Raw genomic sequence first — 57,671 nt, forward strand, 5'->3', positions numbered from 1 at the left:
ATTGAATACTGCAAAAAACACGGCATTGATCTCCCCTTCTCACCGGATTCCAGCTACAGCCGCGACCGTAACCTCTGGCACATCAGCCATGAGGGCCTTGAGCTGGAAGATCCTGCCAATGAGCCCAACTACGATCATCTCCTTGTACTGAGCGTAACTCCTGAAAAAGCGCCAGATGAGCCGGAATACGTGACTATGACTTTTGAAAAAGGCGTTCCTAAGAGTATTAACGGCAAAGAAATGAAAGTTTCAGAAATTATTATGAAGTTAAACGAGCTGGGCGGAAAGCATGGCATCGGCATCATTGATATTGTGGAGAACCGCGTTGTCGGCATGAAGTCCCGCGGTGTTTACGAAACCCCCGGCGGAACCATTCTTATGGAAGCCCACCGCCAGTTAGAGGAACTGATCTTAGACCGGGCAACAATGGAAGTGAAAAAAGAGATGGGCAACAAGCTGGCTCAGGTTGTTTACGAAGGCAAGTGGTTCACCCCCCTGCGTGAAGCCATCCAGGCATTTGTAGAATCCACCCAGCAGTATGTCACCGGCGAAGTTAAGTTTAAACTGTATAAGGGCAACATTATCAAAGCCGGCACCACATCCCCATATTCCTTATACAGCGAATCTCTCGCAAGCTTTACTACCGGCGATCTTTATGACCACCATGACGCTTCCGGGTTCATTAACCTGTTTGGACTGCCGTTAAAAGTCCGTGCCATGAAACTTATGGAAGCAAAGACAAATAATAAATAAGCTATAGGAAGGGCCCGTCACAAAAGATGATCTTTTGCGGCGGGCCTTATTACCTTAACCTTCCATAAAAATCTTTTCTTCACTCTGAGGCTGATAAATCCGCTCTCCGTCCCGGTTAAAATACAGAATTTTGCTGGACGGAATGTAGAGAAGGACATGGTTGTCAATATTTTCCCAGGAATTTTCACCCTTCACGTGGAGACGGCCTAATTTCGTCTTAACATCATAGAGGATATCGCTGCCCATTGGCTCAGAGACATTAACTGTTCCCGCCAGTTCAATTCCCTTTTCCTTTTTCTGGGAAAGATCCCGGACAATCTGTATATCTTCCGGGCGGATGCTGACATAGCCGAAATCTGTTGTAATAATATTGGCCGGGGGATTTCCGATAAATCCGGCGACAAAAATATGATTTGGATTGGTGTACATCTCTTTTGGGGATCCCTGCTGAACAATGTGGCCCTCATTAAACAGCACAATGTGATCACCCATAGTCATAGCCTCGGTCTGGTCATGGGTAACGTAGACAAAGGTTGTCCCAAGCTGTTTGTGAAGATTTAAAATGCTGTGGCGCATCTGATTTCTCAGCTTGGCATCCAGATTGGACAGGGGTTCATCCATTAAAAATACTTCCGGATTTTTGACAATCGCTCTGGCAAGTGCCACTCTCTGGCGCTGTCCGCCGGACATCTGTCCGGGCAATTTTTTATACTGGTCTTCCAGCTCAACCGTTTTTAGGGCCTCCATGACTTTCTGGTGGCGTTCTTCTTTTGGCACCTTTTTGATTTTTAAGCTGTACTCGACATTTTTATAAGCGGTCATGTGGGGATAAAGGGCATAGTTTTGGAAAACCATGGCCACCTTCCGGTCTTTCGGCTCCACATTGGTCATGTCCTGCCCGGAAATCCATATTTCCCCCGCATCGCTTGTCTCAAGGCCGCTTAAAATCCGCAGCAGAGTGGACTTTCCGCAGCCGGAGGGGCCAAGAATAATTGTAAAAGAGCCATCCGGTATATTCAAATCAATATCTTTAAGAACTTCCGTTTTATCAAATGCTTTGCTGATTCCTTTAATTTCAATATTACCCATATTATTCCTCCAGCATTTTCTTCCTTATATTTTCAATTTCCTCATCGGTAACGCCAATGGCTCTCATATAATTCACCGGGCCGTCATAGCGTTCGTCAAGATAATCCAGAGTCCGGCGCATTGTATTTGGATCAGATTCAAAAATTTCCACAGGAATATGTTTCAGGCCGCTCTCCTCAAGCTGCTTTAACTGTTTTGCCGTCACTTCCTTGTTATTTTCCCCGGAAGCAGCGTAATCAGCGATGATCTGTTCTTCACAGACATCACAGGCGGCAAGGATGAGCATGGCGGTCAGGCCAGTCCGGTCTTTTCCCGCACTGCAGTGGAAAATAATACCGTCATCTTCCCCGGAAATGATCCTCAGTTCTCTCCTAAGGGCGTCCTGATGATTTTCCAGAATGTCTATATATAATGTGTATAAAAGATCTTTCGGCTTACATTTCAGATCCACCGATCCCTCAATAGGAATAGCGTAATAAACCAGGTAATTGTGATCGTAAAAAGGATCTGTGGACTTTTTCTCCATGGAAGACCTAAGATCAATGCTGGCCCGGATGCCGTAATCTTCCAGACAGCTCAACTCATTGTCTGTCAGCAGGGAAAGATCCCCGCCTCTTAACAGTCTGTGTTTTTTTAAGGAAACGCCGTCTTTATTCACATACCCGCCAAGCTCACGGATATTATTGGCAATTTTAAAATCCATGGGAGCGTTTGCTGTATAAGTCATTATTTAATTCCGCCTTTCATAAATGAACTGATAATTTTGCGGCTCATAAAAATATAAACGATCAAAATGGGGATGGTGGATATGGTGGCCGCGGCCATAGACGCCCCCCACATGTTTGTATCCGTTCCTGTAAAGGACTTTAAGCCGATCTGTATAGGCTTTACCTCATCGGTACGTGCCACAAGAGTAGGCCACAAATAATCATTCCATGCCGTGATCACAAGGACAATACCAAGGGAGGCAATACTTGACTTCATATTTGGAAGGACAATATCCTTCAAAATCTGCAGCTCACTGCTACCGTCCATCCTCGCCGCATCAATGAGCGCCTTAGGTATGGAATTAAAGTTTTGGTACATAGAAATATTGGCAAATACAGAACAGCAATGGGGAAGAATCATGGCAAATAAAGTGTTGTTTAACCCCATATTAATAATTTCTACATAGTTAGGAATCATAATGGCCTGCACAGGTATCAGCCAGGTAATGGATAAAATCCCGTACACCACTATTTTTCCCTTAAAATTCCACCGGGTAAAAGCGTAGGCAAAAAGCACCGCCACAACAAGCTGGATCACAGCCGTTCCAAGGCTGACAACAACGGAATTAAGCATCATGCGAAAAAGAGGAACGGTAGTAAAAGCGTCAATATAATTACTGAAAGACGGCTGGGTAGTGATCATGGAATATCCGAAAATCTCCGGACTGCTCTTTAAGGATGAAATGATCATCCAGTAAATGGGGAACAGGGCAAGGAAAGATAAAAGAATCAAAATCACATGACCGGATACTCTGGATAATTTCTTTGTCATTTCACTGCACCTCCTTTAATTGTCATAAAATGCCAGACGATTAGAAATCTTTTGAAGCACAAGGGCAATGATCCCAAAAATCACAAGGAATACAAGGGCCGCCGCCGCGCTGACACCTACGTTGGAATTTCCAAAAGCATATTTATAGATCAGATAGTAAATGTTTGTGGATGTTCCGTAAGGACCGCCCTGGGTGAGGACGTCAATATAAGAAAAGGTCCACTGACTGGCAAAAAGAATGCTCATCATAATCATTAACATCATTGTAGGGGACAAAAGAGGCACTGTAATATCAATAAATCTGCGGAACCCGCCGGAGCCGTCCATTTTGGCCGCCTCATAATACTCCGGGCTCACATTGCTGATAGCTGCGGAAAACATTAAGGTGGCGAAGCCGATCATCTTCCAGCCGGTGATCAGAGCGATCATAAGCCTAGCCAGCCCTTCCGTCTGAAAGAAATTAATGCCATTTTCAAGAAATCCCGCTGAAACAAGGAGGTGATTGACCAGACCGTTAGTCTGATGTAAAAGCCACTGAAACACTGTAGCTGTGGCCACCGGCGGCATGATCATAGGCAAAAAGATCAGCGCGCGGTAAATCCACTGGGTGCGGGGCTTCAGGTTTTGAAGGAGCGCCGCGATGATCACCGGAAGAATAACCGCGAAGGGCAGCATCATTAAAATATAATAAAATGTGTTGAGAATCGCCGAGCCAAATTCCGGCGCGTTAAACAGCTCCGTGAAATTGCTCAGCCCGGTAAATTCCGGCATTGTTCCCGGCAGCATATTCCAGTCATAAAGGGTATACATAAGCGTCTGGATCAAAGGTTTGAGCATCCAGAACACAATAATAAGGATGGTAGGCAGCAAAAAAAGCCACGGTTTTATTTTTGACGAAATTTTTACCGGACGCTTTGCGGCTGTTTTTCTCATTGCCATATTGATCTGGACTCCCGTCTGTTTTTTAACCATTTCTGTCATTGTTTTTCTCCATATCCCATAAAATTTGCGGGGAAACAAAGAGGAAGTGTTTCCCCGCGCCGCAAAATTATTAAAGTTTGCTCCGCGCCGGATGCTGCTGTGCCCACCGGCGCAAAAACCGTTACACAAGATTACTGCTGGATGTACTGATTCATCTGATCCTGATATTCCTGCAGAGTCTGTGCCACATCCGCGTCGGTAGTCAGAGCTTTTGTGGACATATCCGCGTATAATGTGGTCAATTCTGCCGCGTGGTCTCCAGGCCAGATGGTTGCCGGCTGTACATCGGCAAGACGTTCAATGTTTGCCGCGATGATCGGATTGGCATCAACAAAATCTTTCAGATAGTTCTCATCTTCCGCGAGATAAGGGCGCAGAGGCAGGTAGCCGATCTCTGATGTAATGATAGTATAACCCTCATCACCGGTCACATATTTAATAACTTCCCAGATTGCCTGAGCTTTCTGCTCACTGTCCGGACGTACGACAATGGCACTTCCGGAGTTTGTCGGCACAGAAGCCTGGCCATTAAAGCCTGGCATAGGATAACCGTAAAGGGTCCATCCGGCAGTCTCTGCCGCGCTGACAAAAGAAGTGTAGACGGATGTGGACTGGATATGCATAGCCGCTTCCCCGGAAGCAAATGCCTGCATAGCTTCTGTATCTGTACCACCTACAGCTACGCCGTCGGTGTAGAATTTCTTCCATGTCTCAAACGCCTGAATACCTTTCTCGCTGGCAAATTCAACAGCAGTGCGGTCATCATTAAGGACTTTTGCGCCATTGGAGTATAAGATACTGTCAGTTACCCATCCGGTAGAGTTTGACGGTGACAGAGCAAGGCCATATTTTCCGGTAGCTTCTTTGATCTGTACGCACCAGTCATAAAGTTCATCCCAGTCTGCCGGAGCCTGTGTGGGATCAATTCCTGCCTGCTCTAAGAGATCGCCGTTGATGTAAAGCATCGGCGTACTGAAAGTAAAGGCAAGGCCGTACATTTTGTCATCCACTTTCCCAAGATTCAGGCAGTTTTCCGGAATGCCTTCAAAGTGGGCGTCCAGCTCTTCCTGGGGGAATACATCCTCGAAAGCGGAAATGCCAAGGGTATCTCTGTCTCCGTCAATTCCGGCAAAATAAGCCTGTACAATGTCCACCTGCTGGCCGGCCTTCACGTCCGTCTCTGCTTTCGTGCCGGTATCGTCGGCTACAAATTCAAGAATGACGCCTTTTTCCTTGCCGACGCCGTTATTAAAGTTATCCATCATCGTCTGGAATCCGGTTCCAAAGGCCGGGCTGGCATAACTGTAGGAATAAAATTTAACAGTCACAGGATTTTCCGGGTCCAGAAGATTTTCTGACCATGTTACGTCACCGGAAGCGTCTGCCTGGGAAGCATCCGCGGCAGTTCCCGCTTGTCCCGATGTATTGGCAGTTGTGTCGCCGGCGGCCACAGACTGGCATCCGGCAGCGATTCCCGCCAGCAGTGATAAACTAAGTCCCATTGTCAAAATCTTTTTTAACTTCATGTTTGTTCTCCTTTTCGTCTTTCTTACAGGTTTTAACGGTTAAGTTTAAGTTTTTAATCTTCGTGGTCAAGCTTCTTTAATTCCTCAGCGAAAATATCCAGGGGCATTTCCACAACGGCCCGGTCCCGGGCCATTGTTTCCTGATGGACAGAAATGGCGCGATCCCGGATCTCTACCACTGAGAAACCGCTTTTATCAGTAAAAGCCAGATTATTTTTCCGGATTTCCAGGGAAAAGGCGGCGGAATCCGCGGTGGACTGGAAAATCCCCTGATCCATATTGACAGCGTTGGTATGGGTATGTCCGCAGAACACGGCGAAGGCATCGCTTTCTTTTAAAATCTTCATAACATCTTTTCCGTTTTTCGCGGCCATAGTATCACCGCCTGTGGCAGCCCAAAACAGTGGATGATGTAAAAATACAATGCTCCCTTTGCCGTAAGGCTCTTTTAATGTTTCTTTCAGCCAGTCAAGCTCCTGTTCCACAATAAAACCGGACTCTTTTCCCGGAACCGCGGAATCCAGCATGATCAGACGATAGCCGTCAACGTATTGGATATAATAATAAGGCTCTGTTTTTTCTTCATTAAACATCCCTTTGTAAAAGGCGTCCTTTTCATCGTGATTGCCAAGAACATAAAAAAGCTGTACATTCTGAGGAATTTTATTCCGCAAAATTTCATTCAAATATGTATAGTCCTGAGCAACACCCTCATGAACAAGATCGCCGGTGACAACAACAAAATCTACGCCGTCCCAATCTGTCTCCTCAAGCATTCTTTCCATTCCGGGAACAATACTTTCTATCTGTCCCAGCATAGCGTCAATCCCGCTGTTGTCATAGGCTTTGCGGACATGGGTATCGGTTAAATGAATAAATTTCATACGTATCCTCCTTGCAAATCTGTAATGGATCTACTGCTCACCGCCTTAATGGCGGGAGGCATCTCCCATCGGATATATTCAACTCACAGTCATTATTTTATTCGTTCGCGGAATTTTATTCCACCAATTTTCCATAAAACTTTATTAAAATCTATGTAAAACATCTTTTTAGTAGCTTTTACGGAATTTAATTCCAAACCAAAGTAAATAATAACGATTTACGGAACACTTGCAAGATATTTACATGAAACATAACACAGAAAAATATTTTTATGATATGATATAAGCAGTTCCGCCATCAGAAATGGGCGGAATGATTTATGCTTGCATAAGAATCAGACCGCCCCATTTCTGATGAGCTTAAGCGCCAGATCATGAGCAAAGAAGCGGCGTAAGCCGCGGGTCAGCGCGTAAGCGCGGCTTTGCGAATGGCGCGGGCGGAACTGCTGCATATACTACCTCAGTTCCGCCATCAGAAATAGGCGGGATGATTTATGCTTGCATATAACCATGAATGAAAGGCTGATTTGTTATTTATGACTTCCTATAATGACAACCCGTTGAAAGATAATCCATTTATAAGGATTCAGAAAAAATATGACCAATTTCATAAAAAAGAAAAAGATATTGCTGATTACATATTAAAAGAGGCGGATCAGATGATCTATCAGTCCGTCAAAGAGACCGCTCTAAAGTGCGGCGTTGCCGAATCCAGCATTGTACGGTTCTGTAAAGCTATCGGCTACTCCGGTTACAGTGAACTCAAGACCGAAGTCGCTAAGGAGGCTGTAAGTATCCAGTACCAGCAGGAAATATTAAAGGCAGAAAACAGCGATTCCTTTCCGGAACAGCTCGGCCAGATCTTTTCCAGCACAGTCATGCTTTTAGATCAGGCACGGCTCCAGATGGATTATGATCAGATCATCCGCACCGCCGACCTGATCCTTAAATCCCGCCTGCTTCTCATCTATGGCAATATTTACTCCGGCCAGTCCGGCTTTATTTTCAGCGAGCGTATGAAATCCATCAACGTTCCCACTTTTATTGCCTGGGACCATATTTCCATGAAACAGATTTCCATTATGGCTTCCACCGATTGCGCGGCAATCTTCCTATCCCACAGCGGGGCCAGCAAGGACACACTGGAAAATGCCAGCCTGGCGAAAAGCCGGGGCGCCGCCATTATTGTCCTTACTCCTGCCCCTCAGTCGCCGCTGGCCCGGCTGGCAGATATTCTGATCACTATACCGTCTGTGGACGTCTCCATCTTTAAAGATTACTATCCTGTGGAGACGGCATTTTCCCTGATTTTAACCGCCATCTACACCGCCGCCTCCCGCCAGCGCCGCCATGACAACAGCGAATCCACGGAAAAATTTGAGACTGAAGTGATCAATGACGCTTTTGAGTTTCCGGAAATGTAAAACTTCGTAACTGTTCACTGCCTTCACAGTTACGATTCGCAAAACCATGAAAATCAGTTTTGCCGCGCCATTGGCAGGGGGTTGGAGCCCACCCGCTATATGTCAATCTCATCCCCTGTTCCAAAATATTCAAGCCGTTCCCCAAGCATCTCCTTTAGCCAGGTAAAGCCTGTCTCCCCGGTGCAGTGCCCGGTATAAAACCGGGCGCATCCGCTGCCTTTAAGTTTTCTTCCCAGATTTTCAATAATCTCCCGCGCTTGACTGCGATCTTCTTCAGGAACTTTTAGAATATCTTTTAAATGAAAGCCGCCAATCAAAGCATAGATATTTTTTCCCTGAAAGCTGGGGCGGTCTCTGACTTCCGCAAGGATATCCGCCGGCCCCCCGTGACAGCAGCTATTAAAGATCACCAGTCCTTTGTCCGTCTCAAAGACAAGGCTCTGCTCATGGGAAAAGTCATCAGGAATCATCCGGCCGTCCTCCAGGCGGTACATTCCGGCGGCCTCCCCTTTCTCCTCCATATTTTTCATGTGATGTCCCACAATCCATACTCCGGGAGCCAGGGCACAGTCTCCATGGACAAACACAAGCCTGGATTTACATTTTTCCAAAAAGCCTTCCGGAATGCCAATGTATTTTTTTCCAAAAGACGCCTGGCGGTAACAGTTTTCCTTACAGGCTCGCTGAAGATATATCGGCGCTTTCATATTGATCTGGCAAAAATTTTCAAGGCCTCCGCTGTGGTCATAATGGGCATGGGACAGCACAGCCAGATCCACAGACGAAAGATCAACACTAAGCGCTCCGCTGTTTTTGGCATACAGATCCGTTGTCCCCATATCAAGAAGTATTTTTTTACCCTGATATTCAATATATACCGACAGGCCATGTTCTCCCAAAAGCCCGCAGCCATCTTTATTTTCCACAAGGGCAATGGCCTTTAACATAATAACTTCCTCCTTACCATGCATAAACAAAACCTCACACGGCTCATACTAAGGATGGTACCTTATTTTTCTCTGACTTTCAATCCTTTAAGAGGTTTTTCAATGAATAAATATTTACAGCGCCTCCCATTGTCCACGATCATATTCACCGCCTCGGAGATGGCAGTCTATATCACCTATCTGTCCATTGACCTGACATTCGCTTTTTCGCCGGTAATCTCAGATATTTTTAAATACGCTGGCGTCCTTCTCTGTTTTTTATACATCCACTGGATTCCCGGCGCCCATCCCGCCATCCGCAAAAGCTTTCTGTTATTGATCTTCTCCGACTATTTTCTTTTGTTCACAGACAGCTATTTTGCCGGCGTTGTCCTCTTTGGGGCCATCCAGTGCCTTTACTTTATATACCACAGCGGACTAAAACGCCTTCCCCCAGGTCTTGCCGCCGTCAGTCTCATATTTCCCGGACTGTGGTTAATTTCATCCCTTTTAGGTTTTAGGGGAATACTTCCCGCAGCGGCGTCCATCTATCTGTCACTGCTTTTGACCAATCTGATCTTTGCCTTTCGCAGGGCCCTGGCCTCTAAAAATACCGGGCTCTTTATCTTTAGCGCCGGACTGGTCTTCTACCTGCTGTGCGACTTTAACGTGGGGCTGATGAACGCCCCGGACTATTTTCCCGCCGCTACGCCCCTTTGGCTTTCTTTCCTCCGGGTCAGACAGGTTCACCAGGGTACCGCCTTTGCCATATGGTTTTTCTATCTTCCGGCCCAGGTTCTCATCGCCCTTTCTCAGACTTCCCTGTCCCCATCTTTGGCAGCGTCAAAAACCTGGGACAGCCCCCGGGGCGTCAGTTCATAAATAGTATCGCACACCTGGGAAATATATTTCCGGTCATGAGAAATACTTAAAATACACCCTTTAAATTCTCTAAGGATTCTCCGGATCACCGGGTTGGACAAAGGCGAAAAATTCCGGGTAGGTTCGTCTAAAATCAGCACATTGGCTCCGTCCAGGATCATTTTCAGGAAAAACAGTTTGGCCCGCTGACCGCCGGACAGACTGTCAATAGAATGAAACATTTCATCGGGGGTATATTTCATACTCCCAAGGAAGGTGCGCGCCCGGCTGATCGCCTCCTTGTCCCCGGTATGCTCAAGAAATTCTACCGGTGTTTTTGAAAAATCCATACCCTCCTCATAATTTTGAGGCATGTAGACTACAACCAGATCTTTCCGCCCCAGGAGCTTTTGGGCCATCTGACGCAGCAGAGTCGTCTTTCCGGCGCCGTTTTTTCCGATAATACAGATTTTTTCCGGTCCGCGGATCTTTAGATGAATATTCTCCGCCAAAATCTTTTCCCCGGCATCCCCAGGCACTTTCAATACATCCAGATCAAATTCCAGCACTATCTTTCCGGCAGGCAGGGTGTTGTCCGCTGTCCAGGCAGGCATAATCGCCTCCTCGGTCTCCGGCAGTCTTGTCTGACTTTCATGATCCCGCTCCATACGCCGGCCCATAGATTTTACAGCATGCATTTTCTTTTTCAGCAACCGCCCGCCGTGAGGGTCCTGGCGGCTTATATTCTTTTGCTGGTGATCCACCTTTTCCATAATCTGGCGGTAGCGCTCCTGCTGCCGTTTATAATCCTGCTCCTCTTTTCTGGCCACCTGTTCCTGATGCTCCATTTTCGCAAGCCGCCCTTTAACATAATCCGCATATCCCTGGCGGGCAATAGTATGCCTTGGCATTGTTTTCCGCCTGAGCATTTCAAAATGGAGGATCACGTTAGCTGTGTTTTCCAGAAGCGTCTCGTCATGGGATATGTAGATCAGGGGCAGATCACAGTTTTGGATAAAATTTTCCAGCCACTTTAAGGTGTTAAGATCCAGGTCATTGGAAGGCTCATCTAAAAGCAGCACATCTGGTTCTTCCATTAAAATTCTGGCAAGCCCCAGCTTTACCCTTTCTCCCCCGGAGAGTGTTCCCACCTTCTGGGCGCTGTAAAAAATGTCCGCCGGAAGGTCCAACTGCCGCCCTACCCTTGCCAGCTCTTTATAGTCCTGCTGATAAAATACCGGGCTCTCCTCAAAAAATTCCAGAATTGTCCGCCCCGCAAAATCCCTCCCCGGCTCCTGGGAAAGATACCCCATATGGTTTCTCCCCCGAATGATCTCCCCGGAATAGTCCGCATAATCCTCCACAAGGGCAGGATCACAAAGCAGTTTTAAAAATGTGGACTTTCCATTGCCTTCCTCCCCGATCACCGCCGCTTTGTCCCCCGGATTCAGGGCCCAGGTGAAATCTTTAAGCAGTACCTTTGAATCTTTTTTATGTGTTATCGTAAGATTTTTAATTTGAAGCATTCTCATTCCCCCGTTTCCGTTACCAAAAAAAGAACCCTGCTTCGCAGGATTCTCCGCCTGCGGCGGGTCGCATCGGCGGCATTTTCTGCTCCGCCGCAGTGCGATCCTACGCGGAGCGTTTTTTATGTCATAGAAAACCCAGTTTCCCGTCACATAAAAAAGCCTTCCTCCGCTTTTGGAGAAAGGCCCGCTTTACCTCTGACGCCTGCCGCAGCAGAGTACCAAAGATCCAGGGGAATTATGTCATCCTGTCATCCCACAGCCATGACATACTTTCCCGGTTATTTTTTCCGGCAATGATTTTCGATAATCTTTCTCCAAAAAGCATAAAACACCACAGGCGCCGTCTAGCCGCCCTGTATCTTTTGCTGTGTTCACTTTGGGTCTGGATTATCGAATAATCATTGTGTCACCTCACACTTTATATTTTCTCCGGAAACAGGGCCAAGAGCAGCTCTCCTGCCATTGCCATCTTCCGGTCACTGCCGACAGGATACCACGAAACCGGCCCTGTGTCAATAGGATTATTTTTCGTTTTTTTGCCTGTAAATTTCCTTTAAATTGTCGATAGCCATTTCCACATCAAGCGTATGAAATCCCAGCCAACATTCGTTCATCGTCCGGGCATCGGCGATCTTATAGATTTCCCTGCTGCTCTCATTGGTATAATAATGCCAGTACCGATAAATATAACCGGCCCAGTACATCACTTCCCTGTCATAGACTGTACCGGCTTTTTTCAGCCCTCCTGCTTCATCGTCAAGTTCTCAAGTTTAAGCGCTGAAAGACTGTGTATTAATGCCTGGTCGGTAATTTCACCATTAAAGAAACGGTCCAGGACAACAAACATCCGGTCATTGGCAATATAACCAATAAGTACATCACAATTTTTATATAAGTTGGCATATCTGGAATAGATTGCTGAATCTTTTACAGATTCCATCTTGCCCCGATGGTATGCAACTAATAATGCCCAGTCCAGCCCTATATCTATATCAACCGTCTTCAAATCCGACAAATCGACACTCATGTATATAATTTGGCTTCCGGATAATTACATATCAGCGTAAGGGGCTGGTTTCTGTCCGTTCCCATATAAAATCCCTTTCCAAAATCACATCGGTCTGTGCTGATCGGCGCAATAGGGCCATTAATTCCGGACTTGGAACCATGATATAAAATAATTTTCCCTGAATTTTCCATAGTGACCTCCACTACTGACCTTCTTCTTTTATTAGTTCATTGTCCATTATATCACTCATTTTCCTGCGGGACAACGGATCTTGCGTTGATCCCGTCTCCTTTAACTTCCCGTTATTTTTTCAGTCCGAAACTTAACGGCCGGTCAATTGAATCGCCCATGATCATGTCTTATAATTATAAAACAGCAGCTAATCACCTCCCCCCGCAGACTATTGCAAGCCAAAGGAGGCACACACAATGAAAATCAATGAAATTATCCGCCAGCGCCGGATTGAAAAGCAGTTAACCCAGGAACAGATGGCCGACCTTCTCGGCGTAAGCGCCCCGGCGGTCAATAAATGGGAAAAAGGGATTTCCTACCCGGACATCACCCTGCTCCCGCCCATCGCCCGCCTGCTTGACACGGATTTAAACACCCTTCTCTCATTTAAAGATGACCTGACGCCCAAAGAAGTTTCCCTGTTTATTAACGACTTATCTGAAACTGCCGACCGGGATGGGAGAGATCGTGCTTTTGAGAAAGCCTTTAACAAACTGAAAGAATATCCTTCCTGCCATCTTCTGACGCTAAATATTGCCCTGTGGCTCGATGGCAGTCTTATGTTAAATCCGCAGGAGGACTTTATTGACAAATATTCATCCAAAATCGAAGATTTATACTATCGGGTTATGGACAGCCCTGATGAGAGCATTAAAAATCAGGCGGTTTCCATGCTCATCTCCAAGGCCATGGTCAAAGAAGACTATGATCAGGTTCAGTCGCTCCTTCAACTGCTGCCTGAGCCTTCTTCTGTAGATAAAAAACAGCTCTCCGTCAATCTTTCCATCGCCCAGGGGCACCTTGAAGACGCCGCCAGGACTGAGGAAGAACGACTTATAACCGCCGCCAATAATATCCAGACAATCCTTCTGACACTGATGGACATCGCGCTGAGAGAAAACCGAACCGGCGACGCCCGGTATATCGCCCAGGTTTCCAGACAGTTCGCAAAGATTTTGGATCTGTGGGAATATAATCGCTATGTGGCTCACTTTCAGTTCTACTCTGTCCTGAAAGATCCGGATCAATGTGCGCAGACACTTATTCCTATGTTAAGAGCCATAAAACAGCCCTGGGAACCGGAACAAAGTCCTCTGTACCGCCACCTGACAACAAAAAGGCAAGAAAAAGATCTGGCCCAAAAATATCGTGAAAATATCCTTCAAATTTTAAAGGATGACCCGGATATGGCATTTTTCAGGGAGAGCAGCGCTTTCCAACCGTTTATTGAGACAATGGAGAGAGAGTCATCGGCAGACATTAAAAGAGGTTAAAACGGACGGCGCCCTGGCGCCATCCATTTTAACCTTCTGAAAAACCGGTTACTCACCGCTGATTTCATTTAACAGACCCACTGTAATATCCTTCGCGATGGCGGATGCTCTGGCACAATTTTCTTCAAAATTCTCAACGCCGTTGTGGTCGGCTGTGTCGGTAACACAGCGTATTGCTATAAAAGGAATGCGGTTTACATAATAAACATGAGCGATACTCGCCGTTTCCATGTCCACCGTTAATGGGGCAAACTTATCACAAATTTTTTGCCGGCCCTCATCAGTAATAAATGACTCTCCGGTGACCATGCGCCCCCAGATTACTTTCCCACAAAGTTTAAGTTTTTTCACCGCAGCCTTTGACTTTTCCACCAGTCTGGAGTCCGCCAAAAAAAATACCGACGGCATCCATGGATGAAATTCTGTTAAAATATCCGGAGCCACATCATGGTAACACACTTCTGTAGAAATCACTGTATCAAAAATTTTCAGGTCTGGGTTCATCCCTCCTGCCGTCCCCGAATTAATAATAATATCCGTACCATACACATCAATCAGCAGTTGTGATGCTATGGCAGCATTCACTTTACATACTCCTGAAAAGAGAACAACAATACCCATACCGTTAAACGCACCCTGATAAAACTTTAGCATAGCTCTCTCAGTTATTTTCCAGTCCTTTACCAGACCTAAAAAGGGCGCCAATTCCTCATCTCCCGCACATACAATGCCAACTGTCATCTTTTTCCTCCCACATTTGTCGTTTATGTTTTCCTGTTTTATTTATCCCCCAGAAGAATGTAATAGGGGCAAATATTTTCATAATGCCCGTCCTTCATCATAAATCCGCCAGGGATTGTCCCCAGTTGTACAAAACCCAGGCGCTCATAAAGACGTCTGGCCCGCACATTACTTTCCACCACGGCGTTAAATTGAAGGATAGTAAAGCCATATTTCTTCGCTTTTTCAAGGCAGTCTCTCACCAGCTTCTCACCGATATTCTGCCCTCTGAAGGAAGAATCAACCGCGTAGCTGGCATTGCATATATGACCGCAGCGCCCTACATTGTTGGGGTGAAGGATGTAAAGTCCCACGATTTTTCCCTGATCCATGGCCACCCCGGTATATGTCTGTTCTCCAAAAAACACTGCTCCGCTTTTCCCGTCAAGCAGCTCCTCCTGTGGAAAAGCATTGCCTTCCTCAACGACTTCATTCCATATTTTGATCATATCTTTCAGGTCATCCTGCTGATATTCTCTGATCTGCATACACTTTCTCCTCACATTCACGATTATAACCTTCCGGGAGGATGCCCACGATTACTTTTTTACTGAACCGTATCGGTATTTAACACTCCTCCGAGGAAAATTTTCGTCAGCGTTTCTACCACTTCTTCATCGGAATATTTTACATCAATTCCCACAACAATTTTATACTGTACGGCAAAACCGAACAATGACCCAACATAAGTCTTTGACGCCAGATAAAGATCCACATCTTTACGCAGTTTCATACTGCTTTTCTTTAACACAGTCTCCACACAGCGGGACACATATCCGATCCCGTTTTTGTGATAAATATTACTGACCTGGGGATATTGTTTTGAATCACGTATAATAGAACGGGTAAACGCGATACGTTCCGGCGTGTCAAAAATTCTCAAATAGGCCAGTCCGATTTTTTTAATGGCGTCTTCCAGATTCGCTCCTTCAATTTCCGGCTGAATCGCAAGAAAATTATAGTAAAACGGGGTTTCCTGCATAACTGCGGAGTACAGTTCCTCTTTATCGCTGAAATACTGATACAATGATGCCTTTGAACATCCGGCCTTGCGGGCGATAAGATCCATGGACACTCCATCATACCCCTTCTCACCGAACAAAATCAGGGCCGTCTGGATAATAGACGCTCTTTTAGCATTTTGAATATCCTTCAACTGCTCATTTTCTGAAATATTTAGTGTATCAAAAATCTCTTTTTTTCCGGAAAAATGAAGATAAATTGTAGATATGGAAATTCCTGCCGCTTTGGCAATATTATTGATCGTTGTTCTTTTATAGCCCTTTTCTAAAAAAAGCGCTTTAGCTGTTTCCAATATTTTTTCCCGAAGATTATTTTCCATTGAGGTTCCTCTCTTTAATCATCATATTATATTCAGTTTAGTCCCCTGATGATAAACTGTCAAGAAACAATCGCTCCATTCCTGTGGCCTTCTGGATGCATATGATCAAAGTCTGATTGAGGCTCTGACTGTCCGTGAAGAGCCGCCGTTATATGACCCAAAAACGGACCTGATCCACTGGAGCAAAAACATTTCAGCATAAAAGTATGTGAGACAACCAACGCCGCTCTCTATGAGTTAACAAAGAAATATCCGGGAAAAATTTTGGGAAGTGCGGCACTTCCCGTCAAAAATATGGACGCGGCTGTGGCCGAACTTGAAAAATGTGTAAAAGAATACCATTTTGTCGCCTGGCACACCCACTCCAACTATGGGGACACTGCGCCGTATGATCTTGCCTACCGCTCGATTTTTCAAAAAGCCGCGGAACTTGGAATTTACATCTATCTTCATCCACGCCATGTATACCATTTGTATGTGTATCGTTGTGGGCTGCGTTATGTCTGCAGGCTATATCTCCGGCGGCGATCTTGTGACCCAATGGTTCCCCAAGAAAAAAGGCATTGTGATGGGGTATACGACCATGGGACATAATCTGGCCTCTGTGGCATATGTCCCCCTGATCACATTTCTTGTAGGCCGCTATGGCATCGGAAACGGCGTTGTCTCCCAGATGGTACTGAGAAATATGGAACTGGGATTTTCCAGAACACAAGCGACACTTATTTTAAGTCTTGTAGCCTGTATCGGTCTTGTAGGTTCCTTCTTTATTGGATTTATTGACGAACGCATGGGAACAAAGAAAGCTATGATTATTTTCGGCGTCTGGTATGCCCTCTCCCTTTTTGCCAACGCCACCAACAATACCGTCCTTGTTTACTTATCCATCTTTATGATCGGTATGTCCATCGGAGGTTCCGCCAACTTTACCACATCCCTGACAACATCGGTGTTTGGCCGCCAGGGATTTAGCAAAGTAAACTCAGTAATCTTCCCCATCCAGGGAGCCGTATCCGCCTTTTCCTTTGTAGTCAACGGCATGGTCTCCAATATTACCGGCGGAAGCTTACGCTACTCCTATGTCATTTTTGGCATTATCTCCATCCTGTCAATGCTCCTCGTTCTTTTTGTGGACGAATACCGTTTTAATAAAGACTGGCATCAGGGAAAGACCATTGAAGAAAAGAAATAAGTTAAAAATGAAGAAGCTGCGGAGGTTTAAGTGTCCGCAGCTTCTTCATTTTAATTGCCGCTGGTGGGAAGAAATGGCTTAATGGCATCAGCCACGCCGGAAATAGGCATGGTCTGAAGCCATATCTTGCCCGGCCCTGTCAGGACAGTATTGAAAAATCCTTCGCCGCCAAGCATTTTATTTTTCAGGCCGGCCACCTGACGGATATCAATAGACACCCCTGTCTCAAAGCCCGCTACATTCCCTGTATCCACAATAATCTGCTGTCCGGACGCCAGTTCATACTCGATAAGCTCGCCGTCAATCTCCACAAAAGCCATGCCCTGTCCGGAAAGCTTCTGCATAATAAATCCCTCGCCGCCGAAGAAACCGGCGCCCAGCTTTTTGCTGAAATATATATCCAGATCTATTCCTGCCTCTGAAGCAAGAAACGCCTTCTTCTGCAAAACCATTTCTTTACCGGGGCCAATGGACAGGGGAATAATCTTCCCCGGAAAGCTTGAGCCGAAAGCAATCATCCCCGGACCTCCCTGGGCTGTAAACACATTCTGGAACATACTCTCGCCGGAAAAAGCTCTGGAAAACATTCTCCCAATGCCTCCCCCGGTAGTATCCATGGTGATATTGGGCGACTGCCATACCATGGATCCTTTCTCTGTAATCATCTGCTCACCACTCTCAAGATAGCAGATCACAACTGGAAATGCCCCGCCTTTAATTTCATACCGCATAACCTTCTCCTCCTCATCTTTTATCTTTAATACTGCCCCACACGGGACAGGGTATAGCCGCATCCGATGGGCTCTGACTTACCAATGGCGCAGGCCAAACTGCTGTTAATTTCATTATAAAGGTCCCCTGAAAAATATCAAGATTTTTTTCTCAGACCGATGACCAGTCCCCCCATCAGAATAAAGCCATCTAACGCAAACATCAACCCGGCATTTTTCACATACCCGCCCATAAAAAGCAGGCAAAAAATTTCCGCAGACAAAAGAATAAAGCACAGACTGTTGGTCAGATAATCTGCAATCATTCCATTAACTCTCCCATACTTTAACCCCATTTTCCATCGAAAAATTATTTTGAAAAGCGGCCTGACAACAAGACATCCCCCAGGATAGGCAAATATAGCCAGCTTATCCGCCGTTGACACTGCCATACCCGCACTGTACTGAATGGGAATTTCAGACGGCAGCTTAGGGTAGGCAATCACAGCAATCAAAAAGCTGATAGCCAGCATTGCCAGCCAGGCAAGGCGTCCGCCCCACAGCGACACAAAACGAAAAGCATCCATCCCCAGCATTTTCTCATTGCTTTTCCAATACTGATCCAAATCATTAACATACCTTTCTACAACTAAACTGGCATAAGTGAGACTTTGGTCTTGCGACATTTTCTCACACAAACGCCGGGCATTTTTTAAATCGTTGATCTGTTGATCCAAAATCTTCACCTGACGCTCCACCGCTCCCTTCAGCCCGATCTCCCCGGAAATAATTCCCCGTATTTCTTCCACCGGCAGCCCAAGGGTGCGCAGATAAGCGATCTTTTTCAGCGCCTCCACATCTGCCTCGCTGTATTCCCTGTATTGATTGTGTTCATTTCTCTTTGGACAGATCAACCGTTCTTTTTCATAAAACCGTATATTGGACCGGGCAAGTCCGGTTTTTTCCTCAACCTCTTTAATGGTCATAAAAATCCTCCCATCTCTTACATCATACTTGAATTGTAGAGTATCAACAAGGTTTACAGTCAAGAGATTTCGAATATTTACCGATATTCGCTCCGTGGAGGGATGGCATATCGCCCTTGCTTGTGGAACCAAAAGGTATTGCCTGCTCTGGCCGATGGTTCACAGCTAGTATTCTACTTCCGGAGATTAGTATATGAAAATCCCAGGCATCCAAATATCACTGCCAGGATATCAACTAAGGTTCGTAAAATCAGGTCAGGAATATCGGCGCTAAACACCAGTGGCATAAAGAAATTGAAGAGTAGCAAATCCACACCAAACAAGAGGCCGCCCAATATCATTGCCCGCATTATCCGATTTTCATTGTTGATATGCAGATTCAGCCATGCCATCACACAGGAGATTACAACACCTGTCAACAGGCACCACAGTACCGTTTCTAACTTTTTTTCAGCAAAGGAAGAGTAAGTATCAAAGATGAGATATTGTATCATCCGCCCGGCAAAAAAGCAGACAGTCACGGCCAGCACCGGAAGAACAGGGAATACTGTTTTGGGCCCATCTGCGCGGCATTCGGATTTTCCAAACAGCCATCCAAGCATTAAACCCATAATAATCAAAGCGGCACTGTCGGCGATTGGATAAGTAACGCGGTCAAGGACTGCTACATGGGGCAAAGGTTCTAATAGATAAACAATCCACACCGCGCAGCAGACAAGTCCGTATTTTAATCCTTGTAAAATACTGTTTCCAGTCATCCTGCCCCGAATCAACAAGAACAACGCGGCAATCAGGGAGTAAGCGAAAATTCCATAGACAGTAAACGCCAGCGGCATGGTACCGTTCTGCGCGAAAATGCTGGGTTCCAGAACCGTCTGTTCACCGGCCGGGATGGAAAGTTGACCGATAATACGGACGATGGTGGTGGCCAAACCGACGAGAAGGATTTTCAGAATATTTTTAATGACCTTATTCATATCGCATCCCCCTTCTGTATTTCCTGAATAATCGGTTCCAATGCGCAAAAATCCGTGAAATCCACCTGTTTTCCATAAGTTTCTATGAGCGCCCTATTTTCTGCCGTTTGTTTTTCCAGGGGCGTCCTGTGCAAGGATTGGTATAACAGTTTCATCATCATCCGGTGACCAAAAGAGAGCTTTTGATAATTTATTCCACCGCGAAGATGGAAAACCTTCGCTCTTTCAATCAGTTCCGGGGAAAGCTGCTTTTGCAGAGAAGTATGGATATTGTCCCGGTTTTCTGATTCCTTAGGGTCGGCCAGCCCAACTGTAACTAGGATCAGCTTTTGTCCATCCTGAATGGAAAAGCCCCTCAAGGTTTTCGCCAGGCCCACGACGCCCCCCGCATACAGGCCGCCCATATAGATAATCGTGTGCATCCCTGAAAGATCCGGAGCCTCCTTATAGCAAACTGCCGCAATATTTGTCAGCTCAGACAGTTGTTTCGCATACCGATATGTACTCCCATATTGGCTTCCATAAATAATAATCTGATTCATTGCTGTTCTCCTTTTAACATGTCCATAAATCCCTTATTTTTCCTATAATTATACAGCGGGCAGCATTAAGAGGCTACCCGCTATCGGTAAAAATCATGTAAAATATCCAGTTCATCCAAGAATAGCATTTACCCATCCGTCCTTATTTATCTTTTGTAAACACAGGATTCCACTTATTTAAAGTTTGTTGACATATATTCCTCCTCATTTTCAGAGGAATCCTGTACTTAAAGTACAGCCAAAAAAGCGTTATATTTCAATGGCATTTTCAGATTGGAATACTAAAATAGTAACTATTCAGCCATGCATCTCGGATTCTCGCAGCTAACGCAGCTTTACCGCCGCTTGCGCGGCTGAATCCTCGCTTATGGCTAAACGCCATATGTCTGGGTTAATAAAAAATCCTCTGCAAGTAAACTTGCGCCGTATTTTTTATTAACCCAGCCGCATGGCGGAATAGTTACCTAAAATAAGGGGAAAAGCTGCGGACTTTTCCCCCTTATTTTTTTACTGTATTTAATTAATCCCTGTAATAATTAATCAGGCAGCCTTTCAGAATGATCTCCCGCTCATCATCGGTAAGATCGCCAAGGCGAAGTGTAAATTCAGACAGGCCATTTTCTCCCACAACATAAGCCTTCACCTGAGACGCCTTGTCCAAAATAGCCTGGCGGATGGCCGGAATAAACAGGTAATCGCCGTTCTTAAAGGGCAGATCGCCGGTGTCAATAAGGAATGGCAGCATACCCCAGTTAATCAGGTTGGAGCGGTAACGCTTTGTAGCGTACTCGTTGGCAATATTGGCCCAGCCGCCAAGAACTTTCTGGCAGGAAGCCGCTTGCTCGCGGGCAGAACCATCGCCCGGCTTCACAGCAAAGATCGTGCTTCCAATACCGGTGTTTTCGTTGGAAACCTCCGGATAAGCCGCCCTGATAGCCGCAAGAACAGGAGCAATCTCTTCAAAGCCTTCTTCCGGAGCCTTGCCTTCCACTCTTGCCTTTTCTGCTTTCTGGACAGCCTTGGCCCGGCCCACATATGCCGGATCTTTTCTGGAGAGAGCAAACTCTGCCAGTCCTAAAGGATTAGAACGGTAGGAGGATGTCTCGCCGGATGGGATCAGCTCGTCGGTTGTTGTCACCGGATCATGGATCTCAGAAACCACTTTCAGCACAAGGTTGTCTGTCAATGCTTCCATTGCCGGCCAGTCTTTAATATTGGGACCGAACTTGATCTCAACACTCGGATCAGCCACACCCTTACTGTCGAATACGCGGTTGTCATAAATGCGCTTGTCAAAGAAATATTTCGGTTTTGTATAATTTACATCAAAATCGGTAGCTGCTGTCAGGTAGCCTTTATTGGCTGCTGTGGCGGCGATAGAACGGGCGTCCATTAAAGCGACAGAAGCAATCTGGCCGCTTTGAAGCTTGGAACCTTCACGGTTGGGGAAGTTACGTGTAGAGTGACGGATACTTAACCCATTGTTAGCCGGTGTATCGCCAGCGCCAAAGCATGGACCACAGAAAGCGGTTTTAACAATAGCGCCGCACTCCATTAATGTGGCCACTGCGCCGTTTTTAACCAGTTCCATATAAATCGGAGTACTTGCCGGATATACACTTAACGTAAACTCATCCGGACCAATGCTGGAGCCTTTAAGAATATCAGCAGCGTCACAGATATTTTCAAATCCGCCGCCGGCGCAGCCAGCGATAATTCCCTGCTCCACATAAAGTTTTCCGTTGTGAACTTTATCTTTAAGCGTAAAGTCCACAGCGCCGTCAAGGCTGACAAGAGCTTTCTTCTCACAGTCATCCAGAATATCCATTAAGTTGGCATTTAATTCTTCGATAGTGTAGGTGTTGCTTGGGTGGAACGGCATAGCGATCATTGGGCGAATCGTACTCAGGTCGATCTCGATCATGCCGTCATAGTAAGCCACATTGCCCGGATTCAATTCTTTATAATCTTCCGGACGGTAGTGGATCTCATAAAATTCTTTCACAGCGTCATCAGTTTTCCAGATAGAAGACAGACATGTAGTTTCTGTAGTCATAACATCCACGCCGATACGGAAATCCACGCTGAGATTTTCAACACCTGGGCCCACAAACTCCATCACTTTATTGTTGACATAGCCGTTGGCAAAAACTTCGCCGATAATGGCCAGGGCAACGTCCTGAGGGCCAACGCCTGGGATAGGTTTTCCGGTCATATAAACACCCACGACGCCAGGCATATTAATATCGTAAGTTTTATTTAAAAGCTGTTTTACAAGTTCCGGTCCACCCTCTCCGATGGCCATAGTACCAAGGGCGCCGTAACGTGTATGGCTGTCTGATCCTAAGATCATCTTTCCGCCGCCGGCCAGCATCTCACGGGCAAACTGGTGGATAACCGCCTGATGGGGAGGTACGAATACGCCGCCGTATTTCTTCGCACAGGTCAGGCCAAACATATGGTCATCCTCGTTAATAGTTCCGCCTACGGCACAGAGACTGTTGTGACAGTTGGTCAGAACGTAAGGCATAGGGAATTTTTCAAGGCCGGACGCTCTGGCTGTCTGGATAATACCTACATAAGTGATATCATGGGATGTAAGTTTATCAAAGCGGATCTTTAACTTCTTCATATCCGAGGATGTATTATGGTCTTTTAAAATGCCATAAGCCATGGTCTGCTGGGCCGCTTCCTCTTTTGTCACAGAACATCCTGTTTTTGCGGCTATGGCCTGAGCAGCCTCAGGGCTATCGTCTACGATTTCCATGCCATTTAACAAATATGCTCCGCCATTATGTAATTTAATCATTTGGGGACCTCCTTTAAGAAATTGATCGCGGCAGCTTGTCCCGTCACACATCATAGTCCGGACAATATAGCCGCAAAGATTGTATACAAGAATGCAATACTTATCTACTATTATACTGACCTTCAATTGTTTTTGCAACCCTTAATTCCCGGTATCTCTTTAGGAAACAGTTGTTAGCTACTGTTCACTGGCAAGCCAGCGAACAGCAACTTTCGCAGGCTTATTTAAAGTTATAGTGCAAACGTTTATAAAATTTATTGCTTATTTACCTCAATAAAAATATAATAATAGTCACAGGCAAACATTCCTGCCTTAAATATTTTTCAGGAGGTATTTTTATGCAGATCGGAATTGGTACATACTCATTTGGGGGAATCGCCAGCTATCTGGGATTAGGGCCCTCGCTTTTGGACAAATTTAAAACTATCCGGGATCTGGGATTTAACTGTGTTGAGCTTTTGCCGGCGGACCTTGACAATGACGTGGAGGACATAAAAAGATGGCTTGAGGAAACCGGCCTTGAAGTCACATCTGTCCACGCAAAGCCCACGGAAGAGATCGTTAAGAAGATGGCCGCCCTTGGAGGAAAAGCAGTAATCTGGGCAGGCACACCGTTTTGCAATAAACAGGAAGCCATTGAAGTGGCCCATGAATTAGACGCCATGGCCGATATGGCCAGGCCCTACGGCATTAAGATCGGCTATCACAATCACAGCCAGGAATTTTATTTTGACGAGGGCAAATGCCTTTTAGAGCATCTGCTGGATAACAGTACCAAATGCTTTTCCCAGTTAGACTGCGGATGGGCCATGAACGGCGGCATGTATCCGCCTTATTTTATCCGCAAATACAAAAACCGTATTCTCTCCATCCATGTAAAAGAAAACAGCAAAGTATCCGGTCCCGGCCCCCGGCCGGCCTCCCGCTATGACCAGCAGCCGGACCCGGCCGCAGCTTTTGGCAATATTATGGAAAAATCTGTTGAAGAGCGCCAGAAGATCCTTGAGGAGATCGAGCGGGCCAACGCGGCAAATTCAGAGCCTTTCCAGGCACAGTGCAAAATGGGCGCGCCCGAATCCAACATAGATTGGAAAGAAATAAAAAAAGCCCTGGATGAGCAGGACTTTGACGCTTTCTGGATCGTTGAGCGCGAAGGCTTTTACGATGAACACGATAAATGTATCGCGCAGGACTGCGCATGGCTGAAAGAAAACCTTTAGCCGCTCAAGAGAAGCTGGACAAACTTCCCATCATCAGATAGTCAAGGGAAATTCCCCCGCTCTGATAATAGTTCGGGGCGGCAGCACGCCTTGCTGTCGCCCCCTTGATTTGCCTGGCAGCAAAAGCGGGCAGGGCGGCGGGCTTTGCTATTCCGTTATCTCTTTCAGCTATTGTCAAAGGAAATGTAGATAGTTAGACTATTGGGTATGTAGCTGCCGCTGAGATTGTTAAAATAATCACAAAATAAGCAAAACGGGGCAAAATGTGGCATATTGAGGCCGTCAAAAGTAGTAAAAACGTAGTAAGAATGGGGGTGTTACTACTGTTACTGACATTCATCTTTCGGCTATATAACTGTTATATTTTTAATTCTCGTCAAGAAGTGCATTACTATGCATAAATTCAATAAAACTAAAAATAATCTTTGCGTTTCTTTGAGCAATATCGGCCTCTGTAAAATCACATACATTTTCCGCCAATTCAAGAAGTTCTTTTATCCTGGTTCCCGCTTTTTTTTGTTTCCGACTATTTTCAAATCCAATATAGTATTTTACTTTATCACTAAAACGATAATCGGAAGCACGAATATTAATCCTCTTTTCAAGCAATACTTTATTTCCAAGCGATTCCAGATTTCTTGGATTTGACAGAGAATGTTCTTTATCCTGTCTGTTTTTAGAAAAGATATGCTCAATTTCTAACGTTGTCTCTAATGAAAGAAGTTCTTGTTCAGGATTCTGAAAAGCCCACCATGTTAATATTGATTTGGTAATTGCTCTATTATTACTGAATACATAATTGTTAAATGCATTTTGTAGTTGTTGCGTTCCGAATTGATATTCCATAAAACTTACTGGCCTATCATTCACAACATTAATCATTTCTGCAAAAACAGGAGTACGAAGCGCATTAACTCCTGGATTTGTAATAGCATATGCCCAAATAAATGCTGTGATCTTATTTAAAAATTTATAAAATTTTTCATCTTCCAGCATTCCCTGGCTATCTCGATTTGCCATGTAATAGACAGAGACAAAATAAGTCCACATACCATTAGGTGCATAATTAAGAACAAAAAGTTTCCTCAAAATACGATCCGAAAACCTTTCTATGCTCTGATTTTGTACATCATTCCAAAAATATGCTAAGTCAATCAAATTATCAAACGTCTGATCATTTTTTAATAGGGCATATGCATTTTTTTCATAAAATTTGCGAAGAGCCTCTGTTGTGGAAGATTTAATCCCCTGCTTAGCTCTTTCATAATACATATATCTTGTAAAAAGTTCATCCATCGGGGTTCCTGTCATTGGATGAAATATAGAATCACAAAGAACCTCAAGTTCTTTCCAGCGCCGGATAAACTGCTCTTTCTCCCCTTTATTAGAGTAATATTTATAAAACTGTGCCTTGAAAATATCGGCATCTGAAAGTGGTTTTCCTCTGTCATTAAGTGTAGAGAAAATACGCAATGCTGTATCCTGTGATTCAGCCTCTATGGGCAACAGTATACAGTTATTTATAATTCGTATCGGAAAAAAAGAAAACCAGTCTGGATAGGTGTTCAGAAATTCTGCGATCTTCTGTTGAAAAAAGCGATAATTATTCGCATAACTGCTTTTTTCTTTTTCTGTTAACGTTCCCGTTTTTAAAATATTAAGGAATTCCTCTTTGTCTTTATCTGTTGCAACTTCAGAATCAATTTTTAATGCACTTTTATCCGGATCTCCAAATTCATCTGTTTTCCAAATACATTGTTCAATAAATTTGCTTGTTTTAACAGCTTTATCATTTCTCATACTGCCATATTTTTCATAAAAGGCACGAAGCAATAACATCAATGTAGTAAGGCGCTGCTGTCCATCGATAATTTCCATCTTCCCATCATCATTTTTAAAGGTAACAATCGGCCCCAGAAAATATTCATCACTCTCACTATTAAATTTATCACAATTACTTTCCGGGAAAGCGAACAAAAAAAGATCATCCCATAAAGTCTGGCACTCTTTTTCTCCCCATGCATATGGCCGTTGATAATCCGGAATTAAAAAATCTGATTTTTTATCACTGAACAGTGTACGGACACTTTTTTGATCTATATTTAATTTTGACATTTTCCTCTCCTATACCTGAAATTGTAGCTAAATGAATTTTCTTTCATGGACTCTGTTTACTATTCCGTCCATCACTTTCCCTAGTATATCAAAATATTCCCTCTTTTACCAGATTCTGTCTGCTAAGTTATTAAAGAAAACGCCCTGCCGAAGCAGAGCGTCAGTGTATTCTTTCTTTAATTAAAGCGGATATTCGCAATCCACAGCTATTTTCAAATTGCCCGGAACATTTTCTATGAAACTGTCCCCTCTCCGTTTATCTTTTCCATTTCCTTTCTGGCATTCTCTAGTTCTTCCACCCACTTCAGCTCATCCACGGCATCATTCAGGTCCAGATGAGTATAGATGTTCAACATTACTCCAATATCGCTATGCCTCATCAAATACTTGACCTGAGAAATCTTCTTCCCATTAAATGGCTCCTTTTTCATAAGGTTCTTCACAAATTTGTAATTCGCCAGGGTGTTCGGCTTTACCCCGGTTTTCGTTAACAGATACCTTTCTACCAGTTCCCTCTACAAAGAGCGTTGTATGGTTGACTGGCTCGGCTGGCTTTGCTATTTCAGTAAATTTGCCATTTCCTTCATATAGAGAGGAATATCCAATGCCTGTGGACAGTGTGCTGTGCAGTTTCCGCAGCCAATACAAGCCGTAGGCATTTTTTCTTCTGGTAATGCTTTCAAACGGAACAGTCGCCATGTTGCCATATCGCTGTTTCCTAACGCAGCGGCTTCATCGCGATAGTCATTGTAAGCAGACAGGAGCGAAGGTATATCCAATCCTTGCGGGCAATTGTCGCAGCAATACCGGCAGCCGGTACAGGGAACCGCTATCTTTTTGCGGAGTATACTGCTGATTTTTTCTAACTTTGACAATTCTTCGCCGGTCAACTGATATTCTAAAGCCGCAGTGTTTACGTTTTCTTCTGTCTGCCGCATATCGGACATACCACTTAAAGCTACAGCTACACCCGGCAGATTCATCACAAATCGAAGTGCCCATATAGCCGGGGAAACATCTGCCTTTTTGAGAAGCTGCAAACATTCTTCGGGTAAATTTGCCAGCATACCGCCGTGGACAGGCTCCATAACCATAATAGGAATGCCCTGCTCTTTCAAAATTTCATATTGCTGCTTTGCGGTTCCTTGATACCAGTCATAGTAATTTAACTGGATCTGCACAAAATCCCAGCAGTTATGTTTGAGCAGTTCCCGCAGACAGTTCGGTGTACCGTGGAATGAAAATCCTAAATAATTGATTTTTCCCATGCGCTTCTGTTCTTGAAAATAGGGGATACAACCGCAGGCTTTGTAATCTCTGGCTGTTAAGTCAGTGATTCCATGCAACAAATAGAAGTCGATATATTCTGTTTGGAGCCGGTTCATCTGTTGGGAGAACTGAGCTTCGTAATCGGGATTTGCCTGTACATTGAATTTATCCGCTATATAGAAGCTATCCCGCGGATATTTAGAAAGGGCTCGTCCTAAAACCACTTCGGATTTGCCGCCGTGATAAATATAAGCCGTATCGTAGTAGTTTACGCCATGTGCCATACAATAGTCGATTACTTCTTGCGCTTTTGGTTCGTCAATGGGGCCGGCAAATCCCGGTTCTGTCTGCGGCAACCGCATAGCACCCAATCCCAGTTTGGAAAGTTTTATATTATCTTTGAATATCTCGTATCTCATAGTTTCTCTTTTTTAACGTTTGATTGCATCCCAACACATTTGAAAAACGACTTCTTTTTCACCCCTTTGCCGCCCCTGTAGATTTCAGCAGTGCCCGCACCGGGCTGGCCTCCGCGTCGGACAGCCTCAGAGGCAGACACATCATCTCATATCTTCCCGGAGTGACAGCCTCCAGACTTAATGTCTCGATCACCGGTATCCCCGCGCCAAGGATCGTCTTATGAACCCCGCCATCCCCGCTGCCCGCCGGCTCAATGGTGAGATAATCAATACCGATACATTTTACCTCCATCCGGACAAGATATTTTGCCGCCTCCAAATCAATGGCTGCATAGTCTTTTAACAGTGTTTTTCCTTTAAAGCGCCGGCCATTGGACGTCTTAAACAAGAGCCGCTCTCCCGGATGAATATGGCAGCTTTTCAAAAACTCCAGGCCAATATCCTGTGGACTGTCCCCCAAAATATCATAGCCGATCACCCGTACAGGGCCGTTGATCCTGTCAAGATCAATAAAATCCACACCGGCTCCACCGGGAACAAAGTGGAGAGGCGCATCCACATGAGTGCCGGTATGGCATCCTAGGCTGATCTGGGAAACATTACAGTAATCTCCCTTTTCCATAGACGAACAAACCGTTCTTTCATACGGTGGATCTCCGGGATATATAAGCAATTTATCATTGACCGGATAAGTCACATCTATCCACATAACTACTCTCCCCCTTCTTTTATACGGCACTCCCGGCATAAACCGTAAAATACCGTCTTACTTTCATCCACGCAAAAGCCCTCTTTTTCCATAGTCTGGCGGACAAATTCCCGAATCAGGGGATTTTCTACATGAAAAAGCTGTCCGCAGCATGTACACATCAGATGACAGTGCTGCCGGCACTCCGGCTGATCGCCAATATATTGATAACAAGCCGGCACTTTATCCGATATGGTATATCTTCGGATCTGCCCTTCAGCCTCCAGCACTTTTAAAAAACGGTAAACCGTCGCCTTTCCCACCGACTCGCCCTGGATGGACAGATCCGTCAAAATATCTTCCGCCCGTATATGGCCGCTGCCATGGGCTTTAATATATTCAAGAATCACCGCTTTCTGGTGGGTATTTCTCTGACATTTCTCTTCAGGCATCCTACACCGTCTCCTTTTGTCCGGACTCCATGGCTTTCATAAAAATATCATACATTTCTCTGTTGGACTTTTTTAAAGACAGCGGTTTCATATCCGGCGTGGTAAAACAGTGGCCTGTGCTGCCCACAGCGCAGATTTTCCCGCTCTCCTTGTGAACCATGCGGTACTCAATGGTCATGCGTATTCCATTAAAATAAGTCAATGATGGAAATATCTCCACAGTCTCGTCAAACTTCACATAATTTTTATATTCGCACTGTGCGGACAGCACCGGAATCAGTACCGATGCCTCCTCCACCGCCTTATAAGGCAGCCCCATACTGGCCATGTAGGCGATCCGCGCCTCCTCCATCCAGCGTATGTAATTGGAATGATGGACAATCCCCATCTGATCTGTCTCATAATAATAGGCTGTCCTCTCATAAGAAAAAGGCCGTTGAATAATAATTTCTTTCATAGTCATTTCATCTCCGTTTTAAAAAGTCCTATTCTTTTATGGGGCAAACATAAACTTCCACTAATACCTGATCCCATCGGACTTTAGCAATATGCCTTTATTGTAGCAGACATTGTCCCTTTTGTGAAATTAATTTTTCATTATGCATATAATAATGGGGAAAGGAGGTTTTTTTAATGCACTTTAATCCATTTGAACAGCGTCCCATGGCCATTGAGCAGACGTTTATGGACTGGAATACCATGTATCCCAGACCTTATGATAAAAACACTGTCAATCCCTACACCAAAACCCGTATCATTCTTATGAACGGTACAGAATTTGAGGCCCAGTGGTTTTCCAGAAATTTTTCCCGTCACTGTCCCGATAACGATCTTCGCCGGGAACTGGCTATGACGCGGCGCAGTGAACAGCAGCAGCAAAAGCGTATTGCCTGCTTAAAGCCCAAGGATGAAACGATCCTTGAGCATACCATCGGCTATGAACAGCTTGCCGTTGACCTGACCGCGGTTATGGCGCAGCGTGAATGCGACTGCAATGTCAAAAACGCCATGGATCTGGCTCTGCTGGAAGATTTTGACCATTTATACCGCTACTCCAATCTTCTTGATCTGGAATACGGCCAGGACCCGAAAAAACTGGTAGGCGGATATACGGAGATCACGCCAGGGCGGCCCACCATCGCCGAACACCGCTGCCCTATGGACAGCATTTTTAAAGATATCCACAACAAGTCCGCCGCCCTGCTGACCAAACTCCATGTCAACATTATTACGGCGGCGGAGCAGCAGACCATGAATTACTATATGAACGTAGCTCCCCTGTACTGTAAGTCCGATATCGGCCGCCGTCTGTACCAGGAGATCGGCATGATCGAGGAAGAACATGTCAGTCAGTATGAGAGCTTAAAAGATACCCGTGCCACATGGCTTGAAGATCTGCTGATGCACGAATACACCGAATGCTATCTATATTATTCCTGTATGGAATCGGAGTGCGATCCTTATATCCGCTGCATCTGGGAAGAATGCCTGAACCAGGAAATCGCCCATCTGCACAAAGCCAAAGACCTGCTCTATAAATATGAACACAGGGAATGGCAGCAGGTAATCCCATGCGGTGACTTTCCGGAGATCCTTGTTCTCGGTCCAAATATTGATTATGTCCGCAAAATCCTGGCCACTACGTCAGGCAATACCCAGAAAAAGGAGGATGTTGTCTCGGTTGGCAGCCTGAAAAGAGGCGACCGCTTCTTCCTCTACCAGCAAATCGTCAACCACGACGTCAACTGTGTGGCCAGTCATAACATTATCGACCAGCGAATCTGCGCCAAAGGTATGGATTACCGCTTTGAGACCGCTAAAAATCCCGTGGCCCCCCTTACTGCCCGTAACTGCGACAACGTTACCTTTGCCCGCATTCCCTGCGATACGCCGTCTCAGTATTCCACGGCTGGAAAAACTTCCGACTGCCCAAAACACTGTTAAATGCTTATCAGGGGTGTGTGCGGCAAAACACGCCGCACGCGCCCCTGATGAATGTATCAATCCAGATCAAGAATATAGGAAAACTCATTGCGCTCCTCCTGGTCAATATAGCGCACCACCCTGGCCGGATTTCCCACAGCCAGACAGTTATCGGGGAGGTCATGGACAACCACGCTTCCGGCACCTACAACTACATTGTCCCCGATAGTCACCCCCGGAAGAACGACACAGTTGCCGCCGAACCATACATTATCGCCAATATGGACAGCTTTTCCCTTTGCCGCCCCCGTGGCCCGCTCCGCCGCAGTCATGGGATGATTCACCGCATAGACACAGGTTTTCGGCCCCATAAGGCAGTTATCCCCGATGTAGATAGGCGCGGCGTCCAGCATAACACAGTCAAAGTTTGCGAAAAATTTCTTCCCAACAAAAATATTGTATCCATAATCACACTTAAAGGGTGGCTTAATAAAAATCTCATCGTCACAGGAACCGAGGAGTTCTTTGAGCAGCGACCGCCGCAAATCTCCCTCCTCCTCTGTCGTCCCATTGTACCGGGCAGCCAGCGTCCTTGCCCTGGATTTATCTTTCATCAGATGAGCGTCGCCAGTCATGTAAATCTCGCCGTCTGTCATTTTCTCACGTTCCGTTTTCATTTTGTCATACCTCATTTCCGGCAAAACTGCCATTGTATACTGTAGTTGGCATTACCTGAAAGGTAACAGTTCAGCGTAGACGCGGGCTGAACTGTTACCTTTGAAATATAGGATATCACAGTTTATTTTCCCGGACAAGTCCGGCCCCCAAATCTATTTTCCCGGAAGACGTATAAGGAGAAGCTCATGGGCCACCAGGGGCATAGCCGCCAGAAAAATAAGGATTCCCCACTCATATCCCATCAGGCGCACAGTTCCGAAAGCCTGGACAAGCCATGGGATCTCAGTGACAATAAACTGAAGAAAAAAACCAAGCACTACGGAGATCGTCATCAGCGGGTTCTCAAAAAGCTTCATTTTAAAAACTGACCGCTCCACATTGCGCATACCAATGGCATGGAAGAGCTGGGACATGCCAAGAACCGTAAACGCATAGGTCTGACACCTGGCCAAAAGCTCCGGATCCTGCAAAAGATTTTCAATGGCCTGAAGAGTCATGGCCATTCCCTGGCTCTTGAGGATACCGTAAGGTACTGTCAGGAAAGCGCAGAGGCTAATAAAGGCGATGAGACATCCATAAAACAACGTGACAAACAGACCACCTTTTGCGAAAAGTCCTTCACTGGCTTTTCTCGGCGGACGGTCCATAAGCTGGTGCTGATCATTTTTGTCAATACCCAAGGCAAGGGCCGGCAAAGAATCGGTAATGAGATTGATCCATAAAATATGGCTGGCCTTTAGAGGCGTCCCAAGGCCCAGAAGGACGGCGGCAAACATGGTAATGATCTCCCCGAAATTGGAGGAGAGCAAAAATAAAATAGCTTTTTTAATATTTCCGTAAATAGCCCGGCCCTCACCAATGGCCTTTTTTATAGTTGCGAAATTATCATCCGTCAGCACCATATCCGATGCGCTCCTTGCCGTGTCCGTACCATTTTTTCCCATAGCAATACCGATGTCCGCTGCTTTTAAGGCGGGGGCATCATTGACACCGTCGCCAGTCATGGCCACAATATTTCCCTGGGCTTTTAAGGCGCCCACAATGCGCACTTTATGTTCCGGCGACACTCTGGCAAAAACGCTGACTGAGTCGATCACTGAAGCAAGCTGGTCATCGTCCATGGCGTCAAGCTGGCTTCCACTCATACATTCCGACCGGGCGCGGGCAATTCCCAAAGGTCTGGCAATGGCCAGAGCCGTATCCAAATGATCGCCGGTAATCATTACCGTCCGCACCCCCGCTTTCATAAAATCTCTCACCGCCTGGTGGGTCTCAGGTCTGGGCGGATCAATCATACCGGCCAGTCCCAGAAAGGTCAGCCCCTCCTCTTTTGGAATCCCTGCCGGGAGATTTTTCCGGTCAAAACTTCCTTCGTAACGGCAAAAAGCCAGAGCCAAAACCCGCAGCGCCCTTGATGACATTCCCTCCATAGCTTTAAGGATGTCCCCGCGCTGACTTTTTCTCAAAGGCTGTATTTGACCGTCCATATAAATGTAGGTACACCGCTCCAGCAAAATATCGCAGGAGCCTTTTGTAAATCCTATGACGCCATCCGGGCCGTCATGGAGGGTGGTCATCATTTTTCTGGAAGATTCAAAGGGAATCTCTCCGATCCTGGGATAACAGGCCTGGGTTTTTTCCTGTTCCAGGCCGGCCCCGGCAGCCATTTCTATAAGAGCCAGCTCTGTAGGATCTCCGATACGTTCATTTTCTGAGATCAGAGCGTCGCTGCACAGTAAAAAGCCTTTCATAAAAAGATCAGCCCCGGCAATATCCCTTACAGAACAATCCGCCCCGGAGGTATCTGTCCCGGAGATATCTGTAAGCTTTCCATTCAAATAAACTTTTGTGACCATCATCTGATTCTGGGTCAATGTTCCCGTCTTATCGGAGCAGACCACATTCACCGCGCCCAGAGTCTCCACGCAGGGCAGCCTGCGAATGATCACATTAACTTTAACCATCCGGGATACGCTTAACGCCAAAACAATGGTCACAATAGCCGGAAGTCCCTCAGGGACTGCCGCCACCGCCAGAGATATGGCAGTCATGAGCATTTCCAGTATGTTTCTGCGCTGCCCTACAGCAATGACAAATAAAACCACGCACAGAGTCACCGCCACAATACTTAAAAATTTACCAAGATCTGCCAGGCGCTTTTGCAGAGGCGTAGATTCCTGTGGGGTTGCCTTGAGCAGACCGGCGATTTTTCCGATCTGAGTATCCATAGCGCAGGCCGTCACGATCCCCATGGCACTCCCGGAAGTTACGCCTGTAGACATAAAAGCCATATTTTTACAGTCTCCCGGCCCTTTAGGCCCCTCGGTCAAAAACAGAGCGTCCTTCCCAGCCGGCACTGATTCGCCGGTCAGCAAAGATTCATCCACTTTAAAATGGCTGGTAAAAACAAGCCGGAGATCCGCCGGAATCTGGTCGCCGGCAGTGACCTTTACAAGATCCCCGGCGACAAGCTCACTGGCGGGAATCTTTGAAAAATGTCCGCCTCTAAGCACCAGGGCGTGAGGACTGGCCAGACGTTTCAGCGCCTCCAAAGCCTTCTGTGCCTTCCCTTCCTGGATCACTCCGATAACCGCGTTCATAGCCACAACAATAATAATGATCAGCGCGTCGCTAACCTCCTTTAAAAACAGTGAGGCGGCAGCAGCCACTAAAAGTACATAGATCAGCGGTTCATTGAGTTGCTCAAAAACCATTGTCAAAACCGATTTACGGCTGTCGTCTGCCAGAACATTTGGACCGTTTTTTTTCAGCCGCTCTCTGGCCTCTTCCTCTGTCAGTCCGTTTTTTATATCTGTTTTCAGATGTGCGGCAGTCTGCCGGATGGTCTGATCTTCATACAACTTGATTTCCTCCTTGTCCCGTCATACAGTTTTGCTCCTTTTCGCCGTTTTGTGCGTCATAAAACCATAGCCGCCCAGACGCACTCCATGATCTTTTGACGCTTGTATCATACTATATGTGAAGGAAATCTCCCATATGCAAAACCTCAGACAGATCAGCAATGATCTGCCTGAGGTTTTAATCAGGTCTTCTTTATAAATTTTGTACGGCACTTGGGACAGGTAATCTCAATCTTTCCCTTACCTTTTGGAATACGAATCTTCTGCTTGCAGCCGGGACAGGTGAAAATACGGTAATCCTTCCGCTGTTTCATCATATATTTTTCTTTGCTGAACAGACGGCGGATTCCTGCTGTCAGACTCATAAACTTTTCATTTTCCCGGTAACGCTTCTGAATATTTCTTGAAAACACCCGGACATAACCGAGAATGACAATCACAATGCCTGCCAAATAGATGATATTACTCACGATGACCGGCCGGCGCACAAAGGAAGCAATGACAAGAATCACAAGACCGCCGATCATCATCACCTGTGACAGCCGGTCCAGACCATAGCGGCCCTGCATAAAACGATACAACTTTTCTCTCATAAGCAGATTATTACAGATACTCCTTTCCGTTCAGCTTGCGCTCCATCATCCGGTCTTCCTCACTCATATAGCGGACAAAGATCTGTTCAAAAATACAGGTCGCAAGCAAAGCGCCAACTGTCGGCATAAAAAACAAGGCGATAGGGAACAGCCACATAATAAACAGAGAGCCTGCGGCCACTGCCAGCGCCAGGATCGTCCACGGCAGATGGCGGACCATCATAAAAATACAGTTTTTAACCACACTTTTAATGGACGCCGAAAAGCGGGCCACATAAGGAAATATGTAAACTGCCGCCATGCACACAACAACAAAGAAAGCGATAAAAAATACCCTCGCGCCCAGCACCCAACTGCTGTCACCGCCAAAAATACCTACGATCTTTACGTCATTATAAAGCAGGAACATAAGCAGGGCGATAACGATCCACAAGATTGTTGACTGCTTGAAGGAAGATTTAAAACCTTTCCAGAACTGCTGCCATATATATCCCCGGTTATTTCGTATCGCCTTATTGGCTGTATAATATAATGCCGATGTGGAGGCACCGATGGTGACAATGGGAATACAAAAAATAAGCCACAGGATGCTGAGAAGAATACAGTCCAGAAGCTTTGTAAGTCCCTGCATCAACGGACTATCCATGCTGAAAATACCACCCATAATACAAAAGTCCCCTTTTCTTTTAAACTAGATTTAATTATACATGAATACCAGGGTAATTTCAAGGCAGCCTCACTTTTGTTTATGAAAATTTTAGATACTGTGAAATCCTTTTCCCACGATCTCGCTTGTGTTGGAAATCATCACAAAAGCAGAGGGCTGAGTCCGGTGAATATAATTTCTCAGCCGCACAGCTTCTGTACGGCTCAGCACAGTGTTGATAATATGCTTTGCCTGTCCGCTGAATGCCCCGGTAGCCTCCACCTTTGTCGCACTCCGGTTCAGGTCGTGAATAATAAAGTGGCAGATCGGCTCCGGGTCATTGCACACTACAGTGAAATACTTGCACAGGTGGATATTTTCAATAATACCGTCCACCATAAAGGACTTCACCGTCAGGCCGAGGAAAGCGTACAGGCCAGTCTGGATATCGAAAATAAAACAGGTGGCTGCAGCAGCGGCAATATCGGTAAACAAAAGAGCCATCCCGATATTGACGCTTGTATATTTTTTCAGGATCATGGCAATAACGTCCGTACCACCGCTGGAGGCACCCATATTAAACAGAATGGCTGATCCCAGTGCGGGGAGGGCTATGGCAAAGCACAGCTCCAGCATTGGCTGGTCCGTAAAAGGCCGCGCCATAGGGTATATCCGTTCCAGACCGGAGAGCATCACCGACAAAAGTACCGTAGTGTAGGCGGTTTTCGCCCCGAATTTCCGTCCGAAAAAGATAAATCCCACTCCCAGAAGGATCATATTCAGCCAGAAACTGATATCACTGGCAGATAAAGGGAGAAACTTGGCAAACAGGACGGCAAAGCCGGTCACTCCTCCAAAAGTAAAGTTATTGGGAAACTTGAAAAAATAAACGCCGACAGCCATTAAGACAGTACTGAATGTGAGCCAGAAAAATGATATCATCTTTTCTTTTTTCATTGCCATTCCCACTCCTATTTTGTTTTCAAAAACCTGATTAGTTCAGAGCCGCCAGGCGTTCTTTTACCTGAGCCAGCATATTTGTATATTTCTCCAGTTTTTCTTTCTCAGCAGTGATCTTAGCTTCCGGCGCTTTGCTGACAAAATTAGGATTATCAAGCATGCCGCTGCACCGTTTGATCTCTTTGTTGAGGCGCTCCTCCTCTTTTTCAAGGCGCTGGATCTCCTTTTCAATATCTACAAGTTCGGCAAAAGGCATGTAGATGACAGCCCCCTCGATCACAGCAGACACGGCGTCATCACCGATTCCGTCCTTATCCTCCTGCACAAGGACTTCGCTGGCATAGGCCAGTGTGGCGAAGAAACTGCGGCTGTTCTCAAAAATATGCCGTACGCCCTCGTTTTCAGAGACAACGATCACTTTGGCTTTCTTGCTTGGGGGAACATTCATCCCCGCCCGCACATTGCGGATGCCCCGGACAGCCTCTTTGATAGTTTCCACTGCGTTCTCGTCCTCAGAGAAATTCCAGGCTTCTTTATATACCGGCCAGGAGGAGATCATAATAGACTCTTCCTCACTCTGTACATTGCAGAAAATTTCTTCGGTGATAAAAGGCATATATGGGTGAAGAAGCTTCAATACCTGGATCAGCACCGTCTTTAACGTCCACAGAGCCGCAGCTTTTGTCGTATCCTCATCATTGTACAGACGTGGTTTGACCATCTCAATATACCAGTCGCAAAATTCTTCCCAGATAAAGTCGTAAAGCTTCTGTACTGCAATCCCCAGTTCAAAGCGGTCCATATTGTCCGTCACTTCTTTTGCAAGAGTGTTGGCCTTGGACAAGATCCACTTATCCGCCTGAGTCAGGTCAGAAAGCTGTACCCCGTCAATGGAAATGCCCTTTTCACCGGCCTGCTCAAAGTTCATGAGCATGAAGCGGGAAGCGTTCCACACTTTATTAGCAAAATTACGGCTTGCTTCCACCCGCTCCCAGTAAAAGCGCATATCATTGCCCGGAGCGTTTCCGGTCACAAGGGTAAAGCGCAGAGCGTCAGCGCCGTATTTATCAATAACCTCCAGAGGATCAATGCCGTTGCCAAGGGATTTGCTCATCTTCCGGCCCTGGGAATCCCGCACAAGGCCATGGATCAGCACTGTGTGGAAAGGCACCTTTCCGGTCTGTTCAATGCCGGAAAATACCATACGGATAACCCAGAAGAAAATAATATCGTATCCGGTCACAAGGACGTCTGTGGGATAAAAATAGTCCAGATCTTCTGTCTTTTGGGGCCATCCCAGGGTAGAGAAAGGCCACAGAGCAGAGGAGAACCATGTATCCAGTGTATCCTCATCCTGATGAATGTGGGCGGAACCGCATTTCGGACACTTTGCCGGGGCGTCAGCTTTTCTCGCCACAATGATCTGACCGCAGTCATCACAGTAGTAGGCCGGAATGCGGTGTCCCCACCAAAGCTGCCGGGAAATACACCAGTCCCGGATATTTTCCAGCCAGTTCAAATAGGTCTTGTCAAAGCGTTCCGGGACAAACTTTAGCTGACCGGATTTTAATGCCTCAATGGCCGGCTTTGCCATCTCATCCATGCGCACAAACCACTGGAGCTTCATCATGGGCTCTACAGTTGTCTTACACCGGTCATGGGTCCCTACATTGTGAACATGGTCCTCAATCTTCACAAGAAGGCCCAGGTTCTTTAATTCTTCAACGATGGCCTTCCGTGCCTCATAGCGATCCATACCCGCGTATTTACCACCGTTCTCGTTGATAGTGCCGTCGTCGTTCATCACGTTGATCTGTTCCAGGTTGTGACGTTTTCCCACTTCAAAGTCATTTGGGTCATGTGCAGGGGTAATTTTTACCACACCGGTACCAAATTCCATATCTACATACTCATCGGCTACCACCGGAATCTCTTTATTAACAATAGGGAGAATAACCTTCTTCCCGATGAGATGTTTGTAGCGGTCATCGTTGGGGTTGACCGCCACCGCTGTATCGCCCAGCATGGTTTCCGGGCGGGTCGTGGCGATCTCCACCATTTCATCAGAGCCTACAATAGGATAATTGATATGCCAGAAATGGCCGGCCTGCTCCTCATAGACAACTTCCGCGTCGGAAATGGTTGTCTGACATTCCGGACACCAGTTGACAATCCGGTAATCTTTGTAAATATATCCTTTTTCATAGAGCTTTACGAAAACTTCCTCAACTGCCTTGTTGCAGCCTTCGTCCATAGTAAAGCGCTCTCTGTCCCAGTCGCAGGAAGAACCCAGCGTCTTTAACTGCTGGATAATACGGCCGCCATACTCTTCTTTCCACTGCCATGCTCTCTCCAGAAACTTTTCCCGGCCCAGATCCGCCTTATCAATGCCTTCTTTTTTCAGCTCTTCGATGATCTTTACCTCAGTGGCAATGCTGGCGTGGTCTGTACCCGGCTGCCAGAGGGCATTGTATCCCTGCATCCGTTTATACCGGATAAGGATATCCTGAAGAGTATTGTCCAGTGCGTGGCCCATATGGAGTTTTCCCGTAATGTTTGGCGGCGGAATCACAATAGTAAAGGGTTTCTTTGTGCGGTCCACTTCCGCGTGAAAATATTTTTTATTCAGCCACTTGGTATAAAGTTTCCCTTCAATGGCTGAAGGATCATAAGTCTTTTCCAGATTCATTCATCTCTTCCTTTCTGATTTGAAAATGAATCCCGCAAAGCAGGATTCTCCGCCTGCGGGAATGAAAAAGTAACAATTCAACCCGCGCCATTCGCAAAGCCGCGCCATCCCTGATGGCTAAACTGTTACTAAAAAAAGAGCCTCCACCCGAAAAGGGCGAAAGCTCGCGGTACCACCTTTATTTATGGATATGTTGATCCACATCTCTCCATCGCTAACGGAATGACCCGTGACCGCCTACTCTCAGAATGTCTGCTCCTCCTTACGGATACTGCGTCCTTCCTGATGCTCAGCCGTCCTGTTCAAAAGCTACCTTCAAAATCCACGTTCCGGGAGAGCCTTGCAGCCGATGAGCCCTCTTCTCTGTCAGTGTTGAATTCCTACTCCTCTTTCTCACTACATTTTCCATATAAAGCGGCAAAAGCCGCCGCCAATTTACTGTAAATTTATCTTATCTGTATTTTCCCTGTTTGTCAAGACTTTTCATAACACACCTTTACTTTACTCTCCCCGTCTTACGGTACTGTCCCGGAGTCATCCCCATGATCTGGCGGAATTTGCGGATGAAATAGCTGGTATTATCAAAACCGCAATCCATACTTATCTCAAGGATATTTTTGGTCGTCTCCTCAAGCATGGCGGCAGCCTGATGGACGCGGTAAAAAATCAGGTACTCTACAGGAGAGTAACCGGACATGTTTTTAAAGAAGCGGCACAGATAAGGACTGCTGCACCGGGCCGCCCCGGCAATGTCATCCAGGGTCAGCTTCTTTGAAAAATGCTCCTCTATAAAAGAAACGGTTCGTTTATATCGGTCAATCATCTCCCTTTCTCCCGGCGACAAAGGGGACCCAGCCTTTTTTAAGAGATATCCCCCTTTCCACCCCTGATAAAGAAAATCCAGCAATTTCATTTTACAGCGAAAATACCAGTCCTCCCCCGCCTCCAGTCCAAGGTCTATGAGTTCACTGACATATCGGCCGTAAAATTTATATTCCGCTGAATTTTTCCGGATAACCTGGGGAAAGCAAAGCTTTTGCTCAAGCCATGGAGCAAGCACTTCCTCCTGGAATCCGTCATTGTAGGCAAATGACAAAAGTCCCGGATGAAAGAGAAATACGTCATGGATAGAACCCGGCGTAAATCCGCGAAGCTGATGCAATTTTCCGCCGCCCACAATACATATATCTCCCGGCTCAAGGAAATCCTCCTCCAAATCAATCTCCACCTTAAATGTCCCCCGGAGGATCTTTATCATCTCAACATTGTCATGCCAGTGCCGGCGCACAAAAAAGTGATCCGGGCAGGCGCTCCCTGCAGGCACCTGAAAATGCATAGCTGCCATAGGCTTTTGGGGCGTCCCGTGAGGAACATTTTCTTTCAGTGTGCTATCCATAATATTTACCTCACATTCAAAAAGCTAATATTGTGTTATAATTATATGAAATACTGCAAGCAATTTCAAGATTCGTGATTTATAATAAAAAAAGATCGGCGCAGGAAACGTCATAATAAATATTATTATGACGTTTCCTATGCAAAAATTCTGAGAAAAGAGAGGGACTCTTTATGACATCTTTGTTGCTTATTATTATTTATCTCGCTTTTATAAGCCTCGGCCTTCCCGACTCTCTCCTTGGTTCGGCGTGGCCGACCATGCATTTAGATCTTGGCGCCTCTGTCTCCTGGGCGGGAGGGATTTCCATGATCATCTCCGCGGGAACTATCGTATCCAGTCTTGCCAGTGACCGGCTTACCCGGAAACTCGGCACAGGAAAGGTTACAGCCATCAGCGTATGCATGACGGCGATTGCTCTGTTTGGATTTTCCACAAGTCATTCATTTTTGGCACTGTGCCTGTGGGCGATCCCTTACGGCCTGGGTGCCGGAAGCGTAGACGCCGCTCTGAATAATTTTGTTGCCCTCCACTATCCGGCCCGTCACATGAGCTGGCTCCACTGCATGTGGGGTATCGGCGCCAGCACAGGACCCGTAATCATGGGCTGGGCCATCACAGGGGGACTTCGGTGGAACGGCGGATATATGATCATCTCCGTCATACAGATCGCGCTGACATGTGTGCTGCTCATTACCCTGCCCCTCTGGAAAAGAACCTCCAGCCCATATAAAAATATGAATCCGGCGCCTCAGACAGCCCACGCAAAAGCCAGAGGAGAGCGGCTCACCCTCCGGCAGCTTCTAGGCCGATCGGGGATCAAGGAAGTTCTTCTGTGCTTTGCCTGCTACAGTGCCCTGGAAGCTACTGCGGGCATGTGGGCTGCCAGCTACTGCACAATGTACAGAGAGATTCCGGCGGAAACCGCCGCTCAATGGGCAAGCCTTTTTTATCTGGGCATTACTGTCGGCCGTTTCATCAGCGGATTTATTACCCTGCGCTTTAATGACCGAAACATGATCCGCATTGGCCAAATCATTGCCGCCATAGGTATTGCCCTTGTGTTTCTTTCCGCGGGGGAGGCTGTGCTGCTGGCAGGCCTGATCTGCGTCGGCCTTGGCTGCGCGCCCATCTATCCATCCATTATCCACGAGACACCGGCTAACTTCGGGCCAGAACTCAGCCAGGCGGTGATCGGCATCCAGATGGCTTTCGCCTATGTAGGCTCCTGCCTTATGCCTCCACTGTTCGGCCTTATCGCCCAGTGCGTGTCCATATCCCTGTTCCCGGCTTTTCTCCTCGTCTTTCTGGTCATTATGGTGATCATGTCAGAAAAGCTGCATATAACTGTGACGAAAAAATTATAAATACGGAGGTAAAGACATGATAAAAAAATATATTTTTGGTGCCCCAATAGAGACGGAGGCAGTCATCACAACGATCCCCGAATGTAAAGACATACCTGAGGCCGGCATAATATCCCTGGACAATGGCTTTTCCTGGACATATACTATGGCCGATGACGACATCGTCTATGGCCTCGGCGAAGCCAACCGTGGCATAAATAAGCGGGGCTATATTTATGTAAATAACTGTAATGACGAGCCTTTACATACCGAGGATCTGGAGTCATTGTACGCCGCCCACAACTTTATTGTTCTATCCGGCCGGCGCAATATGGGGTTATTTTTCGACTATCCCGCGAAGATCACCTTTGATATCGGCTACAGCTATCAGGATACACTCACCGTCTGCTGTGAGGGCTCAGACCTGACCTTATATATCATTGATGGTACATCAGCTCTGGATGTCATCCGCCAGTTTCGCAAAATCATAGGGCGCAGTTATATACCGCCGAAATTTGCCTTTGGCTTTGGTCAGAGCCGCTGGGGATATAAAACAGAAAAAGATTTTAAAGACGTAGTGGAAGGATACCGCAGCCGCCACATTCCCTTGGATATGGTCTATATGGACATTGACTACATGGAAGATTACAAAGACTTTACAGTAAATCCCCAAAACTTTCCGGACTTTGAGGCTTTTGTAAAGGACATGAAAGCCAGCAAGATCCATCTTGTCCCTATTATCGACGCCGGTGTAAAAATTGAGGACGGATATTCCATTTATGAAGAGGGAAAGGCCGGCGGATATTTCTGTAAGCGGGAGGACGGCAGCGATTTTGCCGCCACAGTATGGCCGGGGCGCACCCATTTCCCTGATGTGCTGAACACAGAGGCCCGCCAATGGTTTGGTTCCAAATATAAAGTTCTCACTGACGCGGGAATTGACGGTTTCTGGAACGATATGAACGAACCTGCCATCTTTTATTCCGACGAAGGCATGGATGATCTTCAGGCATTTCTGAAAGATTTTGCCGCAATGGATCCGGAGGAAATTCCCCAGTTTCTTCTCAACGACAAGGTCAACGGCATTAAAAACAGCCCCAGAGATTATGCCGCCTTTTACCATGATATGGACGGCATCAAAGTCCGCCATGACAAAGTCCACAATCTTTACGGATATTACATGACCAGGGCTGCGGGGGAAGCTTTTGACCGCATCTGCCCCGGCCGGCGGGTCCTCATGTTTTCCCGCTCCTCCTACATTGGCATGCACCGCTACGGCGGCGTGTGGACCGGGGATAATAAATCCTGGTGGTCCCATCTACTGTTAAATATTAAGATGATGCCATCCTTAAATATGTGCGGCTTCCTCTACACAGGTGCGGATCTGGGCGGATTTTCCGGCAACACGACCCGGGATCTTTTGCTCCGCTGGCTGGCCTTCGGCGTATTCACCCCCCTGATGCGGGATCACTCCGCCCTTGGCACACGTGAGCAGGAATGCTACCGCTTTGAACGCCCTGAAGATTTCCGCCACGTCATCAGCGTGCGCTACCGTCTGATCCCTTACCTGTACAGTGAGTTTATGAAAGCAGCCCTAAACGATGATCTTTACTTTAAGCCTCTGGCTTTTGCCTACCCTGATGATCCTATGGCCACCTCCATCGAGGATCAGCTCATTCTTGGCAATGAAGTCATGGTAACGCCGGTATACACTCAAAATGCTCCGGGCCGCTACGTTTACCTGCTCGAAGAAATGCTTTTTGTAAAATTTATGCCCGACGGCTCCATTTTCTCTGAGATCATGGCAGCGGGGCACCACTATATCCAGGTTGCCCTCAATGAAGTGCCTCTCTTTGTGCGCAAAGGCCACTGTATCCCCCTGGCCGCTCCTGCGGAGACTGTGGACGCCATTGATACCCGGAATCTGGAACTTTTAGGCTATGAAGGCGCAACCTATACATTGTATGATGATGATGGCGTTTCAAAAGACTACGATCTCGCGGGACACTATAAAACATACGCCAAGTAAGAACTCAAAGACAGCCGCAAGGCAAATATTTTGCAGCAAGCTGACAGGGCACAGGAATAGTTAGCGCAGCGTAGGCTGCGGGGTATTTAGTCTTCGCTGCGGTAATAAAAAAAGATTGCCCCCCAAAACTATCTGGGCGGCAATCTTTTTTTCTATCCCCGGTACCACTGTTTCAGTCCGGATAAATAGGCGTCCCTCCGTTCCCGGTAACCTTCGCCTGTTTTATCTTCAAAAATATCATGGACTGCTTTCATTTTTTCATTTTTATCACTCTTAGAATCTGCTTCCACCTGGTCAAATTCATTGACAATAGCCTCCACCTCATCCTGCTCCATGCTGGAATTTTCCACAGCGTCAAAAAAGGTTGTCTCGTCTCCAAGAAGTTTCGCTGTCCACAGCAGGCATTTTAATGATTCCTCATTCTGGTTTAAATGCCATGCTTTTATAAAGCAGTCTCTGGCATTTTGGAAATTCATAAGGCGGGTGTAGGCAACACCCAGGTTGTGCCATGTATTCCCTTTAAAATCCCGGGTTACATCGTCACCGGAGACATGCTCCATCTCATAGATCACATCACAGTAGCAGGCGATAGCCTCCACATAGCGGCAATAGCGAATATAATTGTCCGCCATAAGCTTCTTGGCCTCTGTGGGGTTCTGCCGTGACAGATCATCAATGATCCCCAGAAGCTTTTTGCACTCTTCCTGGGAATAATAATCAGTAAAATTCATGAGATAACGGACCACTTCTTTTAAACTGGCCCCGGCTTTAATAAGGTTTTTTAAGCTTTTGGCCAGCACTGGCTCATTCATCTTCTTTTCCAGCCAGTAGAAAAAGTCTTCCCCAAAAATATCCAGGGTTACGGCATAAATATTTTCGTAAATATAATAGCACAGCTCTTCCACAGAGTAAACTTTCATGCCGCTGATATGGAAATAAAAGGGGACAGCCTCCGCTACTTCCCGGTTTAAGATCAGACGGCCTTCCGGAATAAAATCATTAGACGCCTGATACTCTGTCACATTCAGACGCATTTTCCACGTTTTATCTGTTGCCGGATACAGAGCGCCAAAGCCCTGGTCTTCCATGATCACCTGACAGATATTGGCATCCTCAAACTCAAGGTGCATCCGTATGCGTGTTGTCCGGTTTGGGCGGTCGGGCATATTTTCCAGCTTTAAAGGAATGACCTTCTCTTTGTTGGATACAAAATCCCGGACATGGAGAGGCACCGTATCTGTGCCGTCCATAATAAATTCCACATTTTCCTGAAGATTGTACCAGTCTGATCCCGCCTTGACAAGATCCACTGTAAACCGCTCCCTCCCCCGGTTCACAGAAATATAAATGCTCACCGGGATCATCTCATCACAGAGAGCGATAAACTGCTGGTTCTTTTTCTGGGTTGCTTCCAGCATACTGGTGTAGCAGGCCCCCTTTGAAAACAAGTTTTGTCCGATAAATCCCTTCCGGTTGCTGCACATCGTCTTTATGGACAGATTCAGCCAGTCTCCGTCAAAACCCTCGCCCACCAAATAGATAGTGGAGACGTTGCGCTTTCCAAGAACTTCCTTGATCACATCCAGGAATCTCCGGTCCAGCTCCGGCGGCGCCAGTGTTTTGTAATCGCTGCCTCCAAGATAAGCGGACAAATCCAACAGAGAGGGAACAACAACTACCGGCGAATGCTTCCGGCTAATACTTAAATGGCAGTAGATCAGCCCGTTTTCATCATATTCAAAAAGACCTACGTCATGGGACCACAATTCCTTAGGCTGGCACAGGGCATAATTCTCATAGCTGGCCACATGGGTCTGTATTTTAAGACAGCCCGGTGACACTCCAAGGCGGGTTCCAAATTCCATCAGATCATCAATCAGTGTTTTTGAGAAGGATCTGGAGGTAAAAGTCAGCCACTGAACCTGCCCGTGGGGATAGTAACGGCGGATCAGTTCCAGGGAAAGTCTGATAAATTCATATAAAAGCTCCTTTTTTTCAAAGACCTGATCCCCCGCCATGATCTGTGGGACAGCCTCATAGTCCACAAGGAAATCCTTTACAAAAATCCACTCCCGCCCTTTATCGGGCACAGCGTCCTCCCCGAAAACCCATGTGCCGTCCTTTTTATTAAAACAGAGCCGTGTCGGGATTTCGTAAGCGTTTTTTTTCCCCGGAAGACAGATGGAATCCACATCATTTTTGCGTTCATTATAGCAACTGATCTGAGAATATGTATTTCCAAGATCATATCCGGTCCAGAGTTTTGTCACTGTTTCACTCATATTCTCACCTCTTTACTGTATCATGTCAAAAAGTTTCTTTGACATATAACGCCATGACTCAAACTTTTCCATATTTTCTTCCAACTGTATATCCGCGTCCTCCCTGGCCAGACAAAGCATCTGGTCAATCCACTGTCTGCCGTTATGGGGCTCTCTCTCATCCCTCTCTTCTCCTTTAAGGCTCTGGCCGTCAGTGATGGTTTCCCCATAGCCGTTTTTCTCTGTGATATGATATTTCACTTCTTCATTGGCAAAGATGGTAAAGGCTTTCACAAAAATGCCGCAGAATACATTGGGCATATCTTCAATAATATACTCTCCGTCAGGTTTGCCTTCTTCATGGTACTCATAGCAGATGGTCACTGTGTTTTTAGGATTTGTACAATACTGCACATACACACGGTCCAAAATTTCTTCCGGAAGATCGGCGATACTGGCAAAGGCTTTGAAAAAAGGCAGAATAATATCTTTCTCCATAAAAAATCCAAGCTGGCGGCGCACCCAGTCTTCATGGCCTTTTAAGGCGTCCCCGGACTGAGAATAATATTTCAGCAGAGCCAACGTACACACTTCCGACGCCTGCTCAAGCTGATCCAGCTCAATTTCCACATAACCAAACAGAGCATCGTCCGTCTGGGCGCCCCGCACAAGGTAATTGTAGCAGTAAAATGCCAAAAAGGCGCGGACGATCCGGCTATCCGGCCGGGATTTATAGTAGGAAGCAAACACAGCCATACCGCTATCCACATAGGATTCGCAAAAAAGAATCTGACAGATCAGCTTCTCCTCCAGAACAAAAGCGTTAACCTCAAAATCTTTGGCTGCCTTCCATATAGCGTAAAGATCTTTCGTTGTTCCAAGATAGTATTTGATCAGATATTCAAGGATTACATCATCGTATTTACCGCAGGAAAATGTATAGTATGCCATCTCCGTCATGAGGCTGTCCTGGGAAAAATCGGTGCTGCGGATGATCCTGGAACACAGGCGCATCAGCTTTTTATCCTGGATATTTTCATAGCCGTAAATTTTAATGGCCTCCAGAGCCTTCTCGTAAAGCCCCCGCTGGATATAATATTCGATGATCCTGCCCCGCTCCGCTGTGTCCATTAGCTGTATATCCAGCCGCAACAAATACTTTTCCAGAGTCTCCCCCTCATAATTGTCATAGTAAAAATCAATAAGATTTTTAAGAACATTTTTCTGGTATTCCTTACGGATATTTGGCAGCTTCAGTGTCCGCTTGTAAATATCAATGGACGCCTCATCCATCTTCTGATATTTCATGGCCCGCTCACTGCGGTTAAGAAGGATCATCGGCTGGGACGGCTCCATGCGGTAGCACTCTTTTAAAAGGCCGGAATCGTCCATGAGACGGCTCATTGTATATTCCACAGAGCCAATGTAGCGGTTTTCATCTTTATCCACAAAAACAAGCTGATATTCGTCCATATAAATATCCACGAAAGCCAGCCCGTCGTTAAGGGGATAGTAGGCTTCATTTTCCACTTCTCTGTGGGAGACAATGACTCCGCTGATTCCGGGATGATCGCAGAATACCTGATATTTAAACAAGACTTTGGGGAGAAATCCCGCCGTCTTTGTATTCATCCGCTCCATGGTGACAAACTGGTGATACAGCACCACCATATTCCGGCTGATATAGCCTTTTTTCAACTGTTCATAAGTAAAGGCTTTGATAATATTTTCATAGTCACGGTAAATTTTAGGCAGAGCATCCCTGTGGTTCACCACATAGGCATAAATAAATGCTTTCTTACTCACAGACATCTGATTATCATAGTTAAAATAAATCAGCACCCCCAGAGGCAAGTCCTCGGCTTTGCTCTCATCCAGGGAATACATGTAATATTCATAAATATCTGTCAGCCGTAGGGAAGATTCAATTCCCAGAGCGTACCAGCGGTTATATTTAAAATCCGTTTTATGGCCTTTAATGAGCATACTGCACACCGCCATAAGCAGCTCCTTGTTTTCATAGATCTCGCACAGTTCGATAAGGGTGTTTAATGCCAGCTCATCAAAGACCCTGCTGTGAACGCACACCTCGGCAAACTGATAGATCACGTCCATTTTCAGGCAGTCATTGTGGCTGGCCCATGTCATAAGCTGGATCTCAAAGCGGCCAAACTCCCGCATCAGGGAAGGTTCCTCGTTCATAGCCTTTACTGCCTCCCAGTACATAAGGGGGCTTCGGCAGCCTTTGGAAAACTGATCCTTGACCAGGAGGAAACGTTTCTGAGGCGAAAGTTTATCGGTCATATGAAAAATAAACCACAAAAGCTGCCAGTAGTCATACTGGCGTCCATAGTCCGACTCGATCTTATCCAGAGCAAAGCGGGTATAATCCTCATCCTTGCGCAGCAGGGACGTCAGGTAAAGATAGTAACCGTAGTAAACCACCGAATAATGGCGGATCTCCCGGCCATTTTTGCCGTCCAGGATCTCATGGGCGTTGTCTTCCTCACCGGCCAGAATGGAAAAATGAGCCTCCATCAGCTCATAGATCAGCTCATTGCTGTTGTTGCGGCAGCAATCAATCGCTTCTCGTGTCTGGCGTATCCAGTCTTCTCTGGACATACGGTCCATGGACAGCTTGAGGAAATTATTAAAAATATCATAAACACTGCTGCGCACCGACCTCCGCTGGGTCTGCTGGACGTCTTTTACTTCTTGGATACAGTTGACAGGAATCTCTATGGTCTTCTGAAAGGTGGAGATAATGATCTTTCCGTAATTATTTCCCTGGCGGAAAGCCTCCGGGTAGATCATATACTCCAGCTCATAGTAACTTCCGAGAAAATCTTCAGTGGTCAACTCCTTTTTATAGACTTTGACAAAATCCCCAACAGTTTTTACAAAAAGGCGGGCGTAGCCCCACGTATCCTTTTCGATAAGGAGTCGCTCGCTCAATGTCTCGTCAACATTTTCCAGATAGATCTCATCCTGGGAAACCCGTATATTTACAGGCTGTTTCCGCTTAATAGTGCATAGAAATTCTTCAAGAGCCTGGTTTGTATTTCTGGAACGGATGAGATTTTCATAGATATGACCGTGTTTTTTATTGACCAGAAAAACTCTGGAAAAATCCGTGGAGCGAAAAAGCTTGACCGCCTCATGCCAGTTGGACTGGGCCAACCTGGTAAACTGGTACAGATCTTTAATATCCCCGATACTTGTACGGCAAAAAGGCATACATACATGAGCTGAAAAAGGGATGGCAATCTCCCCTCCATTGCTGATAATACTGAAATGCCCTTCGATAGTCTCTCCCGGTTCCAGTGTCTTGGGATCAAAAGTATAGTTGACACGGCACTGTGTCCCCACAATGGAACTTTCCTGGCAAGCCACAAGTTTATTGGAGGAAAAGACCATGGCTCTGACAGGCAATCCATTAATGCTTGTCACATCAAAAGAACCTGTGTATACCGTCTGGGCTTCCGCCTCGATACGCACAGTCTCTTCTGAAACAACAATATCCGGTTTTTCATATTCAAAAATTCCTTTGGACAGTAAACTAATCTTTTCCTTCAACGTTTTCACCTGCAATTTCTTTGTTTTTTCGTCTTCTGTCAGTTACGGCAACGCCCTTGCGTCCCGCCCGGCCCCAGGGCACTCCCCCGGCGCGCCTTATCTGGCCGCACCGGGAAGTTCGTCAGATGGATTTTGTCATTGCGCCGGGTTCCCTGGCGCCCTTTTGTATTATCCTCTCTTTCTCGGCGGAAGGATCTCCGGTATATCAAACGCGGCGACTCTTTCCTGGCTCTCTTTAAACTTATCCGTATTCCGGTTGGCAATGGCTTTGCCTTCATTTTCCTTAATATCATCGGCATGGATAAACTTACCCGGAATGGTATCGTGGGCGTGGCCAAGCTGTTCTTCCGGGAATATAAACCGAATCTTTCCATCCTCAATAGCCAGCTCGCCCTCAATGCCGCAGGTCATACAGATGGCCTTTGTGGACTGAGGGTCCAGGTAAAAGTTTTTGCTGTGACAGTGAGGACATACGCCCGGTTCTCCCATATACCGGGCATTTTCAATATCTGCCGCAGCTTTGGCAAGATTGCGGCCGATCTGGCGGACACGCTCCACCTTCTCATCTTCCATGATAATATTTTTAGACCAGGCAAATTTCTCATTATCAATGATCTTCCATGCCGGTGACAGAGCCAGCATAGAATGGTCATACTCAATGGCTGTGGCCCAGTCTGAGCCTCCGATGCCGATAAAAGAAATGACTTTATCCTTTAAAAGTCTTGGATCAATAGGCTTTCCATTGGCATCCTCGCTGATCTTTTGAGCAATAATATTCATTCCCCGGTCAAATCTCGGTCCAAAGCGGTCCATAATAGTGTGGTGGAGGCCGCTGCCTCCCTTTTCAAAAATTGGGTCTACCCACAATACGCCGTCGGCGTCCAAAAGTATACTCCGGAAATCATCAAACTCATCCCGCAGTGAGCAGATATTTCCTTTTCCCATGACAAGGCCCCTGGAACAAGCCACGCAGCCTGTACAATCTTTAATATCCCAGTCCAGCAAATGAATAAAAGAGACTTCCGCGCCCTCTTTCCTCGCCGCGTTCAGGGCTTCCTTACACATCGCGTCGTTTGATCCGCCTCTTGTTCCCAAAGATACGCCTACAATCTTCATACTTAGCTCCTCCATCGCATCAATCTGTAATTTTTTGTAACGATTCAGCCATTCGGCTAGTTTAATAAAAATCCGGCGCAAATTTACTTGCAGAGGATTTTTTATTAACCAGACATATGGCGCCACACCAAATCGGGGATCCTGCCGCGCAAGCGGCGGTAAAGCAGTCTTAGCGGCTGGAATCTCAAGCGGCATGGATGAATAGTTACAAGTTTTTTAGCTCCGGGCATCTTAACGTTAGTATAACTTAAATTACAACCGGACGCAACACTTAACCGATTTTTCCCAACAGTTCAGCTATGAGGATTGAGTGCCTTCAAAAAAAGGGGTGCGGCTCCCGCCTGAACCGGCAAAACCACACCCTTTGATCTGTATTATAACTTTATCCTACCGACGCGGCGGCCCGGTTATTCTGCTCCCAGGCGTTTTAACATCTCGTGATGGCGGCGAACCTCCTCCACTTCATTGGGGAGATTTTCATAGCCCATATCCTGCTGGTTTCTCTGACCCTCATACTCAGAATCAATGTAGCCGTCAAAACCATGCTCCCGCAATATGCGCATAGGATTTTCATAATCAATTGACTTGTCCTCATACTGTCCCGGCTTTCCGGGAATCTCCGTCATCTGATAAAATTTTCCATGGATACTTACAATATATGGAATAATGTCGATCAGATCTTCCGGCTGGGCGCATGAGCGGTGGAGCCACATCTGCTCAATAGTCATTTCGTCCAGACCGTTATCCGGATATTTTTCCCGAACAAGTTTGGACATTTCATCTTTCGTATAGGAAGTACAGTTTTCCCTGATAAAATCCACAGCCTCCGGCTTTTTAGCGTGGCGTTTGGCATAGTCGATGGCCACCTGGGAAGGTGAATGCTGGAAAATACCAAAATCCGGCACAAGACCCACATACTTGCTCCCTGTGCGGTCCGCCAGCTCAATGATCTGCTCGGCCATCCTAAAATCCATGGTTCGGCGCATGCCCCGGTTTTCCTCATTGTACTTTCTCGGTTTTATAGGCATAGGCGCATGGATCTCTTTGCCCATGCGGACATTGTACTTTTCCGCCGTAGGCAGCGCCATCTCAATGGCCTCAACGGGAACGGCGCACAATGGCCGAACATTGGCAAAACCCAGCCTTGCCGCCAGACGGATATCACTTTTCAGCCGCTCCGCGACTTCCCGGATGTTCATGACATGATCTCTAAACTGATGGACATCCATATAGATATCCATAGTTACGGCTTTCATATTGTACCGGGCAATATACTCTCTGAAATCATAAATAAACTGCTCTGACGGGAAAGGATAATCTCTGATGGTCGCCTCATCAATAATCTCAATGCCATCGGTGCCGAGATGTTGACGAACCTCCCTTATCATATCCTTCCATGTCATCTGTTTAAAAAACTGCGCCTGCTGATAACTGTATAAAGATACACCTCGTTTAATACCCATATTCCAAAATCCCCCTTATCTATTTGATCTTCAGAACTGTCATTCCCGCCTTTGTCCATGGAACTTCATTGTCTATGGAAAGGGCAAGAGCCCGTCTCATACACTCCTATGAGACAGGCTCTCTCCTGACAACCATCCCCAGGCCAGGGAATCAGCCCTCGCTTAAACGTTTAAGCATTTCATGATGGCGGCGAACTTCTTCCACTTCATCGGGAAGATTTTCATAACCCATATCCTGCTGGTCTCTCTGACCTTCATATTCAGAATCAATATAGCCTTCATAGCCATTCTCACGGAGAATACGCATCGGCGTCTCATAATCAATGGCCTTATCTTCATACTGTCCCGGTTTGCCAGGTATCTCTGTCATCTGATAGAACTTGCCATGCATACTTACTATGTATGGAATAATCTTCTTTAAGTCTTCCGGATTGCCGGACATCTCATGAAGGCTCATGCGCTCAATAGTTCCGCCGTCAAGACCGTGACCCGGAAACTTCTCATCAAGGATCACCGGCATCTCATCCAGAGTATAATCTCTGGAGTTTTCAAGAATCCAGTCGATCACCTCAGGATTCTTCGCGTGGCGCTTTGCGTAATCAATAGCCACCTGGGAAGGTGAATGCTGGAAAATACCAAAATCAGGTATAAGACCTACATGCTTGCTGCCCGTACGATCCGCCAGTTCAAGGATCTGTTCAGCCATTCTGAAATCCAGTGCGGAAGCCATACCGCTCTTTGGCTGCTCTTTATTGCCCTTAAAGATCGGCAGCGGCGCGTGGATCTCTTTACCCATGCGCACGTTATACTTTTCCGCTGTAGGCAGGGCCATCTCGATAACGTCAATTGGCACAAGGCACAGAGGGCGGACATTGGCAAAACCTAATTTTGCCGCCAGACGGATATCGCTTTTCAGCCGCTCCGCAGCTTCCCGGTGGTTCATAACATGATCGCGGAACTGATGAACATCCAGATAAATGTCCATCGTCACAGCCTTCATGTTATACCGCGCCATATAATTTCTGAAATCATATATAAACTGTTCGGAGGGGAACGGATAATCGCGGATGGTGGCTTCATCAATAATCTCGATACCATCGGTCTTTAAATTATCGTGTACCTCACGAATCATGTCTTTCCAATCCATCTTTTTAAAAAACTGTGTCTGCTGATAGCTGTATAAAGATACACCTCTTTTGATACCCATGACAAATCCTCCTTACCTTATTCCTGAAGTTCAAGCTCAAACTGGCAGATTGCTGCTGTCTTTCCGGACCCAGCTCCACTGCCTGGCACCGGCGGATTTTTAACCCATTCCTCGTCCCATGGCATATAGCCGTACTGAGCGAGAATGGACTGCTGCAGGCCAATCACATGTTTTCCAGGAGCAAGGCCGCCTTCTTTTGTCACGTAAACCCAACCTTCATCGTCATAATTCCAGTGTTCCCATACACATGTTTTAATCTCTTCAAATGTTCTGGGCGGTTTGCCATTAATCTCAAAACGCTGTAATTCTCTCGGATATTCCACACCGTCACAGTTAATATAGTATCCGTTATGCAGGGATAAGAAGCATCCTCTGTAATCCGCGATTCTTACCGCGAATTTAAACCCCGTTACTTTTCCGTCCTCGACAACGTTGTAAAGGCTGTCTTTTCTGATTAAATACTGGTCGAACATTGAATCATACCTCCTTCTTAATGTTAAATTAATTATACCACGTATTAAAATACAGGTAAATGGACATCTCCTGAAAAAACTTTCAGAATATGAAAGAACTGCTTCAAATCCAACTGCGAAGCAGGAACCTCCACCAAATGAGCAATCTTAAGCTGCGGCAGCAGCGGTAAAGCCTGCAAAGCAGGCGGGATTGCGAATGCAGCGTGGAGGGGACTGTGAATAGTAAAGCAGTACAGCCCGCGCCATCTCAGTCTGATGGCGCGGGCTGTACTGCCGCTGCAGGAGCATGATCCACATTTCCGGATTAATTTCCAACGGCCCGGTAATTATGACTCATATCTATAATATTTGTGAGAACCTTCGGAATCCCGATCCCCTGACGGTAAGTCATGATCACTTTCTGGGGTTCCAGCCGCGGTTCCATAGCAAAACTTTCCCCGGCAAGATCTTCAGCCTTTTTAGACTCCAGGCGTATATCATAGGTGGACTCGATCTCCCGGTCAAAGATGAGGTAATCGCCGCCCCTGCCAATTTCAAAGACCTGACGCCGGCAGTCCACCACCACCCCCGGCCATTTCTGGTTAATGGTCATTTCCAGGTAAAGATCCCGAAACAAGGGCTGATCGCTGTTTTTCATCCAGCCAATATCTTTATGTATAATACTCTCGCACTGAGGAACGGTTAAATATGTATATTGGCGGTAAATCGTGCCGTCCCGGTTGCTCTGTTTATTTAATATCATATGGTGAATATCCCTATCATAAATATTAATAGAATATCTGTCGTGGTTCACATTTTTATCTCCGGACATATCAACCAGGTAATTAATATCCTGGTTAAAATAAATACTCCTCTGGTGTCCCTGGCGCCGGATACAATTCCCATGTCTCGCGGACATCTTTGCGCATATCATTGTATAATCATAAAATCCAATAACATTACTTTCTTCACTATAAATTTCAAAACTCATTTCTGACATACCTCCTATGTTTATTATTATATGCGCCAACTATGAATTTATGATGTCCTTGAACTTAAAAAAATCTAAATTTATGATAAAAAATCCCGCATGGAAAATTTTTGTCAGCGCAGCTTCACAATAGCAGGTAATCTCTTGCTCTGCTCCAAAAGAAATGTTAACATAATGCTATAAGTTGCCCGACAAAGGGGCACAAGACATTTTCCCCAACATCATAACAAAAGGATGATAAAAAATGATCACTCCCATTATTGACCCGGCATCAAAAATCCCGGTCTATACTCAGATTTATAAATATATACGAAAAGAAATCGAAAGCGGCCATCTTGCCTGTTTGGACCGCCTGCCCTCTACAAGACTGCTGGCGTCCCATCTCCAGGTGAGCCGAAATACCATTGATATGGCCTACGGACAGCTTTTAGACGAAGGATACATTGTCTCATCCCCTAAGAGGGGCTTTTTCGTCAGCGACATATCCGCCAATCTCATGCCCATCCCTCTCGATCCCCAGCCCCGGACAGAAAACCACGAGACTGAGACCGCCTATGATTTTGACTTCTCCCCCTACGGAGTTGATCTTGAAAACTTTCCCTTTGGCACATGGCGAAAAACCATGCGGGATATTCTCTACGATGACCGCAACACCCGCCTATTTGAAGCCGGGCACTGCCAGGGGGACGAGGATCTTCGTCAAGCCATTGCCTCCTATCTCCACCAGTCCAGAGGCGCTGTTTGCTCCCCGGATCAGATTATTGTAGGTGCCGGCACCGATTACCTGATCCTGCTCCTCTCCCAGATTTTAGGGCCAGATACAGTATTTGCCATGGAAAATCCGTCATACATGCAGTCCTACCGCATTTTGACCCACCTGAACTTTAACGCAGTTCCCATCCCCCTTGACCGCTTTGGCATGGATATCCAAAAACTAAACGCCAGCCCGGCCAATGTGGCCTATGTGACCCCGTCCCATCATTTCCCCATGGGCATCGTCATGCCCATTAAACGCCGCCAGGAACTCCTGACCTGGGCCGGGCGGGAAGAAGACCGATATATTATCGAGGATGACTACGACAGCGAATTTCGGTATAAAGGAAAGCCGATCCCAAGTCTCCAGGGTATTGACAGCGGCCAGAAGGTCATTTATTTAAGTACCTTCTCCAAAGCCATCGCTCCCTCCATTCGTATGGGATATCTGGTGCTTCCCCCAAAGCTTTTGGAAATCTACCGGGAAAACTACAGCTTTTACTCCAATACCGTGCCCCGCACAGAACAGAAGCAGATTACCGAATTTATGCGCCGGGGCTACTTTGAGCGCCACCTCAACCGGATGCGCATGATCTACAAAGGAAAGAGAGACTATATTTTAAAAGCGCTGGAGCCTTATATGAACCGGATACGGATTTACGGCGAAAACAGCGGACTCCACCTACTCATCCGCTTTCTTGACGGGCGCAGCGAAGCTGAACTTGTACAGCGGGCAAAAGCCTTTAATATTCATATTTTCGGTCTTTCCCAGTATACGATTACTCCCGATCTTCCGGAAAATATGACATCCACCATTATCCTGGGCTATGGAAGTCTAACCCAAAAAGCGTTAAAGGAGGGCATGGACCGGCTGATCCAGTGCCTGTTTGAATAACCTATTTTCATCCATAATAGTACCATTCCCAACGAGGTATATGCGTTCAAAAGCGGGGCTGTCACAATGCTGACAGCTCCTAAAGTTTTTAAATTTATCTTTTATCTTTTTATGTTTCTTTTTTTAGCAATTAAATCTCGCCAGCACTGATATTTTAGGGCTTTTCAGGAATCTTTCCTTTTATTTAGATATCTAATATTTTAATTTTTTGTAAGAAGTATGTAAGAACTTTACATAAATTTCTTAGATTTTAGACACACAATAGACACAATTCTTGGATAATATATGACTTGCAATTGAAGGAACTTT

Annotated in this window: 49 protein-coding genes and 1 pseudogene (1 of these 50 running past the window's edge); 11 read left to right on the forward strand and 39 right to left on the reverse strand. The window is 46.2% G+C overall.

The features are described from left to right. Positions 1 to 753 carry the 3' portion of an argininosuccinate synthase gene (locus HNP82_RS08270; RefSeq protein ID WP_183773212.1) on the forward strand. The gene continues 474 nt to the left of window position 1, outside the view, so only the last 753 of its 1,227 coding nucleotides appear in the window; the start codon falls outside the window, past its left edge; it ends in the stop codon at positions 751 to 753. A gap of 54 nt (positions 754 to 807) precedes the next feature. On the opposite strand, the gene HNP82_RS08275 is transcribed toward HNP82_RS08270, so the two are convergent. From HNP82_RS08275 to HNP82_RS08300, 6 genes are all read right to left on the reverse strand, one after another. Beyond that, positions 808 to 1,842, reverse strand: coding sequence for an ABC transporter ATP-binding protein (locus HNP82_RS08275; protein WP_183773214.1), 1,035 nt, complete (start codon positions 1,840 to 1,842; stop codon positions 808 to 810). A 1-nt stretch (position 1,843) separates the two neighbouring features. Next, positions 1,844 to 2,569: a tyrosine-protein phosphatase gene (locus HNP82_RS08280; protein ID WP_183773216.1), complete on the reverse strand. Its 726-nt coding sequence runs from the start codon at positions 2,567 to 2,569 to the stop codon at positions 1,844 to 1,846. Continuing rightward, positions 2,569 to 3,381 (reverse strand): carbohydrate ABC transporter permease, encoded by an 813-nt coding sequence (locus HNP82_RS08285; protein ID WP_183773218.1) that lies wholly within the window; start codon positions 3,379 to 3,381, stop codon positions 2,569 to 2,571. The genes HNP82_RS08280 and HNP82_RS08285 overlap by 1 nt, the downstream gene beginning before the upstream one ends. A 15-nt stretch (positions 3,382 to 3,396) precedes the next feature. After that, entirely contained in the window at positions 3,397 to 4,362 is a 966-nt protein-coding gene (locus HNP82_RS08290) for a carbohydrate ABC transporter permease (protein ID WP_183773220.1), read from the reverse strand. 131 nt (positions 4,363 to 4,493) lie between these two features. Further along, entirely contained in the window at positions 4,494 to 5,888 is a 1,395-nt protein-coding gene (locus HNP82_RS08295) for an extracellular solute-binding protein (protein WP_183773222.1), read from the reverse strand. Between the two features lie 53 nt (positions 5,889 to 5,941). After that, positions 5,942 to 6,772: a metallophosphoesterase family protein gene (locus tag HNP82_RS08300; RefSeq protein WP_183773224.1), complete on the reverse strand. Its 831-nt coding sequence runs from the start codon at positions 6,770 to 6,772 to the stop codon at positions 5,942 to 5,944. 536 nt (positions 6,773 to 7,308) lie between these two features. Here HNP82_RS08300 and HNP82_RS08305 point away from each other — a divergent pair. Next, entirely contained in the window at positions 7,309 to 8,196 is an 888-nt protein-coding gene (locus HNP82_RS08305; protein WP_183773225.1) for a MurR/RpiR family transcriptional regulator, read from the forward strand. Positions 8,197 to 8,291: 95 nt separating this feature from the next. Here HNP82_RS08305 and HNP82_RS08310 read toward each other — a convergent pair whose 3' ends face one another. After that, the gene (locus tag HNP82_RS08310; protein WP_183773227.1) at positions 8,292 to 9,143 is read right to left on the reverse strand and encodes an MBL fold metallo-hydrolase; all 852 of its coding nucleotides are present in this window, start codon (positions 9,141 to 9,143) and stop codon (positions 8,292 to 8,294) included. A 102-nt stretch (positions 9,144 to 9,245) separates the two neighbouring features. Between HNP82_RS08310 and HNP82_RS08315 the strand changes: the two genes are divergently transcribed. After that, positions 9,246 to 10,004, forward strand: a complete 759-nt coding sequence (locus tag HNP82_RS08315; protein WP_183773229.1) for a hypothetical protein — start codon at positions 9,246 to 9,248, stop codon at positions 10,002 to 10,004. Here HNP82_RS08315 and HNP82_RS08320 read toward each other — a convergent pair. The 4 genes from HNP82_RS08320 to HNP82_RS18225 form a co-directional block, all read right to left on the reverse strand. Next, positions 9,935 to 11,509 (reverse strand): ABC-F family ATP-binding cassette domain-containing protein, encoded by a 1,575-nt coding sequence (locus tag HNP82_RS08320; RefSeq protein WP_183773230.1) that lies wholly within the window; start codon positions 11,507 to 11,509, stop codon positions 9,935 to 9,937. The genes HNP82_RS08315 and HNP82_RS08320 overlap by 70 nt on opposite strands. 524 nt (positions 11,510 to 12,033) lie before the next feature. Beyond that, complete coding sequence (locus tag HNP82_RS08325) at positions 12,034 to 12,216, reverse strand: hypothetical protein (protein ID WP_243164697.1); 183 nt, start codon at positions 12,214 to 12,216, stop codon at positions 12,034 to 12,036. Between the two features lie 32 nt (positions 12,217 to 12,248). Continuing rightward, a complete protein-coding gene (locus HNP82_RS18220) occupies positions 12,249 to 12,539 on the reverse strand; it encodes a DUF3990 domain-containing protein (RefSeq protein ID WP_279288898.1) in 291 nt (96 codons plus the stop codon). Next, a complete protein-coding gene (locus HNP82_RS18225; protein ID WP_279288899.1) occupies positions 12,536 to 12,712 on the reverse strand; it encodes a DUF3990 domain-containing protein in 177 nt (58 codons plus the stop codon). Before HNP82_RS18225 ends, HNP82_RS18220 begins: the two co-directional genes overlap by 4 nt. Positions 12,713 to 12,949: 237 nt before the next feature. On the opposite strand from HNP82_RS18225, the gene HNP82_RS08335 reads away from it, so the two are divergent. Next, positions 12,950 to 14,026: a helix-turn-helix domain-containing protein gene (locus HNP82_RS08335; RefSeq protein ID WP_183773232.1), complete on the forward strand. Its 1,077-nt coding sequence runs from the start codon at positions 12,950 to 12,952 to the stop codon at positions 14,024 to 14,026. A gap of 48 nt (positions 14,027 to 14,074) precedes the next feature. Here the strand turns inward: HNP82_RS08335 and mtnN are convergent, their stop codons facing one another. The 3 genes from mtnN to HNP82_RS08350 are packed head-to-tail and all read right to left on the reverse strand — an operon-like array spanning position 14,075 to position 16,148. Next, entirely contained in the window at positions 14,075 to 14,767 is a 693-nt protein-coding gene (gene mtnN / locus HNP82_RS08340; protein WP_183773234.1) for a 5'-methylthioadenosine/S-adenosylhomocysteine nucleosidase, read from the reverse strand. Positions 14,768 to 14,805: 38 nt separating this feature from the next. After that, the gene (locus tag HNP82_RS08345; RefSeq protein WP_183773236.1) at positions 14,806 to 15,294 is read right to left on the reverse strand and encodes a GNAT family N-acetyltransferase; all 489 of its coding nucleotides are present in this window, start codon (positions 15,292 to 15,294) and stop codon (positions 14,806 to 14,808) included. 59 nt (positions 15,295 to 15,353) lie between these two features. After that, positions 15,354 to 16,148 carry a TetR/AcrR family transcriptional regulator gene (locus tag HNP82_RS08350; RefSeq protein ID WP_183773238.1) on the reverse strand — a complete coding sequence of 265 codons (795 nt, stop codon included), beginning with the start codon at positions 16,146 to 16,148 and terminating at the stop codon, positions 15,354 to 15,356. Positions 16,149 to 16,346: 198 nt separating this feature from the next. Here HNP82_RS08350 and HNP82_RS18795 point away from each other — a divergent pair. Together HNP82_RS18795 and HNP82_RS08360 are read left to right on the forward strand one after the other, a co-directional pair. Further along, positions 16,347 to 16,541 (forward strand): annotated as a pseudogene (locus HNP82_RS18795) (amidohydrolase family protein); the annotation flags it as partial. Positions 16,542 to 16,578: 37 nt separating this feature from the next. Further along, positions 16,579 to 17,340, forward strand: a complete 762-nt coding sequence (locus HNP82_RS08360; protein WP_330599502.1) for an MFS transporter — start codon at positions 16,579 to 16,581, stop codon at positions 17,338 to 17,340. Positions 17,341 to 17,390: 50 nt separating this feature from the next. Here the strand turns inward: HNP82_RS08360 and HNP82_RS08365 are convergent, their stop codons facing one another. The 5 genes from HNP82_RS08365 to HNP82_RS08385 form a co-directional block, all read right to left on the reverse strand. Further along, positions 17,391 to 18,071, reverse strand: coding sequence for a TIGR00266 family protein (locus tag HNP82_RS08365; protein WP_183773240.1), 681 nt, complete (start codon positions 18,069 to 18,071; stop codon positions 17,391 to 17,393). A 137-nt stretch (positions 18,072 to 18,208) separates the two neighbouring features. Beyond that, entirely contained in the window at positions 18,209 to 19,036 is an 828-nt protein-coding gene (locus HNP82_RS08370) for a MerR family transcriptional regulator (protein WP_183773242.1), read from the reverse strand. A 173-nt stretch (positions 19,037 to 19,209) separates the two neighbouring features. After that, complete coding sequence (locus tag HNP82_RS08375; RefSeq protein WP_183773244.1) at positions 19,210 to 20,013, reverse strand: hypothetical protein; 804 nt, start codon at positions 20,011 to 20,013, stop codon at positions 19,210 to 19,212. Further along, complete coding sequence (locus tag HNP82_RS08380) at positions 20,010 to 20,555, reverse strand: flavodoxin domain-containing protein (RefSeq protein WP_183773246.1); 546 nt, start codon at positions 20,553 to 20,555, stop codon at positions 20,010 to 20,012. The genes HNP82_RS08375 and HNP82_RS08380 overlap by 4 nt, the downstream gene beginning before the upstream one ends. 520 nt (positions 20,556 to 21,075) lie before the next feature. Then, complete coding sequence (locus HNP82_RS08385; RefSeq protein WP_183773248.1) at positions 21,076 to 23,364, reverse strand: hydratase; 2,289 nt, start codon at positions 23,362 to 23,364, stop codon at positions 21,076 to 21,078. A gap of 338 nt (positions 23,365 to 23,702) precedes the next feature. Here HNP82_RS08385 and HNP82_RS08390 point away from each other — a divergent pair, with 338 nt between their 5' ends. Beyond that, on the forward strand, positions 23,703 to 24,584 hold the full coding sequence (locus HNP82_RS08390) for a sugar phosphate isomerase/epimerase family protein (RefSeq protein ID WP_183773250.1): 882 nt from the start codon (positions 23,703 to 23,705) through the stop codon (positions 24,582 to 24,584). A gap of 366 nt (positions 24,585 to 24,950) precedes the next feature. On the opposite strand, the gene HNP82_RS08395 is transcribed toward HNP82_RS08390, so the two are convergent. From HNP82_RS08395 to HNP82_RS08420, 6 genes are all read right to left on the reverse strand, one after another. Next, positions 24,951 to 26,699 carry a DUF262 domain-containing protein gene (locus tag HNP82_RS08395; protein ID WP_183773252.1) on the reverse strand — a complete coding sequence of 583 codons (1,749 nt, stop codon included), beginning with the start codon at positions 26,697 to 26,699 and terminating at the stop codon, positions 24,951 to 24,953. A 233-nt stretch (positions 26,700 to 26,932) separates the two neighbouring features. Beyond that, positions 26,933 to 27,130 (reverse strand): integrase, encoded by a 198-nt coding sequence (locus HNP82_RS08400; protein WP_183773254.1) that lies wholly within the window; start codon positions 27,128 to 27,130, stop codon positions 26,933 to 26,935. A 126-nt stretch (positions 27,131 to 27,256) separates the two neighbouring features. Then, the gene (locus tag HNP82_RS08405; protein ID WP_183773256.1) at positions 27,257 to 28,387 is read right to left on the reverse strand and encodes an aldo/keto reductase; all 1,131 of its coding nucleotides are present in this window, start codon (positions 28,385 to 28,387) and stop codon (positions 27,257 to 27,259) included. Positions 28,388 to 28,445: 58 nt separating this feature from the next. Further along, complete coding sequence (locus HNP82_RS08410; RefSeq protein ID WP_183773258.1) at positions 28,446 to 29,096, reverse strand: cyclase family protein; 651 nt, start codon at positions 29,094 to 29,096, stop codon at positions 28,446 to 28,448. Between the two features lie 2 nt (positions 29,097 to 29,098). Next, on the reverse strand, positions 29,099 to 29,527 hold the full coding sequence (locus HNP82_RS08415) for a Fur family transcriptional regulator (protein WP_183773259.1): 429 nt from the start codon (positions 29,525 to 29,527) through the stop codon (positions 29,099 to 29,101). A gap of 1 nt (position 29,528) precedes the next feature. Next, positions 29,529 to 29,984 carry an acyl-CoA thioesterase gene (locus tag HNP82_RS08420; protein WP_183773261.1) on the reverse strand — a complete coding sequence of 152 codons (456 nt, stop codon included), beginning with the start codon at positions 29,982 to 29,984 and terminating at the stop codon, positions 29,529 to 29,531. A 176-nt stretch (positions 29,985 to 30,160) separates the two neighbouring features. Here HNP82_RS08420 and HNP82_RS08425 point away from each other — a divergent pair, with 176 nt between their 5' ends. Continuing rightward, positions 30,161 to 31,471 carry a hypothetical protein gene (locus HNP82_RS08425; RefSeq protein ID WP_183773264.1) on the forward strand — a complete coding sequence of 437 codons (1,311 nt, stop codon included), beginning with the start codon at positions 30,161 to 30,163 and terminating at the stop codon, positions 31,469 to 31,471. 56 nt (positions 31,472 to 31,527) lie between these two features. Here the strand turns inward: HNP82_RS08425 and HNP82_RS08430 are convergent, their stop codons facing one another. The 7 genes from HNP82_RS08430 to HNP82_RS08460 form a co-directional block, all read right to left on the reverse strand. Next, positions 31,528 to 32,127 carry a sugar O-acetyltransferase gene (locus HNP82_RS08430; protein WP_183773266.1) on the reverse strand — a complete coding sequence of 200 codons (600 nt, stop codon included), beginning with the start codon at positions 32,125 to 32,127 and terminating at the stop codon, positions 31,528 to 31,530. Between the two features lie 153 nt (positions 32,128 to 32,280). Continuing rightward, positions 32,281 to 34,989, reverse strand: coding sequence for a cation-translocating P-type ATPase (locus tag HNP82_RS08435; protein WP_183773268.1), 2,709 nt, complete (start codon positions 34,987 to 34,989; stop codon positions 32,281 to 32,283). A 182-nt stretch (positions 34,990 to 35,171) separates the two neighbouring features. Continuing rightward, on the reverse strand, positions 35,172 to 35,582 hold the full coding sequence (locus HNP82_RS08440) for a zinc ribbon domain-containing protein (protein ID WP_183773270.1): 411 nt from the start codon (positions 35,580 to 35,582) through the stop codon (positions 35,172 to 35,174). Between the two features lie 10 nt (positions 35,583 to 35,592). After that, positions 35,593 to 36,246 carry a YesL family protein gene (locus HNP82_RS08445; protein WP_183773273.1) on the reverse strand — a complete coding sequence of 218 codons (654 nt, stop codon included), beginning with the start codon at positions 36,244 to 36,246 and terminating at the stop codon, positions 35,593 to 35,595. A 93-nt stretch (positions 36,247 to 36,339) separates the two neighbouring features. After that, entirely contained in the window at positions 36,340 to 37,185 is an 846-nt protein-coding gene (locus tag HNP82_RS08450; protein ID WP_330599504.1) for a YitT family protein, read from the reverse strand. 37 nt (positions 37,186 to 37,222) lie between these two features. After that, positions 37,223 to 39,877, reverse strand: a complete 2,655-nt coding sequence (locus tag HNP82_RS08455; RefSeq protein WP_183773282.1) for a valine--tRNA ligase — start codon at positions 39,875 to 39,877, stop codon at positions 37,223 to 37,225. A 496-nt stretch (positions 39,878 to 40,373) separates the two neighbouring features. After that, positions 40,374 to 41,273 carry an AraC family transcriptional regulator gene (locus HNP82_RS08460; RefSeq protein WP_183773283.1) on the reverse strand — a complete coding sequence of 300 codons (900 nt, stop codon included), beginning with the start codon at positions 41,271 to 41,273 and terminating at the stop codon, positions 40,374 to 40,376. A gap of 173 nt (positions 41,274 to 41,446) precedes the next feature. Here HNP82_RS08460 and HNP82_RS08465 point away from each other — a divergent pair, with 173 nt between their 5' ends. Continuing rightward, positions 41,447 to 42,640 (forward strand): MFS transporter, encoded by a 1,194-nt coding sequence (locus HNP82_RS08465; RefSeq protein WP_183773285.1) that lies wholly within the window; start codon positions 41,447 to 41,449, stop codon positions 42,638 to 42,640. Positions 42,641 to 42,656: 16 nt separating this feature from the next. Continuing rightward, positions 42,657 to 44,648: a TIM-barrel domain-containing protein gene (locus HNP82_RS08470; RefSeq protein ID WP_183773287.1), complete on the forward strand. Its 1,992-nt coding sequence runs from the start codon at positions 42,657 to 42,659 to the stop codon at positions 44,646 to 44,648. A gap of 152 nt (positions 44,649 to 44,800) precedes the next feature. Here HNP82_RS08470 and HNP82_RS08475 read toward each other — a convergent pair whose 3' ends face one another. The 7 genes from HNP82_RS08475 to HNP82_RS08505 form a co-directional block, all read right to left on the reverse strand. Beyond that, on the reverse strand, positions 44,801 to 46,930 hold the full coding sequence (locus tag HNP82_RS08475; RefSeq protein WP_183773289.1) for a DUF5716 family protein: 2,130 nt from the start codon (positions 46,928 to 46,930) through the stop codon (positions 44,801 to 44,803). Between the two features lie 12 nt (positions 46,931 to 46,942). Beyond that, on the reverse strand, positions 46,943 to 50,485 hold the full coding sequence (locus tag HNP82_RS08480) for a DUF5717 family protein (protein WP_183773291.1): 3,543 nt from the start codon (positions 50,483 to 50,485) through the stop codon (positions 46,943 to 46,945). 168 nt (positions 50,486 to 50,653) lie between these two features. Continuing rightward, positions 50,654 to 51,601, reverse strand: coding sequence for an NAD(P)H-dependent oxidoreductase (locus tag HNP82_RS08485; protein ID WP_183773293.1), 948 nt, complete (start codon positions 51,599 to 51,601; stop codon positions 50,654 to 50,656). A gap of 407 nt (positions 51,602 to 52,008) precedes the next feature. Beyond that, the gene (locus tag HNP82_RS08490; protein ID WP_183773295.1) at positions 52,009 to 53,064 is read right to left on the reverse strand and encodes a sugar phosphate isomerase/epimerase family protein; all 1,056 of its coding nucleotides are present in this window, start codon (positions 53,062 to 53,064) and stop codon (positions 52,009 to 52,011) included. A gap of 151 nt (positions 53,065 to 53,215) precedes the next feature. Continuing rightward, the gene (locus HNP82_RS08495; protein WP_183773297.1) at positions 53,216 to 54,271 is read right to left on the reverse strand and encodes a TIM barrel protein; all 1,056 of its coding nucleotides are present in this window, start codon (positions 54,269 to 54,271) and stop codon (positions 53,216 to 53,218) included. A gap of 17 nt (positions 54,272 to 54,288) precedes the next feature. Next, positions 54,289 to 54,744: a C-glycoside deglycosidase beta subunit domain-containing protein gene (locus HNP82_RS08500; protein WP_183773299.1), complete on the reverse strand. Its 456-nt coding sequence runs from the start codon at positions 54,742 to 54,744 to the stop codon at positions 54,289 to 54,291. A 304-nt stretch (positions 54,745 to 55,048) separates the two neighbouring features. Then, the gene (locus HNP82_RS08505) at positions 55,049 to 55,714 is read right to left on the reverse strand and encodes a hypothetical protein (protein ID WP_183773301.1); all 666 of its coding nucleotides are present in this window, start codon (positions 55,712 to 55,714) and stop codon (positions 55,049 to 55,051) included. Positions 55,715 to 55,958: 244 nt separating this feature from the next. On the opposite strand from HNP82_RS08505, the gene pdxR reads away from it, so the two are divergent. Next, positions 55,959 to 57,362: a MocR-like pyridoxine biosynthesis transcription factor PdxR gene (pdxR, locus tag HNP82_RS08510; protein ID WP_183773303.1), complete on the forward strand. Its 1,404-nt coding sequence runs from the start codon at positions 55,959 to 55,961 to the stop codon at positions 57,360 to 57,362. Positions 57,363 to 57,671 lie beyond the last annotated feature (309 nt).

Source organism: Catenibacillus scindens (assembly GCF_014202115.1).
GTDB classification, from domain to species: domain Bacteria; phylum Bacillota; class Clostridia; order Lachnospirales; family Lachnospiraceae; genus Catenibacillus; species Catenibacillus scindens.

Bases quoted from the DNA above. Each gene is read 5' to 3' on its own strand.
- HNP82_RS08275 (WP_183773214.1), bottom strand. From the start codon at position 1,842: ATGGGTAATATTGAAATTAAAGGAATCAGCAAAGCATTTGATAAAACG.
- HNP82_RS08280 (WP_183773216.1), bottom strand. From the start codon at position 2,569: ATGACTTATACAGCAAACGCTCCCATGGATTTTAAAATTGCCAATAAT.
- HNP82_RS08285 (WP_183773218.1), bottom strand. From the start codon at position 3,381: ATGACAAAGAAATTATCCAGAGTATCCGGTCATGTGATTTTGATTCTT.
- HNP82_RS08290 (WP_183773220.1), bottom strand. From the start codon at position 4,362: ATGACAGAAATGGTTAAAAAACAGACGGGAGTCCAGATCAATATGGCA.
- HNP82_RS08295 (WP_183773222.1), bottom strand. From the start codon at position 5,888: ATGAAGTTAAAAAAGATTTTGACAATGGGACTTAGTTTATCACTGCTG.
- HNP82_RS08300 (WP_183773224.1), bottom strand. From the start codon at position 6,772: ATGAAATTTATTCATTTAACCGATACCCATGTCCGCAAAGCCTATGAC.
- HNP82_RS08305 (WP_183773225.1), top strand. From the start codon at position 7,309: ATGACTTCCTATAATGACAACCCGTTGAAAGATAATCCATTTATAAGG.
- HNP82_RS08310 (WP_183773227.1), bottom strand. From the start codon at position 9,143: ATGTTAAAGGCCATTGCCCTTGTGGAAAATAAAGATGGCTGCGGGCTT.
- HNP82_RS08315 (WP_183773229.1), top strand. From the start codon at position 9,246: ATGAATAAATATTTACAGCGCCTCCCATTGTCCACGATCATATTCACC.
- HNP82_RS08320 (WP_183773230.1), bottom strand. From the start codon at position 11,509: ATGCTTCAAATTAAAAATCTTACGATAACACATAAAAAAGATTCAAAG.
- HNP82_RS08325 (WP_243164697.1), bottom strand. From the start codon at position 12,216: ATGTACTGGGCCGGTTATATTTATCGGTACTGGCATTATTATACCAAT.
- HNP82_RS18220 (WP_279288898.1), bottom strand. From the start codon at position 12,539: ATGAGTGTCGATTTGTCGGATTTGAAGACGGTTGATATAGATATAGGG.
- HNP82_RS18225 (WP_279288899.1), bottom strand. From the start codon at position 12,712: ATGGAAAATTCAGGGAAAATTATTTTATATCATGGTTCCAAGTCCGGA.
- HNP82_RS08335 (WP_183773232.1), top strand. From the start codon at position 12,950: ATGAAAATCAATGAAATTATCCGCCAGCGCCGGATTGAAAAGCAGTTA.
- mtnN (WP_183773234.1), bottom strand. From the start codon at position 14,767: ATGACAGTTGGCATTGTATGTGCGGGAGATGAGGAATTGGCGCCCTTT.
- HNP82_RS08345 (WP_183773236.1), bottom strand. From the start codon at position 15,294: ATGCAGATCAGAGAATATCAGCAGGATGACCTGAAAGATATGATCAAA.
- HNP82_RS08350 (WP_183773238.1), bottom strand. From the start codon at position 16,148: ATGGAAAATAATCTTCGGGAAAAAATATTGGAAACAGCTAAAGCGCTT.
- HNP82_RS08365 (WP_183773240.1), bottom strand. From the start codon at position 18,071: ATGCGGTATGAAATTAAAGGCGGGGCATTTCCAGTTGTGATCTGCTAT.
- HNP82_RS08370 (WP_183773242.1), bottom strand. From the start codon at position 19,036: ATGACCATTAAAGAGGTTGAGGAAAAAACCGGACTTGCCCGGTCCAAT.
- HNP82_RS08375 (WP_183773244.1), bottom strand. From the start codon at position 20,013: ATGAATAAGGTCATTAAAAATATTCTGAAAATCCTTCTCGTCGGTTTG.
- HNP82_RS08380 (WP_183773246.1), bottom strand. From the start codon at position 20,555: ATGAATCAGATTATTATTTATGGAAGCCAATATGGGAGTACATATCGG.
- HNP82_RS08385 (WP_183773248.1), bottom strand. From the start codon at position 23,364: ATGATTAAATTACATAATGGCGGAGCATATTTGTTAAATGGCATGGAA.
- HNP82_RS08390 (WP_183773250.1), top strand. From the start codon at position 23,703: ATGCAGATCGGAATTGGTACATACTCATTTGGGGGAATCGCCAGCTAT.
- HNP82_RS08395 (WP_183773252.1), bottom strand. From the start codon at position 26,699: ATGTCAAAATTAAATATAGATCAAAAAAGTGTCCGTACACTGTTCAGT.
- HNP82_RS08400 (WP_183773254.1), bottom strand. From the start codon at position 27,130: ATGAAAAAGGAGCCATTTAATGGGAAGAAGATTTCTCAGGTCAAGTAT.
- HNP82_RS08405 (WP_183773256.1), bottom strand. From the start codon at position 28,387: ATGAGATACGAGATATTCAAAGATAATATAAAACTTTCCAAACTGGGA.
- HNP82_RS08410 (WP_183773258.1), bottom strand. From the start codon at position 29,096: ATGTGGATAGATGTGACTTATCCGGTCAATGATAAATTGCTTATATAT.
- HNP82_RS08415 (WP_183773259.1), bottom strand. From the start codon at position 29,527: ATGCCTGAAGAGAAATGTCAGAGAAATACCCACCAGAAAGCGGTGATT.
- HNP82_RS08420 (WP_183773261.1), bottom strand. From the start codon at position 29,984: ATGAAAGAAATTATTATTCAACGGCCTTTTTCTTATGAGAGGACAGCC.
- HNP82_RS08425 (WP_183773264.1), top strand. From the start codon at position 30,161: ATGCACTTTAATCCATTTGAACAGCGTCCCATGGCCATTGAGCAGACG.
- HNP82_RS08430 (WP_183773266.1), bottom strand. From the start codon at position 32,127: ATGAAAACGGAACGTGAGAAAATGACAGACGGCGAGATTTACATGACT.
- HNP82_RS08440 (WP_183773270.1), bottom strand. From the start codon at position 35,582: ATGAGAGAAAAGTTGTATCGTTTTATGCAGGGCCGCTATGGTCTGGAC.
- HNP82_RS08445 (WP_183773273.1), bottom strand. From the start codon at position 36,246: ATGGGTGGTATTTTCAGCATGGATAGTCCGTTGATGCAGGGACTTACA.
- HNP82_RS08450 (WP_330599504.1), bottom strand. From the start codon at position 37,185: ATGAAAAAAGAAAAGATGATATCATTTTTCTGGCTCACATTCAGTACT.
- HNP82_RS08455 (WP_183773282.1), bottom strand. From the start codon at position 39,877: ATGAATCTGGAAAAGACTTATGATCCTTCAGCCATTGAAGGGAAACTT.
- HNP82_RS08460 (WP_183773283.1), bottom strand. From the start codon at position 41,273: ATGGATAGCACACTGAAAGAAAATGTTCCTCACGGGACGCCCCAAAAG.
- HNP82_RS08465 (WP_183773285.1), top strand. From the start codon at position 41,447: ATGACATCTTTGTTGCTTATTATTATTTATCTCGCTTTTATAAGCCTC.
- HNP82_RS08470 (WP_183773287.1), top strand. From the start codon at position 42,657: ATGATAAAAAAATATATTTTTGGTGCCCCAATAGAGACGGAGGCAGTC.
- HNP82_RS08475 (WP_183773289.1), bottom strand. From the start codon at position 46,930: ATGAGTGAAACAGTGACAAAACTCTGGACCGGATATGATCTTGGAAAT.
- HNP82_RS08485 (WP_183773293.1), bottom strand. From the start codon at position 51,601: ATGAAGATTGTAGGCGTATCTTTGGGAACAAGAGGCGGATCAAACGAC.
- HNP82_RS08490 (WP_183773295.1), bottom strand. From the start codon at position 53,064: ATGGGTATTAAACGAGGTGTATCTTTATACAGTTATCAGCAGGCGCAG.
- HNP82_RS08495 (WP_183773297.1), bottom strand. From the start codon at position 54,271: ATGGGTATCAAAAGAGGTGTATCTTTATACAGCTATCAGCAGACACAG.
- HNP82_RS08500 (WP_183773299.1), bottom strand. From the start codon at position 54,744: ATGTTCGACCAGTATTTAATCAGAAAAGACAGCCTTTACAACGTTGTC.
- HNP82_RS08505 (WP_183773301.1), bottom strand. From the start codon at position 55,714: ATGAGTTTTGAAATTTATAGTGAAGAAAGTAATGTTATTGGATTTTAT.
- pdxR (WP_183773303.1), top strand. From the start codon at position 55,959: ATGATCACTCCCATTATTGACCCGGCATCAAAAATCCCGGTCTATACT.